At 64.3% G+C, this 55,906-nt stretch carries 56 protein-coding genes and 1 tRNA gene; 31 read left to right on the top strand and 26 right to left on the bottom strand.

The window, feature by feature from the left end:
* Positions 1–36 precede the first annotated feature (36 nt).
* Positions 37–399, top strand: coding sequence for a response regulator (locus GSQ83_RS25350; RefSeq protein WP_158805624.1), 363 nt, complete (start codon positions 37–39; stop codon positions 397–399).
* A gap of 15 nt (positions 400–414) precedes the next feature.
* Here the strand turns inward: GSQ83_RS25350 and GSQ83_RS25345 are convergent, their stop codons facing one another.
* On the bottom strand, positions 415–1,113 hold the full coding sequence (locus tag GSQ83_RS25345) for an SDR family oxidoreductase (protein WP_254065899.1): 699 nt from the start codon (positions 1,111–1,113) through the stop codon (positions 415–417).
* A gap of 114 nt (positions 1,114–1,227) precedes the next feature.
* Here GSQ83_RS25345 and GSQ83_RS25340 point away from each other — a divergent pair, with 114 nt between their 5' ends.
* Entirely contained in the window at positions 1,228–4,707 is a 3,480-nt protein-coding gene (locus GSQ83_RS25340) for a tetratricopeptide repeat protein (RefSeq protein ID WP_158805622.1), read from the top strand.
* Between the two features lie 32 nt (positions 4,708–4,739).
* On the opposite strand, the gene GSQ83_RS25335 is transcribed toward GSQ83_RS25340, so the two are convergent.
* A complete protein-coding gene (locus GSQ83_RS25335) occupies positions 4,740–7,298 on the bottom strand; it encodes a glycosyltransferase (RefSeq protein WP_158805621.1) in 2,559 nt (852 codons plus the stop codon).
* Positions 7,295–9,451 (bottom strand): lipopolysaccharide assembly protein LapB, encoded by a 2,157-nt coding sequence (locus GSQ83_RS25330; RefSeq protein WP_158805620.1) that lies wholly within the window; start codon positions 9,449–9,451, stop codon positions 7,295–7,297. The genes GSQ83_RS25335 and GSQ83_RS25330 overlap by 4 nt, the downstream gene beginning before the upstream one ends.
* Positions 9,452–9,989: 538 nt before the next feature.
* Between GSQ83_RS25330 and GSQ83_RS25325 the strand changes: the two genes are divergently transcribed.
* The 6 genes from GSQ83_RS25325 (at position 9,990) to GSQ83_RS25300 (ending at position 16,254) form a co-directional block, all read left to right on the top strand.
* Complete coding sequence (locus tag GSQ83_RS25325; RefSeq protein WP_158805619.1) at positions 9,990–11,162, top strand: acetyl-CoA C-acetyltransferase; 1,173 nt, start codon at positions 9,990–9,992, stop codon at positions 11,160–11,162.
* Between the two features lie 174 nt (positions 11,163–11,336).
* Positions 11,337–11,906 (top strand): biotin transporter BioY, encoded by a 570-nt coding sequence (locus tag GSQ83_RS25320; RefSeq protein ID WP_254065898.1) that lies wholly within the window; start codon positions 11,337–11,339, stop codon positions 11,904–11,906.
* A 7-nt stretch (positions 11,907–11,913) separates the two neighbouring features.
* Complete coding sequence (locus tag GSQ83_RS25315; protein WP_256367062.1) at positions 11,914–12,390, top strand: DUF6314 family protein; 477 nt, start codon at positions 11,914–11,916, stop codon at positions 12,388–12,390.
* Positions 12,391–12,486: 96 nt separating this feature from the next.
* A complete protein-coding gene (locus GSQ83_RS25310; protein ID WP_158805617.1) occupies positions 12,487–13,689 on the top strand; it encodes a pyridoxal phosphate-dependent aminotransferase in 1,203 nt (400 codons plus the stop codon).
* Positions 13,690–13,699: 10 nt separating this feature from the next.
* Complete coding sequence (locus tag GSQ83_RS25305) at positions 13,700–14,911, top strand: pyridoxal phosphate-dependent aminotransferase (RefSeq protein WP_158805616.1); 1,212 nt, start codon at positions 13,700–13,702, stop codon at positions 14,909–14,911.
* Positions 14,912–15,039: 128 nt separating this feature from the next.
* Positions 15,040–16,254: a DUF1232 domain-containing protein gene (locus GSQ83_RS25300; protein ID WP_158805615.1), complete on the top strand. Its 1,215-nt coding sequence runs from the start codon at positions 15,040–15,042 to the stop codon at positions 16,252–16,254.
* 120 nt (positions 16,255–16,374) lie between these two features.
* On the opposite strand, the gene typA is transcribed toward GSQ83_RS25300, so the two are convergent.
* The 3 genes from typA to GSQ83_RS25285 form a co-directional block, all read right to left on the bottom strand.
* On the bottom strand, positions 16,375–18,204 hold the full coding sequence (typA, locus tag GSQ83_RS25295) for a translational GTPase TypA (RefSeq protein ID WP_158805614.1): 1,830 nt from the start codon (positions 18,202–18,204) through the stop codon (positions 16,375–16,377).
* A 206-nt stretch (positions 18,205–18,410) separates the two neighbouring features.
* Positions 18,411–18,599, bottom strand: a complete 189-nt coding sequence (locus tag GSQ83_RS25290) for a hypothetical protein (protein WP_158805613.1) — start codon at positions 18,597–18,599, stop codon at positions 18,411–18,413.
* Between the two features lie 133 nt (positions 18,600–18,732).
* Positions 18,733–20,004: an RsmB/NOP family class I SAM-dependent RNA methyltransferase gene (locus GSQ83_RS25285; RefSeq protein WP_254065897.1), complete on the bottom strand. Its 1,272-nt coding sequence runs from the start codon at positions 20,002–20,004 to the stop codon at positions 18,733–18,735.
* 70 nt (positions 20,005–20,074) lie between these two features.
* Between GSQ83_RS25285 and GSQ83_RS25280 the strand changes: the two genes are divergently transcribed.
* The gene (locus GSQ83_RS25280; RefSeq protein ID WP_158805612.1) at positions 20,075–20,914 is read left to right on the top strand and encodes an undecaprenyl-diphosphate phosphatase; all 840 of its coding nucleotides are present in this window, start codon (positions 20,075–20,077) and stop codon (positions 20,912–20,914) included.
* Between the two features lie 9 nt (positions 20,915–20,923).
* A complete protein-coding gene (locus tag GSQ83_RS25275; RefSeq protein WP_158805611.1) occupies positions 20,924–21,763 on the top strand; it encodes a GDSL-type esterase/lipase family protein in 840 nt (279 codons plus the stop codon).
* A 78-nt stretch (positions 21,764–21,841) separates the two neighbouring features.
* Here GSQ83_RS25275 and GSQ83_RS25270 read toward each other — a convergent pair whose 3' ends face one another.
* The gene (locus tag GSQ83_RS25270; RefSeq protein WP_158805610.1) at positions 21,842–22,333 is read right to left on the bottom strand and encodes an Lrp/AsnC family transcriptional regulator; all 492 of its coding nucleotides are present in this window, start codon (positions 22,331–22,333) and stop codon (positions 21,842–21,844) included.
* A gap of 165 nt (positions 22,334–22,498) precedes the next feature.
* On the opposite strand from GSQ83_RS25270, the gene trxB reads away from it, so the two are divergent.
* Together trxB and GSQ83_RS25260 are read left to right on the top strand one after the other, a co-directional pair.
* Positions 22,499–23,467: a thioredoxin-disulfide reductase gene (gene trxB / locus GSQ83_RS25265; RefSeq protein WP_158805609.1), complete on the top strand. Its 969-nt coding sequence runs from the start codon at positions 22,499–22,501 to the stop codon at positions 23,465–23,467.
* Between the two features lie 60 nt (positions 23,468–23,527).
* Positions 23,528–24,412, top strand: coding sequence for a LysR family transcriptional regulator (locus tag GSQ83_RS25260; protein WP_158805608.1), 885 nt, complete (start codon positions 23,528–23,530; stop codon positions 24,410–24,412).
* A gap of 28 nt (positions 24,413–24,440) precedes the next feature.
* Here GSQ83_RS25260 and GSQ83_RS25255 read toward each other — a convergent pair whose 3' ends face one another.
* A complete protein-coding gene (locus tag GSQ83_RS25255) occupies positions 24,441–24,950 on the bottom strand; it encodes a DUF2244 domain-containing protein (RefSeq protein WP_158805607.1) in 510 nt (169 codons plus the stop codon).
* 93 nt (positions 24,951–25,043) lie between these two features.
* Between GSQ83_RS25255 and nth the strand changes: the two genes are divergently transcribed.
* The 4 genes from nth (at position 25,044) to GSQ83_RS25235 (ending at position 27,916) form a co-directional block, all read left to right on the top strand.
* Positions 25,044–25,787 (top strand): endonuclease III, encoded by a 744-nt coding sequence (gene nth, locus GSQ83_RS25250; protein ID WP_158805606.1) that lies wholly within the window; start codon positions 25,044–25,046, stop codon positions 25,785–25,787.
* 20 nt (positions 25,788–25,807) lie between these two features.
* On the top strand, positions 25,808–26,887 hold the full coding sequence (gene mnmA / locus GSQ83_RS25245) for a tRNA 2-thiouridine(34) synthase MnmA (protein WP_158805605.1): 1,080 nt from the start codon (positions 25,808–25,810) through the stop codon (positions 26,885–26,887).
* A 17-nt stretch (positions 26,888–26,904) separates the two neighbouring features.
* Positions 26,905–27,741 carry a phosphodiesterase gene (locus GSQ83_RS25240; protein WP_158805604.1) on the top strand — a complete coding sequence of 279 codons (837 nt, stop codon included), beginning with the start codon at positions 26,905–26,907 and terminating at the stop codon, positions 27,739–27,741.
* Between the two features lie 100 nt (positions 27,742–27,841).
* Positions 27,842–27,916: transfer RNA gene (locus GSQ83_RS25235), tRNA-Met, on the top strand.
* 110 nt (positions 27,917–28,026) lie between these two features.
* Here GSQ83_RS25235 and GSQ83_RS25230 read toward each other — a convergent pair.
* Positions 28,027–28,518 carry a hypothetical protein gene (locus tag GSQ83_RS25230; protein ID WP_216850563.1) on the bottom strand — a complete coding sequence of 164 codons (492 nt, stop codon included), beginning with the start codon at positions 28,516–28,518 and terminating at the stop codon, positions 28,027–28,029.
* A gap of 443 nt (positions 28,519–28,961) precedes the next feature.
* Here GSQ83_RS25230 and GSQ83_RS25225 point away from each other — a divergent pair, with 443 nt between their 5' ends.
* On the top strand, positions 28,962–29,231 hold the full coding sequence (locus GSQ83_RS25225) for a hypothetical protein (protein WP_158805602.1): 270 nt from the start codon (positions 28,962–28,964) through the stop codon (positions 29,229–29,231).
* 130 nt (positions 29,232–29,361) lie between these two features.
* Here the strand turns inward: GSQ83_RS25225 and GSQ83_RS25220 are convergent, their stop codons facing one another.
* The gene (locus GSQ83_RS25220) at positions 29,362–29,607 is read right to left on the bottom strand and encodes a hypothetical protein (RefSeq protein ID WP_158805601.1); all 246 of its coding nucleotides are present in this window, start codon (positions 29,605–29,607) and stop codon (positions 29,362–29,364) included.
* Between the two features lie 358 nt (positions 29,608–29,965).
* On the opposite strand from GSQ83_RS25220, the gene GSQ83_RS25215 reads away from it, so the two are divergent.
* Entirely contained in the window at positions 29,966–30,670 is a 705-nt protein-coding gene (locus GSQ83_RS25215; RefSeq protein ID WP_158805600.1) for a glycosyl hydrolase 108 family protein, read from the top strand.
* Positions 30,671–30,801: 131 nt separating this feature from the next.
* Positions 30,802–30,933, top strand: coding sequence for a hypothetical protein (locus GSQ83_RS30930; RefSeq protein ID WP_256367063.1), 132 nt, complete (start codon positions 30,802–30,804; stop codon positions 30,931–30,933).
* 66 nt (positions 30,934–30,999) lie between these two features.
* Here GSQ83_RS30930 and GSQ83_RS25210 read toward each other — a convergent pair whose 3' ends face one another.
* Entirely contained in the window at positions 31,000–31,224 is a 225-nt protein-coding gene (locus GSQ83_RS25210) for a cysteine rich repeat-containing protein (protein WP_158805599.1), read from the bottom strand.
* 250 nt (positions 31,225–31,474) lie between these two features.
* Between GSQ83_RS25210 and GSQ83_RS25205 the strand changes: the two genes are divergently transcribed.
* Positions 31,475–31,771 (top strand): hypothetical protein, encoded by a 297-nt coding sequence (locus tag GSQ83_RS25205; protein ID WP_158805598.1) that lies wholly within the window; start codon positions 31,475–31,477, stop codon positions 31,769–31,771.
* Positions 31,772–32,199: 428 nt separating this feature from the next.
* Complete coding sequence (locus GSQ83_RS25200) at positions 32,200–33,336, top strand: redoxin domain-containing protein (RefSeq protein WP_158805597.1); 1,137 nt, start codon at positions 32,200–32,202, stop codon at positions 33,334–33,336.
* Between the two features lie 52 nt (positions 33,337–33,388).
* Here the strand turns inward: GSQ83_RS25200 and GSQ83_RS25195 are convergent, their stop codons facing one another.
* Both GSQ83_RS25195 and GSQ83_RS25190 read right to left on the bottom strand, forming a co-directional pair.
* Complete coding sequence (locus GSQ83_RS25195; RefSeq protein WP_158805596.1) at positions 33,389–34,387, bottom strand: class I SAM-dependent methyltransferase; 999 nt, start codon at positions 34,385–34,387, stop codon at positions 33,389–33,391.
* A gap of 40 nt (positions 34,388–34,427) precedes the next feature.
* Positions 34,428–36,152 carry a serine aminopeptidase domain-containing protein gene (locus GSQ83_RS25190; RefSeq protein ID WP_158805595.1) on the bottom strand — a complete coding sequence of 575 codons (1,725 nt, stop codon included), beginning with the start codon at positions 36,150–36,152 and terminating at the stop codon, positions 34,428–34,430.
* A gap of 384 nt (positions 36,153–36,536) precedes the next feature.
* On the opposite strand from GSQ83_RS25190, the gene GSQ83_RS25185 reads away from it, so the two are divergent.
* Together GSQ83_RS25185 and GSQ83_RS25180 are read left to right on the top strand one after the other, a co-directional pair.
* Positions 36,537–37,685: a hypothetical protein gene (locus GSQ83_RS25185; protein WP_158805594.1), complete on the top strand. Its 1,149-nt coding sequence runs from the start codon at positions 36,537–36,539 to the stop codon at positions 37,683–37,685.
* Between the two features lie 75 nt (positions 37,686–37,760).
* Entirely contained in the window at positions 37,761–38,084 is a 324-nt protein-coding gene (locus tag GSQ83_RS25180; protein WP_158805593.1) for a hypothetical protein, read from the top strand.
* Between the two features lie 12 nt (positions 38,085–38,096).
* On the opposite strand, the gene GSQ83_RS25175 is transcribed toward GSQ83_RS25180, so the two are convergent.
* Positions 38,097–38,582 carry a glutathione peroxidase gene (locus GSQ83_RS25175; protein WP_158805689.1) on the bottom strand — a complete coding sequence of 162 codons (486 nt, stop codon included), beginning with the start codon at positions 38,580–38,582 and terminating at the stop codon, positions 38,097–38,099.
* Between the two features lie 136 nt (positions 38,583–38,718).
* On the opposite strand from GSQ83_RS25175, the gene GSQ83_RS25170 reads away from it, so the two are divergent.
* Positions 38,719–39,384, top strand: coding sequence for a tetratricopeptide repeat protein (locus GSQ83_RS25170; protein WP_158805592.1), 666 nt, complete (start codon positions 38,719–38,721; stop codon positions 39,382–39,384).
* Positions 39,381–40,742 carry a PQQ-binding-like beta-propeller repeat protein gene (locus tag GSQ83_RS25165; RefSeq protein ID WP_158805591.1) on the top strand — a complete coding sequence of 454 codons (1,362 nt, stop codon included), beginning with the start codon at positions 39,381–39,383 and terminating at the stop codon, positions 40,740–40,742. Before GSQ83_RS25170 ends, GSQ83_RS25165 begins: the two co-directional genes overlap by 4 nt.
* Before the next feature lie 42 nt (positions 40,743–40,784).
* Here the strand turns inward: GSQ83_RS25165 and panC are convergent, their stop codons facing one another.
* The 6 genes from panC to GSQ83_RS25140 all read right to left on the bottom strand — a co-directional run bounded on the left by panC (position 40,785) and on the right by GSQ83_RS25140 (position 43,939).
* Complete coding sequence (gene panC, locus GSQ83_RS25160) at positions 40,785–41,645, bottom strand: pantoate--beta-alanine ligase (RefSeq protein WP_254065896.1); 861 nt, start codon at positions 41,643–41,645, stop codon at positions 40,785–40,787.
* On the bottom strand, positions 41,642–42,493 hold the full coding sequence (gene panB, locus GSQ83_RS25155; RefSeq protein ID WP_158805590.1) for a 3-methyl-2-oxobutanoate hydroxymethyltransferase: 852 nt from the start codon (positions 42,491–42,493) through the stop codon (positions 41,642–41,644). The genes panC and panB overlap by 4 nt, the downstream gene beginning before the upstream one ends.
* Before the next feature lie 147 nt (positions 42,494–42,640).
* Positions 42,641–42,778, bottom strand: coding sequence for a hypothetical protein (locus GSQ83_RS25150; protein WP_158805589.1), 138 nt, complete (start codon positions 42,776–42,778; stop codon positions 42,641–42,643).
* Positions 42,779–42,787: 9 nt separating this feature from the next.
* On the bottom strand, positions 42,788–43,462 hold the full coding sequence (gene rpe, locus GSQ83_RS25145; protein ID WP_158805588.1) for a ribulose-phosphate 3-epimerase: 675 nt from the start codon (positions 43,460–43,462) through the stop codon (positions 42,788–42,790).
* A 61-nt stretch (positions 43,463–43,523) separates the two neighbouring features.
* Positions 43,524–43,658 (bottom strand): hypothetical protein, encoded by a 135-nt coding sequence (locus tag GSQ83_RS30925; protein ID WP_256367064.1) that lies wholly within the window; start codon positions 43,656–43,658, stop codon positions 43,524–43,526.
* A gap of 80 nt (positions 43,659–43,738) precedes the next feature.
* Positions 43,739–43,939 carry a hypothetical protein gene (locus GSQ83_RS25140; protein WP_158805587.1) on the bottom strand — a complete coding sequence of 67 codons (201 nt, stop codon included), beginning with the start codon at positions 43,937–43,939 and terminating at the stop codon, positions 43,739–43,741.
* Positions 43,940–44,351: 412 nt separating this feature from the next.
* Here GSQ83_RS25140 and GSQ83_RS25135 point away from each other — a divergent pair, with 412 nt between their 5' ends.
* Genes GSQ83_RS25135 through GSQ83_RS25120 form a run of 4 tightly spaced genes read left to right on the top strand, consistent with a single transcriptional unit; the run spans position 44,352 to position 47,946 of the window.
* Positions 44,352–45,149: an ABC transporter ATP-binding protein gene (locus GSQ83_RS25135; protein ID WP_158805586.1), complete on the top strand. Its 798-nt coding sequence runs from the start codon at positions 44,352–44,354 to the stop codon at positions 45,147–45,149.
* Positions 45,146–45,976: an ABC transporter permease gene (locus GSQ83_RS25130; RefSeq protein ID WP_158805585.1), complete on the top strand. Its 831-nt coding sequence runs from the start codon at positions 45,146–45,148 to the stop codon at positions 45,974–45,976. The genes GSQ83_RS25135 and GSQ83_RS25130 overlap by 4 nt, the downstream gene beginning before the upstream one ends.
* 1 nt (position 45,977) lies before the next feature.
* Entirely contained in the window at positions 45,978–46,982 is a 1,005-nt protein-coding gene (locus GSQ83_RS25125; protein ID WP_158805584.1) for an ABC transporter substrate-binding protein, read from the top strand.
* A gap of 43 nt (positions 46,983–47,025) precedes the next feature.
* The gene (locus GSQ83_RS25120) at positions 47,026–47,946 is read left to right on the top strand and encodes a nucleoside hydrolase (protein WP_158805583.1); all 921 of its coding nucleotides are present in this window, start codon (positions 47,026–47,028) and stop codon (positions 47,944–47,946) included.
* Between the two features lie 18 nt (positions 47,947–47,964).
* On the opposite strand, the gene GSQ83_RS25115 is transcribed toward GSQ83_RS25120, so the two are convergent.
* Positions 47,965–48,480: a hypothetical protein gene (locus tag GSQ83_RS25115; RefSeq protein WP_158805582.1), complete on the bottom strand. Its 516-nt coding sequence runs from the start codon at positions 48,478–48,480 to the stop codon at positions 47,965–47,967.
* Between the two features lie 133 nt (positions 48,481–48,613).
* Between GSQ83_RS25115 and GSQ83_RS25110 the strand changes: the two genes are divergently transcribed.
* Complete coding sequence (locus GSQ83_RS25110) at positions 48,614–48,898, top strand: hypothetical protein (protein WP_158805581.1); 285 nt, start codon at positions 48,614–48,616, stop codon at positions 48,896–48,898.
* Between the two features lie 27 nt (positions 48,899–48,925).
* Here GSQ83_RS25110 and GSQ83_RS25105 read toward each other — a convergent pair whose 3' ends face one another.
* From GSQ83_RS25105 to GSQ83_RS25095, 3 genes are all read right to left on the bottom strand, one after another.
* On the bottom strand, positions 48,926–49,399 hold the full coding sequence (locus tag GSQ83_RS25105) for a hypothetical protein (protein WP_158805580.1): 474 nt from the start codon (positions 49,397–49,399) through the stop codon (positions 48,926–48,928).
* Between the two features lie 291 nt (positions 49,400–49,690).
* Complete coding sequence (locus tag GSQ83_RS25100) at positions 49,691–51,163, bottom strand: UdgX family uracil-DNA binding protein (RefSeq protein ID WP_158805579.1); 1,473 nt, start codon at positions 51,161–51,163, stop codon at positions 49,691–49,693.
* Complete coding sequence (locus GSQ83_RS25095; protein ID WP_158805578.1) at positions 51,160–52,389, bottom strand: putative DNA modification/repair radical SAM protein; 1,230 nt, start codon at positions 52,387–52,389, stop codon at positions 51,160–51,162. The genes GSQ83_RS25100 and GSQ83_RS25095 overlap by 4 nt, the downstream gene beginning before the upstream one ends.
* 149 nt (positions 52,390–52,538) lie before the next feature.
* Between GSQ83_RS25095 and GSQ83_RS25090 the strand changes: the two genes are divergently transcribed.
* Positions 52,539–52,856, top strand: a complete 318-nt coding sequence (locus tag GSQ83_RS25090) for a hypothetical protein (protein WP_158805577.1) — start codon at positions 52,539–52,541, stop codon at positions 52,854–52,856.
* 98 nt (positions 52,857–52,954) lie between these two features.
* Here GSQ83_RS25090 and GSQ83_RS25085 read toward each other — a convergent pair whose 3' ends face one another.
* The gene (locus GSQ83_RS25085) at positions 52,955–54,616 is read right to left on the bottom strand and encodes an NAD(P)/FAD-dependent oxidoreductase (RefSeq protein WP_158805576.1); all 1,662 of its coding nucleotides are present in this window, start codon (positions 54,614–54,616) and stop codon (positions 52,955–52,957) included.
* A gap of 633 nt (positions 54,617–55,249) precedes the next feature.
* Positions 55,250–55,906 (bottom strand): 2-dehydro-3-deoxy-6-phosphogalactonate aldolase (locus GSQ83_RS25080; RefSeq protein WP_371418075.1); only part of this gene is annotated, 657 nt, incomplete at its 5' end.

The raw sequence follows: 55,906 nt of genomic DNA, 5'->3' as shown, positions 1-55,906 counted from the left end.
GAAAAATGATTCGGTCAATGAGGCGGTCGTCGCCTGATGTGCATTCTCCTCGTTGAGGATGAATGGCTCATCCGTACCATCATGGCCGAAGAATTGGTGGATGCGGGCTTTGAGGTTGAACAGGCCGAAAGCGGCGACGCTGCACTCTCGATGGTCGATGTTCCCTTTCCGTTCTTTACCATTCTCGTGACCGACATCCATATGCCCGGCAAGACGGACGGAATCGCCCTGGCCCGTTTCGTCCGCCGGCGGCACCCCAACGTTCCCATCATCTACACCACAGGCCGGCCCGATGCGCTGGACGCCGACGAACTACAGGGCGGCCGGATTTCCACGCTCGTGAAGCCCTACAAACCGAGCCGGCTGATCGAGGCAGTGCGCATAGCCCTCGCCGCCTGAGGCAAGTGCGACGCGCTAGGTGTAGATCATCTTCCGGGTCATGCCTCCGTCCACCACGAACTCCGCTCCGGTCACGAAGCCGCTGTCCGTCCCAATGAGCCAGGAGACGAGCGACGCGATGTCCTCCACGCGGCCGACCCGCCCGGCTGGATGCTGGCCGTGATCCTCCGGCCGTAAAGGCTCGTCTTTGGTATTGATCCAGCCGGGGCTAATGCAATTGACCCGGATTGCAGGCCCGAGACTTACCGCGAGCGCATGAGTTAGCGCGACGAGGCCGCCTTTCGACGCCGCATAGCTCTCCGTATCCGGCTCCGACTGATGCGCCCGGGTCGAGGCGATCGTGATGATCGTGCCACGCGTCTCACACAGCAAAGCCTCCGCGGCCTTGGCGAGAAGGAAGGTGCTGGTGAGATTCGTCGCCAGCACCGCATTCCATTCGGCAAGCGTGAGATCGCGGATCGGCTTGCGGTTCATGAAGCCTGCATTGCTCACGAATGCGTCGAGGCGGCCTTCCGTCGTGCGGATTCCGTCAACGAGCGTCGCGACCGCCGCTTCTTCGGACACGTCCGCCTCGACGAAGCGCGCGCCGGCTATCTCTTCGAAAGGCGGCTGGCGATCCGCCATCACCACGCGCCACCCTTCCACCGTCATCCGCCGCGCGACGCCCAAGCCGATGCCAGCAGCGCCTCCAGTGACCAGAACCACTTTCGTCAAGACACTCACCCCCGAAACCACGGTGCCCTGCACCGTCTGCCACAATGGGCGAGGATTGGCACGGCACGGCCCTCGGGCGCTTTCCAATTCATATCGAATCTGCAATATAAAGGCATGTACAACCGCCTACATGCCTTGCGCGCGCGCGGCCAGCTTGATTCCGCGGAAAATCACTACCGCCGCATCCTAGCCGATACGCCAAGGGATTTCGACGCGCTCATGGGCGTGAGCTTCTGCGCCCGGCTCAAGGACGATCAGGCGATCGCGCTGGCAGGCTTCGAGGCCGCGTTCCGGGCCCATCCCGATCGGCCGGAACCGGTCATCGAACTTGCCCGAACCCTCAGGGACACCGGGCAACTCGCGGAGGCGGTTGAGGCACTCGGCCGCCTCCCCGATCACTACATGGCCCGCATGATGCGAGGCGCGGTGGCTCGCAGGCTCGGGGAGATCGAAGCGGCGCTCGTCAGCTTCGGCCATGCTCATGTCCTGGCACGGGACCGGCCGGAACCCCTCAACGAACTCGTTGTCACACTGCGCGACCAGGGGCGCTACGCGGAAGCTCTCGAAGTGGCTGGGCGCCTGCGGCAGCGCGACCTGGCCGTGGCGCTTGTGGCCGAGCGTGGCATCGGCGCCGCCCAGCGCCGCGAAGGCGATCACCATGGTGCACTCGCCACCTTCGCCAAGGCCCTAACCGCCAACCCGGAAAACCTAGATCTGCTGATCGAAACCGCCACCGAGCATGATGCGCTAGGGCAGCCGGAACAGGCGATCGCCCTGCTCGACCGTGCTCTGGCGATCGACGGCCGCCATCTTCCAACATTGATCGCCGCAGCGAACCATCATCGCGGCCAGGGCGACGGGCTTGCGGCCCTCGCCTGTTTTCAGGCGGCAATGGCGGCGGATCCCGCTGATGCCGAGGCGATCCTGGGTCTAGGCCGGGAATTGCGGGACGCCGGGCGGCTCGATGAGGCGGCCGCCATTCTCGCGCGCCTGCCCGATCACTACGGCGCTGTTCTGATGCGCGGCCTGGCGGCCCGGCGGATGGCGGCGATCGACACCGCCATCGCCTGCCTCGAACATGCTCACAGCCTGGCCCCCGCGCGTCCCGAACCGCTCGCCCAGATTATCGTCACGCTACGCGACCAAGGGCGTTTCGCTGAAGCGGCTGCGGTGGTCGAACGCTTGCGGGCGCTGGATCCGGATCAGGCGACGGCAGCGACGCGGATCATCGGGCTGAATCAGCGTCGCGCCGGGGATCGCGCCGGCGCCCTCAGTGCCTTCACTCGTCTCGCGAGCAGCGCGCCCGGCAACGCCGATTGGCCAGTCGAGATGGCGACCGAATGCCAGGCGCTCGGCCGATTGGAAGAGGCGAAAGCCCTGCTCGACCGGGCGCTCGCGATCGACGGCCGCCACCCGCAGGCCATGCTCATGACTGCGGAACACCATCGCGCGGTGGGCGATCGAGCGGCGTCGCTAGCCGCCTTCGAGAAGGCGCTCGCTGTGCATTCCGAACACGCTGAGCTCGTCCTCGGCTATGCAAAAGTGCTGCGGGATGCCGCGCGGATACAGGAAGCGCGCGACATTCTCGCCCGGCTGCCGGACCACTACGCCGCCCTCATGCTGCGCGGGGCATTGGCGCGACGGGATGGCGATACCGAAGCCGCCCTCGTCAGCTTCGGCCATGCCCATGTCATGGCCACAGCGCGGGCCGAGCCACTTCAAGAACTCGTCGTCACCCTGCGCGACCAGGGCCGCTACGCCGAGGCTCTCGAAGTGGCCGGGCGACTGCGATCCCAGGATCCTGCGCGTATTGTATCGGCGGAAAGCACCATCGGCATCATTCACCGTCGCGCTGGCGACCGCGCCCTCGCACTCGCGGCTTTTTCGCGTGCCGCGGCGTTGAAAGCCGACGATGCCGATCTCATCGTCGAGATGGCGACCGAGTATCAGGCACTCGGCCAGCCGAAACATGCTGTCGCCCTGCTCGATCGCGCGCTCGGTCTGAACGCCAACCATCTGCGCGCGCTCACGATGTCCTTCGACCGCCTGCGGCTCCTCGGCGACCGCGACGGCGCGCTTGTTCTGGCGCAGCGCATCGCCTCGCATTACCCGGGGCTGGCACAGGCGAGACTCCATCTCAGCCGTGCGCTTTACGAACTCGATCACCTGAGCCAGGCCGAAGCCGTTCTCGCCGAGGCCGAAACCGAATTCGGCCCTCTGCCGGAGTTCACGGCCGAACGCATCACTCGCCTGCGCCATAGTGGGCGATGGCAGGAAGCATTGGCCAAATCCCGAGCTGCCCGCCTCGCTCATCCGCGCGACTTCAAACTATGGTTCCAGGGTCTGCACCTCGAATTGCTGATCGGCACACCAGCGGAGATTCGTCTCTGCCTGGATCGTGCTGCAGCCGCTACGGCCGCCAATCGCGGCCGGGTGCTGCAAGGCGAGGCGCTTCTCGCGGAGCGCGAGCATCGGCTGGAGGATGCGATTACCCATGCGGAAGCCGCAATGGAGACCGACCCTGTAGGCCTGCCGGGACTCGCGGATGCGTTGCGCTTCCGGCTCCTCATCTTGGACCTGCCAAAGGCGCAACAGCATCTCCAGGCGCATGCGGCCGGGCTTCTAGCCGCCAAGCGGCTGCATGGAAAATCGCCCAACGCGTCGCAGAACTTCCTCGGCAAACTCTGCAACGAACTGGCCCTCGACCCCGCCGCGCTCGCCGATCTCCGAGCTCTGCGCCCGCTACCGCCCATACAGCGCATCGCCGCCCTCGCCGAGCTCGCGCGCCACCGCCCGGACCATATCCCGACCGCGACGATGATGGTGATCGCGCTACGCGAGGCGGGGCTTTTAGACCGGCAATCCGGGGAGGACGACGCGCCCCTTGCCAGCACTCCGCTGATCCCGCCGACCATCGGCCAATATTGGGATACGATGGAACCACCGCCGGACCTCTGGGCGCTGCACCAAAGCTGGGGTCTCCTAAACCCTGACCACGAGGTTCGGCTGTTCAGCCACGAGACGGCAACCCGCTTCCTGGAAGCCAATTTCCCGCCGCCTATAAGGCTTGCCTATGCACGCTCCTCCGAGCCGGCGAAGCGAGCGGATATCTTCCGCCTCGCCTATCTCTGGATGGAAGGCGGCTTCTGGGCGGATATGGATGATCGCGCGGTCGCACCGTTCGCGTCGCTCGTACGGTCCTCCACACGTGCCTTCTTCGGACAAGAACAATGGGGCACGCTCGGCAACAACATCATGGGCGTGACACCGCGGATGCCCCTGATCGGCTGGGCGCTGAGCACGGCGGTGACTGCCACCAATCGAGGCGACACCGATCTCCTGTGGTTCTCGACCGGTCCGGGGCTCATCACGCGCGCCTTCGTCCAGCAGGTCGCGGCGGCGGGTACAGACTGCACAGCCTGGCTAAGCGACGTGCTGGTTCTGGAGCGTTACGACCTCTACCGGATCGCATCCTTGCATTGCCGCACGTCGCACAAGAAATCGCAGAAGCACTGGTCCCACACGGCATATGGCGGAGCCCGCGAAAACACGACACGACACGACGCGGATCTGGCTGCACGACGCGCCGGATAACACCTCCAGACGCTCCCGAAGCAAGCGACCCGCTAATCCTCGCGGCCGGTCACGATCCTCTCGTAGAGTTCGAGCGCTTTCTGGTTCTGCTTGACAATGTTGAATTCGAGCATGACATGCGCTCGCCCCTGCCGCCCAAGCTGCGGACCTAGATCCCGGTTGTCGTAAAGATAGATGATGTTGCTCGCGAGGGCCTCGACATCGTGCTCGGGGGAAAGCAGGCCCGTATAGCCATCTACCACCGCTTCCGGAATGCCGCTATGGAATGTCGAGAGCACCGGCAGACCCGTCGCCATCGCTTCCATCGCGACCGTTGGGATGCCTTCCATATCGCCGTCCGGGCCGGTGACGCTGGGCACCATCATGACATGCGCCGTCGCCATGAGCCGCGTCACTTCGGCATGGGGCTGAGCGCCGAGCAGCGAGACATGCCGGCCTATATCGAGCGATGCAACCAACGCCTCCAGCTTTCCCTTCTCCTCGCCCTCACCCACGAGCAAGTAGCGAAGTCTCAGATCCGGACGCCGTTCCATCGCCTTCGCAACCGCGAGGATGCCGTATTCCATCCCCTTTTTGTAAACCAGACGTGCGACCGAGATGATGTTGAGCGCTTCGCCCTCCTCTCGATGACGACGAGCGAAACTGAATTTCGTCGTGTCGATACCGACGCGATGAACCTGCACATCCTTCGGTTCGAAGCCCAGCGAGATAAGTCGCTCACGAAAAAACTCGCTGACCGGAAGCGCCTTGTGGAGACGCCGCTTGATGTCGTCATACAGGGACGTGCCAAACCGCTGGATATGCGCCGAGACATCGATCCCATGGAACGAGCAAACCACCGGCGCGCTGAAGGCGCCAAGATCCATGTAGCGGAAGACCACCTTGGGCCGGTGCCCGAAATGGCAATGCACCAAATCCACATCGGCGGCAGTACGCGAAATGATATGAGCGGCGTGATAATCGGCGATCGTCTCGTTGGACCGCTGCAACAGATCGCGCGCCATCTCCAGCGTCTCGCCGTGTTCACCCAGGGAATCAGCACTCCCCGCGCGAAGCGATGGTAGCTTGGCCGCCAGGACACGGCCCGGCCGCACTAATTGGTTGATCGCCAAAATCTGCCGCTCAGGCGGCTGCAGCATCGTCGAACGTTCGGACAGTCCATATTTGTGATATTCCGGTGGCATTTGATCCATGCGGCTCGGCCGCGTGTGCAGAACGCGAACGTCGTGCCCGAGGTCGATCAAGCCGGTAATGTGGTTCAACACGAAGCTTTCGGACAGCTTCGGAAACTCCCCCGTCATCACCAGAATTTTCAACGGCCGGCGCATGCGGGCCGGCAAGTTCGTCTTGAAGCTCCGCTCCACCTCGGCGCGCGCGACATCACGCTCATAGACGCCCCGAAGCCGCTTGACGGTGAGCGAAGTCGTTTTTGCCTTGATTTCGATCAGCTCACGGTAAGTCGCCAGATATCGCTCGCCCACAATCTCCGGCACATAGTGCTGAGCGGCCGCGTGTGCTGCGTCGCGCATCTCCTCCAGCCGTTCCTCGGTCGTGGTCGCCAAACCCTCGATGATCTCGGCGAGCTGTTGCGGATGATCCGGATTGAAGATCCAACCGCTCTCCCCATGCGCGACGGTATCGGGAAGGCCGCCGCGATTCGTCGCGATGACCGGAACACGATGGGCGAAAGCCTCGATCGTGATGCGGCCAAAAGGCTCATGCCAGATCGATGGCGCGAGCAGCACATCGATCTTCGGGAAGAATTGTTCAGGATCGGCGAAACCGATGAAACGTGCGTCATGTGTCGCCGACAACGCCTGGATCCGGCTTGCAATCTCCGGATCCTGCAAATCTCCGGCCATGATCAGACTTGCCGCGTCGGGCCGCAGCTTGCTCATCACATCGATGATGAGGTTGATGCCTTTGCTGGCATGAAGGCGGCCAAGAAAGCCGATGCGGATCGGCGCTCCAACGGCTCGCGCCACTCTTGTTCGAGGTATATTTTTCGGACGGTATGAATTCGGAATCACGCGGGCGACAGCAGCCTTCGCGAAAAATCCTTTCGCCAGATGTCGTTGAAGCGTGAAGGAGCTGATTCCGACCACCCCATCGACGTGTTGCGACATCTGCAAGGCGAATTGGCTGCCAAGTTCGCAGGTTCCGCACTGCTCCCCGCAATCCCGCGCGCCGTCGAACAGATTGCGATCGCACATCAGCTTGTATTCACGAAGCGTGTGCAACACCGGAATGCCGAGCGGCGCCATCGTGCGCCACAATTGCGGCGCCCGGTGAAAAACATTGGTGTGTATGATATCCGGCCGCTCCGACAGGATAACGGGAAGCAGCAGATCGGCATGGGTGGCGGCGGGGTTGGGCCGCCCGACCAGAATGGTTTTCACCCCGCCGAGATCGCGCACCGAGTGAAGGCCGCTCTCAGGCATATCCCGCATATAGACGCGACGCGCCATGCACAGGAAGGTCACCTCATGACCCGCCTTGACAAAATGGTCGGCAATGCTCTGAACCGAGCGCTCGGCGCCACCAGGCCCTCCGAAAGCCGCGTGCTCCTGATTGATCAGCAGGATTTTCACGCGTGCAGCTCCACCAGCGTTCCCTCATGTCTAGGTGCCTTGTGGCGACGGCCTGCTCTCGTGGCAGGTTTTGCGTCTTGAGACTGCGGGAGACTGGCCGCCGCCGGTTGGTCCGCAATGCCGGTCTCCTCAAACGCCACGCCGACAATCTCCAGCCGCTCGGGCGCCAGCGCCGCGCGTGGTGCGAGTTCGGCGAGTGCGTGCAAGATCGCGCCGCGAAGCTCTGCCCGGGTGCTCACCGGAACGGAAATGGATCTTCCCTTCAGCCAGCTGGTAACATCAGCGCCATGTCGCGACAGATGCACCACCGGGGCGCCACGGGAAATCGCGAAGATCGCGGTATCCTCATCGGCGCAAATCACCGCGCGAGCCTCGTCGATAGCCGCCGCAACAGCTTCGACTCCCAGCATATCAAGATCCAACACGCGGAGTGGTTCTCGCGGATCGAATGCCAGGTCACACCCCTCGGGCAAAGGGTTCTTGCCGGTCGCGAACAAAACGGTCTCGGACCGCGAAGCCTCCGAATTCCGTTCGAGAGGCGCCGGACAGGCACCCGACGCCAGATCGCAAATCTCGGAGAGCCAGGCGGTATAGCCGCGATACCGGATCTCCGGATTCGCCGACTTCACGCTGCGCATGTCGGTGTAGTTATAGAGCAGCCGACAATCCGGTAGCGGAACATCCTCGCCCGCCATCACATATTCCGGCAGAACGAAACCAACCTCCGCGCGTTCCCAGACATCCTCCACGGCATGAAGCGCCGCCACCGAAGGATGCGCCCCCAGGATGAAGTCGGCGGCAGGCGTTGACCAAGGCACCACGACCTCGATCCTGCAATCGAAATGCTCGGCGAGGCCAGTGATCAGGCGACCGGCCAAGACACAATCCGCCAAGCGGTTCCCCGTCGCCAAAACCACAGGAATCCTTGCTGTAAGCGGATTGCGGTAGCGCCGCGTGATGGCGACGGCGGGAGCAACACGGCGATCGCTAAGCGCCGCAAGCAGGGCAAGTGTCTTGCTGTCGTCTGGAACGAGATGCAACACTTGCTCGCATTTGATCCTGGACGAAGCCCGTTCGCCAATGTCGTGCAGCAGTTGCGCGAGCACGCGCCGTGGCGGAACGAGAAGAGGATCCTGAGCGATCACATCCTCGAGGCAGAGCCGCGCCTCATCCGGCCGCTCCATGCCGAGCAATAGCCGAGCCCGCGCCTGCTGTCCTTCGAGATAGGTCGGATGCGACTTCGGCACCCGGTTCCAATACTCGAGCGCCAGCGCCCGCTGGCCTTCCTTATCAGCGACGCGCGCGAGAAGCGCCGCCGGCCACGGATCGGCCGGCCGCACCTCCATTGCACGCAAGGCAAACTCGCGGCTCGTCGTCAGATCATTGCTCGCCCGTGCGATACGCGCGCGCCGGAACAGGGCGTCGAAACTCTTTGGCTTACGCGATAGCACGGCATCGAGATGGGCGGCGGCCTCGGTGTAGTTCTTCGCTCGCTCGGCCTCGATCGCCAAGGCGATAAGTTCGCTGTCGGTGATCTTGTCTGGAGTCATGCAAGGTGCGACCGCCTGAACGGGTGGCGCTTCAATGAGCGTGCTCTGCGCGACCTCGGTCCAATCCGCGGGCAAGGTCAGCGCGCCGATCTCGTGATCACCGTAGTCCTCGTCTGTCGTCGCCCGGAAAATGAGGTTCGCGCCGGGCAGAACCGGGCGGGTTGTAGCATCGAGGGAGAATCTGAAGCTGTAATGCCCGTTCCCGATGCCGGCTTGCCGAAGATCATTGCGGTAGCGATCCGCGACCAGCTTTCCGATCGTGACGCCGTCGCTTTCGACAAGAATCTCCAGCCGTTTCTGCGGATTCAGTCGATCCCAGGCCCAGCCATTGATATGGCGGCCCTTAAGTCCCTCAACCCGGCCATCGATGGTATGCGCGCCGCTCTCCAACGCCGCCACGATGGCCGAGATCGTTGTGGCGTTCGCGTCATCGACAAGACGCAGCGAGATGCGATGCGTGTCGCCATCGCGGAATTGCGCCGGGAGCAGATATTCGAAACCATGTGCGCCGCTGCCGATCCCCGCATGTTCTAGATCCTTCCGCAGCCGATCAGCGGCAACCTGGCCGACCACAGCACCATCAATCAGGATTTGAAGGTTCAAGCGCAACTCCGGCGCGGCGGTGTCCCAGGCCCATCCTCGGAGCACTCCCGCGGAGGCGCCTTCCAACTTCCCACGTATCGTCACTCTCGTCCTTTGCGCGTCGATGCCCGCATCATGGACAGGCGGTAACCTTACGTCAATCGTAACGAAATCAGAAGTTGTGGCTCTAGCGTCGCCGAAGCTCCTTGTGTCAACTTCGTCTTTTTGGAGCGAAAAACTCCCATCATTCCGGGCCCTAGGATCTATCTCGCGACTATTTGGACTGATTTCCGCGTGACGCTCGACGTCACGGAATCAACGAGCGCGATCAAGATTTTCAGACACGGCGGCGGCTTTGGATTTCTCATTTGCCTCAAACGGGACGACCGTTAGTCCTGTCTGTGGGGTTCAGGCCGCGCCCGTCTCGCTCAACGGCCGCCTTTCGCTTGCCCGGCAGCCATGTCCACCGCCTATGGTGGAGCGCGCCCAGCACGCCTAAATAACGTCCAGGAGCTGCCAGGGATGCGGCAGCATCAGGCAAGCTTTGGGGAGGACGCTCATGGAAGACATCGTCATCGTATCCGCCGCACGGACGCCCGTCGGCAGCTTCAACGGCGCCTTCGCGACCGTGCCCGCGCACCAGCTCGGGGTGGTCGCCATCAAGGCGGCGCTGGAACGCGCCGGGCTGACCCCCGAGGAGGTCGATGAAGTCATCCTCGGCCAGGTGCTGACAGCGGGCCAAGGGCAGAACCCGGCACGGCAAGCCGCCATCCTCGCCGGCATTCCGCAGGAGCGCACTGCTTTCGGGATCAATCAGGTCTGCGGCTCGGGCCTTCGCGCCGTGGCACTCGCGGCGACGCAGATCGCTACCGGCCAGGCCGATATTATTGTCGCTGGCGGCCAGGAGAGCATGAGCCAGTCGACCCACTGCGCCTATCTGCGCGCGGGCCAGAAGATGGGCGACCTGAACCTGGTCGATACCATGATCAAGGACGGGTTGTGGGACGCCTTCAACGGCTACCACATGGGCACCACCGCCGAGAACGTGGCGACTCAATACCAGATCACGCGCGAGCAGCAGGATCAGTTCGCCGCCGGCTCCCAGCAGAAAGCCAGTGCGGCGCAGAAGGGCGGGCGGTTCAAGGACGAAATCGTTCCGGTCACCGTAAAGGGCCGCAAGGGCGATATCATCGTGAGCGACGACGAGTACATCCGCCATGATTCGACGGTCGAGGGAATGGCGAAGCTGCGTCCCGCCTTCAGCAAGGATGGCACCGTAACGGCTGGCAATGCCTCGGGCTTGAATGATGGTGCGGCGGCCCTGGTCGTGATGTCCGCCAAGGAAGCGGCGCGCCGTGGGCTTACACCGCTCGCCCGCATCGCCGGCTTCGCGACGGTTGGCGTCGATCCCAAGGTAATGGGAACCGGGCCCATCTATGCCTCACGCAAGGTGCTGGAGCGTACCGGCTGGAAGGCGAGTGACCTCGATCTGGTGGAGGCCAATGAGGCTTTCGCGGCGCAAGCCTATGCGGTGAACCAGGAGATGGGCTGGGACACCGGCCGCGTGAACGTCAACGGCGGGGCCATCGCGATCGGCCATCCGATCGGCGCCTCGGGCGCCCGGGTGCTGACGACCCTGCTGCATGAGTTGCAGAAGCGCGACGGGCACAAGGGGCTCGCCACGCTCTGCATCGGCGGCGGCATGGGCGTCGCGATGGCCGTGGAGCGGTAGTCGCAAGGGACAGAAAGGTTTCTCGTCTGCGGCACTCGCGGGGGGCGGCGGCCGGTTCGGCTCACCCACTGTCTGCATCCTGGCGTGCGGGGGAGCGCAACGCACACGACAGTCTTGGCCAAGACTGTCGAGTGGGCGTGTGCTAGCGTTCCGGCTAACCCTGGAGAATAGATCGTGCCGAGCCAAGCCATCACGAGACCTCTCGACCTTCCGGCGAAGCCCCTTATCGGCGGTAGCTGGACCCAGCGGATCGCGGCCGTTGCGATCGGCAGCGCGCTGCTGGCGATCGCCGCACATGTGCAGGTGCCATTCTGGCCGGTGCGGCTTTCCATGCAGAGCTTCGTGGTGCTGGCGATCGGCCTCGCCTGCGGCGGCCGGCTCGGCGCCGCCACCGTGCTCGCCTATATCGCGGAAGGCGCCTGCGGCCTGCCGGTGTTTCAGGGCGGTGCGGGTCTTGCCTATATGGCTGGTCCGACCGGCGGCTATCTGCTCGGCTACGTGCTGGCCGCCTGGACCGTCGGCACTATGGCCGATCGCGGCGCCACCCGCAGCTGGATCCGCACGGTCGCCGTCCTGTCTCTCGGCGAAGTGCTGATCTACGCCCCAGGCGTCGCCTGGCTCGCTGTCCTGTTCGGGCCGGCGAAGAGCCTGGGCTTCGGACTTCTGCCATTTCTGCCTGCCGAGGCGGTCAAGCTCGCCCTCGCAACAGCTGCGTGCCCCCTCCTGCGGCGCCCGGCGCGCTAAACGCCCCATGAGTGCCCGCGTGGCATGGGAGCCGACGAGCCACGCGGCCTCCGACTTAGCCGGCTTCTTCCTCGGCTCGTGGCAATTGACGCGGCGCGGCTGGGGCTGTGGACCAGGATCGTGCATGCGGCTCTCAGGCACCGCGCGATTTTTCCCCCTCGACGGCGCTCTGCTCTTCGAGGAGCGGGGCGTTATGACGCTCGGCGGCTATCTCGGCGAGGCGATCCGCCGATATGTCTTCCGCTTCACCGACGCCGGCACGGCTCTGGTATCTTTCGAGGACGGCAGACCGTTCCACCACTTGGAACTCCGGAACGGTAGCGCTTGCGTCCGGCATGATTGCGAACCGGACCTCTATGAGGGCCGCTACCGCCTGCTGGGCCCGGACCAGTGGCTATTGAGCTGGCGGATCACCGGCCCCCGCAAACAACAACTCATCACCAGCCGCTACCGGCGCAAAGCTCAACCCGGGCGGATCGTCTAGCCGCTCCACCGCTGCCCTGCGCCATCTGCAATTGCGGCGCGGTCGCGCGCGGCAGTAGGGTCCGCCGCGCTTGCCATCAGCAAAGGTATTCGCGCCGTGAGCCTGACCGCCGAACGTCTCGACCGCATCAGCCCCAGCCAGACCATCGCCATTTCGTCCAAGGCGCGGGCGCTGAAGGCCGCGGGCCGCGACATCATCAGCCTCTCTGCTGGCGAGCCCGATTTCGATACGCCTGCCAATGTGAAGGCCGCGGCGATCCGCGCCATCGAGAATGGCGACACGAAATATACCGACGTCGGTGGCACGCCGGCGCTGCGGGCGGCCGTCGCCGCCAAGTTCAAGCGGGACAGCGGGCTCGACTATTCGCCGTCCGAGGTCATGGTCTCCACGGGTGGCAAGCAGGTCATCTACAACGCCATGGTCGCCACGCTGAACGCCGGGGATGAGGTGATCATTCCGGCGCCGTGCTGGGTGAGCTACCCCGATATCGTAACCCTCGCCGATGGCGTGCCTGTCGTTCTTCCTTGCAGCCAGAACAACGGCTTCAAGCTCCGCGCGGAGGATTTGGAAGCCGCGATCACCCCGCGCACCCGCTGGCTGATGATCAACAGCCCCTGCAACCCGACCGGTGCCGCTTACTCGGCCGAGGAGCTGCGGCCGATCGCCGATGTGCTGCTGCGGCATCCAAACGTTTGGGTGATGACCGACGATATCTATGAGAAGCTGGTCTATGACGGCTTCAAACCCGCCACCCTCGCCGAGGTTGAGCCGAAGCTTAAGGACCGCACGCTGACCATGAATGGTTGCAGCAAGGCCTATGCCATGACCGGCTGGCGCATCGGCTTCTGCGGCGGTCCGGTGGCACTGATCAAGGCAATGGACAAGCTGCAGAGCCAGTCGACCTCGAATACCTGCAGCATCGCCCAGGCCGCGGCGGTCGAAGCACTGAACGGCGACCAGAGCTTCATCGCGGAGATGGTAGCGGTCTATAGGGAGCGGCGGGACCTGGTTGTCGGAATGCTCAACAAGGCACCGGGCCTGAACTGCGCGACGCCCGAAGGCGCCTTCTATGTCTTCCCGTCCATTCACGGCTGCATTGGCAAGACCAGCCGGGGCGGTACGGCGATTTCGGACGACGAAGCCTTCGTGACCGCGCTGCTGGAGGAGGAAGGCGTCGCCGCCGTGCATGGCGCGGCCTTTCTCTATCCCGGCCATTTCCGCATCAGCTACGCGACCGACACCGAATCACTGCGGAAGGCGTGCGAGCGCATCCAGCGGTTTTGTGAGGGCCTGAAGTAGGGCGCCACCAATGGCCGCCCTCGCCTCCCGCCTCGGCCGCGCGGAAACCGCAGCAGTGGTGCAGATGTCGGCCCGCGCCCGCGCCATGCGGGCCGAAGGCCTCGATGTAATCTCGCTGGCGATCGGGGAGCCCGACTTCCCGACGCCCCCGGTCGCCATCGAGGCGGCGCATCGCGCGGCGCTGGACGGCCAGACCAAATACCCGCCGGTCGATGGGCTGCCGGTGCTGAAACAGGCCGTTCGCCGCAAGTTCCAGCGCGACCAGATGCTCGATTTCCCCATCGAGCAAATCCTCGTCTCCAACGGCGCCAAGCAGGTGATCTTCAACGCCTTCGCCGCGACGCTGGACGAGGGCGACGAGGTCATCATCCCGACGCCCTACTGGTCCTCTTACGCTCTGACGGCAGAGCTTCTCGGCGGCCGGCCCGTCTTCGTGAGCTGTCCCCAAAACAACCGCTTCCGCCTGCGCGCTGAAGACCTGGAAGCGGCTATCACGCCCCGCACCAAGTGGCTCCTGCTCAATACTCCGAACAACCCAACCGGCGCCGCCTACGCACCGGAGGATCTCGCGGCGCTTGCGAAAGTCCTCGAACGGCATCCTCACGTCTGGATCTTCGCCGACGAGATCTACGAGCACCTGCGCTACGACGGCGAGGGTTCCGTCAGCATCGCGGCGATCGCGCCGCAGCTTGCCGACCGGACGCTGGTCGTCTCCGGCGTCTCCAAGACCTACGCGATGACCGGCTGGCGCATCGGCTTCGCCGGCGGCCCCCTGCCGCTCATACGGGCCATGGCGCTTGTGCAGAGCCACGCGACCTCCGGCATCTCGACCGTTGGCCAGGCTGCGGCCGCCGCCGTGCTCGACGCGCCTCAGGATATGGTCGCCGAGATGGTCGCCGCCTATCGCCGCCGCCGCGATCTCGTCGTGGAAGCGCTCAACTGGATGCCCGGCGTCACCTGCGTCGCCCCTGAAGGCGCCTTCTACGTCTTCCCCTCAATCGCCGGCTGCATCGGGCGCCGGAGTAGCGGCGGGCGGCTCCTGGATACCGACCAGGACTTCGCCACAGCTTTGCTCGAGGAGGCGCATGTCGCCGTGGTTCATGGCGGCGCTTTCGGCATGAGCCCACATATCCGGATCAGCTACGCCACCGACGACCTGACTTTGACCGAGGCTTGCCGGCGGATGGCGGCGTTCTGTGGCGCACTCGGCTATCGCCCCTAACGATTTGTCACATTGGCTCTCGCCTCGATTGGCCCGCCCGACTAATTTTCGTCTATGCTCTTCGCGTGATTGTCCGGCGGGCTGCCGAGTCGTAGAGGAATGGAATGGTCGCCGGATGGCTAGATGCTGTGAGCTGGACGGTTAGACGACTAACCTATCGCCTGGCGATCGAGGCAATCATCCTCGCTCAATGCGTGCTCCTGTCGCTGTCGTGCCTCTGGTCGAAGCTCGCCTTGGTTGTCGGCGTTGGCTACTCCTTCGGCCCTGTTGACCTCATACCGGATCGCATCCCTTACTACGGTCATCTCGACGAGGCGGCCTTTGTCATGGTCGGCTTGATCCTCGCTCGACTGCTGGTGCCGCCCCTGCAGGTCTCGGCCGTGCGATCCCGGCATCCGGCGCCGGCCGCCTTGCCTTCCTTTACCATCGTCTTCTGCCACTGTCCAAAGACCGCCGGCACCAGCCTGTTTCGCGCGCTGAGTGACAGGCTTGGTTATCGGCGCAGCTATCTGATGAGGCGGACGCGCCCAGATCTGCGGCTGCTACGAAGGCGCGGCTTCGCCCTTGTTTCCGGTCACGCGCCCTACGGCCATTATCTCGCCTCCGGCGGGGTGGAGGGCGCGACGCGCTTCACCACCTTCTTCCGTGAGCCGCGAGCCGTCGTTCTCTCGCACTTCGCCCATGTGCTGCGTCACCGTCACGAAATCCCAGCGGCGCAACGCTTTTTCGACGTGGAACTTCCGCGGCTCGGCCACCCCACGACATCGGCGGAAGCGGTTCGTCTCTTCATCGCCCGGTTTCGGGAATTCGACGGCTGGGACGCTGACAATCCACAGGTACGGTTTGCCACAAACTGCATGCGTGGTCCGCTCGACGCCTCGCATCTGGAGCAGGCGAAAGCCACCTTTACCGCGATGGATATCGTGGGCTGCGCTGAGCGCTTCAACGAATCGCTCATGCTGATGGCTGACCGCTTCGGCTGGCAGGACATCGCTTATCACCGCCTTAACGTCTCGACCGCGCGGCAGCGACCCGTCGAGGATCCGGCGCTGCTTGATGAACTCGACAAGCATTTGCTCTACGACCACGCGCTGATCCGCTGGGCGCGGAACCGCTTCGAGATGGAGCTGGCGGCGACACTAAGTCGCGTGAACAAGAGTGGCCGTACACCGCCGACTGTGACCCTGCTGGAGGCGGAGCCGCCGTACCGCGCCTTCCGCCACCGGCTCGCGGCCGCGACGACGCTGATGCTGGACGATTGGAGATGGTGGCTCAGCACAAGACGCGGAGCGGCCGCGCGCGCCATCACGACACAAATCTCCGAGCGCCTCACGCACCGCTGAGACGGTTTTCTGACGTCATCCTGGCGAGGGCTGAGGATGACGTCTTGTTCGTGACATGAGGGCGAGACGCGTACCCCTACGCTCGCCCCCTGCGGACCGCGAAGGAGCCGGCGCTGTCGGCTAGGCCGCGTCGGACTCCGAAGCCCGACCGGCACGCTTGCGCGCGTTCGGGTCGAGATGGCGCTTGCGCAGACGGATGGCGGCGGGGGTTACTTCCACCAGCTCGTCATCCTCGACATAGGCGATCGCCTGCTCCAGCGACATCCGGCGCGGCGGGATCAGCAGCATCGCCTCGTCCTTGCCGGCGGCGCGGATATTGGTGAGCTTCTTTTCCTTGATGACATTGACGTCCAAGTCATTGTCCCGGCTGTGCTCGCCGACGATCATCCCGGTATAGACCTTCTCGCCCGGGTTCACGAACAGCGTGCCGCGCTCCTGCAGATACCACAGCGAATACTGCACAGCCTCGCCATCAAGGTTCGAGATCAGGCTGCCATTGCGGCGGCCCTCGATCGGGCCCTTCCAGGGACCGTAGCCGGCGAACAGCCGGTTCATCACGCCCGAGCCGCGCGTGTCGGTGAGAAATTCGCCGTGGTAGCCGATCAGGCCACGGCTCGGCATGCGGAAGGTGAGGCGAACCTTGCCGCCGCCCGAGGGCCGCATGTCCTGCAACTCACCCTTACGGCGGCTGAGCTTCTCGACGACTACGCCGGTATAGGGCTCGTCGACATCGGCCAGCACATCCTCCATGGGCTCCTCGCGCTCGCCGGTCTCCTCGTTGACGCGGGTCAGCACGCGTGGGCGGCCGATGGTGAGCTCGAAGCCCTCGCGGCGCATCGTTTCGATCAGCACGCCGAGCTGCAACTCGCCCCGGCCGGCGACCTCGAAGGCGTCCGTCTCGTTGCTGATAGTGATCTTGAGGGCCACGTTGCCCTGGATCTCATGCATCAGCCGGTCGCGAATCTGGCGGGACGTAACCTTCTTGCCCTCACGGCCGCCGAGCGGGCCATCGTTGACGCGGAAGGTCATCGAGAGGGTCGGCGGGTCGACCGGAATGGCCTGGATCGGCGACATCAGCTCAGGCGAGCCCAAGGTATCCGGGATCGTCGCATCGGTGAGGCCCGCGATCGCGATGATGTCACCGGCCTGCGCCTCCTCGACCGGCACGCGGTCGAGGCCATCGAAGGACATCAGCTTGGTCAGTCGCCCGGTCTCGACTACCGTGCCGTCCGCGCGCAGCACCTTCAACGGCATGTTGAGGCGCGCACGGCCCTGCTCGACACGCCCGGTCAGCACGCGGCCGAGGAAGTTGTCGTAGTCCAGGATGGAGGCCAGCATCGCGAAAGGCGCATCGACATTCAGGTTCGGCGACGGGACATGCCGGATCACCAGATCGAACATCGGCGCGAGATCCTTGCGGGCGCCTTCGAGCACCTCATCCGCCCAGCCCTGGCGGCCGGAGGCGAAGAGCATCGGAAAGTCGAGCTGCTCCTCCGTCGCGTCCAGCGCGGCGAATAGGTCGAAAACCTCGTTATGGACCTCGTCGGCGCGGGCATCCGGGCGATCGACCTTATTGACTACCACGATGGGGCGGATGCCCCGCGCCAGCGCCTTGCCGAGCACGAACTTGGTCTGCGGCAACACGCCCTCAGCGGCATCCACCAACAGGATGGCGCCGTCCACCATGCTCAGAATGCGCTCGACCTCGCCGCCGAAATCGGCATGGCCTGGGGTATCGACGATATTGAGCCGCGTGCCCTTCCAGATGACGCTGGTGCATTTGGCGAGGATGGTGATGCCGCGCTCACGCTCCAGATCGTTGCGGTCCAAGGCGCGTTCCGCGACGTGCTGATTGTCGCGGAAGGCGCCGGACTGCTTGAGCAGCGCATCCACCAGCGTCGTCTTGCCGTGATCGACATGGGCGATGATGGCGATGTTGCGAATATCCATAGGGATCAGGTCCGGCTTTTGGAGCCCACGAAGGGGCAGGATAAGTTCGGCGGTACAGAAATTGCCCCGCCGATGACGGGTCAGCCGTCAGAGGCAGGGCGTGTCGTGTTGCGGCGCACACATAAACGAACACCGCCGCGGAAGCGAGCGCTAACCGAAGGCGCCACTAACGCGGCGCAGGCCCCGGCTATGCGTCGCGGGCGAGCCTAGCGCAGGTGGGCGTCGTCGGCCGCGGTTTCTGCGTCAAGCCCGTGTTGGATCAAGCGATGCACTGCCTCGGAGCGATCCTCGACGTGATGCTCAGCGGACCAGCGGTCGACGGCCTTAGCCTCGGCCGGGCTCATGACCAGGGAAACCTCGGTCACATCGCTCGAATCGCTGCCCACATCCGTCATCACCAGTCACCCCCTGTTGCACTTGCGAAGATAAGACAAATGGGGGCGTTAGGGGTCTGAAAAAAGGCCATGGCTGGTTCGCGGAACTACCCCGCGCGGGGACCCGACGCGGTAACGTCTTGGCGTGTTGGCGCTAGAGCTTCCTGAACCTTGCCACGAAAAACCCGTCCAGCCCGCCGCGCTCGGGCCATAGCCCCGGATGGGTCCGCAAAAATCCCGCCGGCGTGATGGCCTCGGCAAGCTCCGGAACCTCTTCGGGCAAGATCGGCATCACCTCCAGCGGCAGCCGGGCGAAGGCACCCGCGGCGCGAGTCGCGCCCTCCTCCGGCTGTAGCGAGCACACCGCGTAGATCAGCCGTCCGCCAGGGCGCAGCATCGTCACGGCAGCCCGCAGCAGGCGGTCTTGCGCCGCTACCAGCGCCCCGATATCGCCGGGCTTCTTGAGGAAAGGCAGGTCGGGGTGCCGCCGCATCGTGCCGGTAGCGCTACAGGGCGCATCGAGCAACACCGCATCCAATGGGGCTGGCGGCTGCCAGTTGATGGCATCCGCCTCAACGAGGGTCGCCGAGAGGCCGAGCCGGTCGAGATTGCTCCGCAGCCGGCGCAGCCGCCCCGCATCACGCTCGATCGCGAAGACTTCCGCGCCGGCGGCCGTGAGTTGCGCCGTCTTGCCGCCCGGTGCCGCGCAAAGATCGGCGATCCGCTCGCCCGGCTTTACCGCGAGCAGCCGCGCCGGCAAAGCCGCCGCCGCGTCCTGTACCCAGCTTTGGCCCTCGGCGAATCCGGCGATGTCGGCGATGTGCGTGCCGGCGGGGAAGCGGACCGAGCCGGTCGGCAGGAGCGTGCCGCCCTCGGGCACCGCCGCGCCCGGCTTCAGGGTGAGGTCCAACGGTGCCTCTCTCTGATGTGCCGTCGCGATGGCACGCCCCTCGCGTCCCCAGGCCGCCCACAGCCACAGCGGTGTGTCGAGTCGCGGGCCATCCAGGTCGGCGAGTGACGCGACGCCTTGTTCCGAGACCCGGCGCAGCACGGCATTCACCAGCCCGGCGACCTTCGTCTGCCCTCGCCGCTTGGCCAGATCGACGGCGGTGCCGACCGCCGCATGAGGGGGCGCCTCCAGGAACAACAGGGCCGCAACACCCAGCCGCAGGATATGCTTGACGGCCACCGGCGGCGCCTTGGCGAGGTAGGGCTCCAGCACCGCATCGATCGTGCCGCAGCGGCGCAGAGCGGTGGCGGCCAGGCGATGGGCGGCGGCGCGATCACGCAGATCCATCGCCGGCAGGGAATCGAGCGCGTCCTCGAGCGAACGATGCCGGTCGAGAACGGCAGCCAGAAGAGCAAAAGCGCCGTCGCGGGTGGGGTCGGCGGAAGGGGGATCGTTCGGCACGCGGCGGCTATACACAGATTTCGTCGATTGCGGGCGTCGCGGGATCGGCTATGCAGACCCGCGACCTCGGAGAATCCCGCCGCCCATGGATCCGCTGCACGCCATCATCATCGCCCTTGTCCAAGGCGCGACCGAGCTTTTCCCTGTCAGCAGCCTCGGCCATGCCGTCGTGCTGCCCGCGCTGCTTGGCTGGCATCTCGATCTGCAGAGCAGTGGCTTCCTACCCTTCCTGGTCATGCTCCACGTCGGCACGGCCGTGGCCCTGCTCGTCTTCTTCTGGCGCGACTGGCTCGCCATCATCCGCGCACTGCTGGGGATGAGCGACGCTCATGCGAACAAGGAGGGCCGGCGAGTCTTTGCCCTCATCATCATCTCGATGATCCCGGTGGTGGTCATCGGCCTGGTGCTGGAGCATCCGCTGCGCCGAGTCTTCGCGACACCGCTGATCGCCGCCGTGTTCCTGGTCGTCAACGGATTGATCCTGCTCGTGGGCGAAAGAATGAAGGGCAGCGGCAGCCGCGCGCTATCGACCCTTACGGCGAAGGACGCCCTCATCATCGGTCTCTGGCAGTGCCTGGCACTCGTTCCCGGCATCTCGCGCTCCGGCGTGACGATCCTGGGCGGTGTGCTACGCGGTGTCGATCACGAGGGCTCGGCGCATTTTTCCTTCCTGATCGCGACGCCGGTGATCGGTGCGGCGGCGGTGCTCGAGATTCCCAAGCTGCTGCATGATCCGGCGCTCCATGGCAGCGGTGTCTTCCAATTGTCATTGATCTGCGCCGTGGTGGCCGGGCTCACCGCACTCGCCAGCACCGCCTTCCTGATGCGCTACTTCCGCGGCCATGATCGCTCGGCGCTCGATCCCTACGCCTGGTATTGTGTCGCCGCCGGCCTCGGCAGCGCGGCCTTCCTGCTCTTTCGCTAGGGTCTTCCAATGTTCGCACGTCTGCTCCTGGCGCTCGGCCTGCTGCTGCCCCTGGCACCCGCGCTGGCGAGCAGCAACAACCTGGCTGCGGCGCCGATCGGCCGTATGGACCTCCCCTGGTGGAAACACCGGTTCGAGCACAGCCTCACCCGCAACCGCGAGGGTCCTGTGGGGCTGGTCTGGCTCGGCGACTCGATCACCCAGAATTGGGAACTTGCGATGCCGGCCGCCTATGCCGATTACGCGCCAGTCTGGAATCGCTTCTATGGCGACCGGTCCGCGATCAATCTGGGCTTCACCGGCGACACCACGGCCAGCGTGATCTGGCGCCTGGATCATGGTGAGGTCGATGGCATCTCTCCGCGCGCGGTGGTGGTGCTGATCGGCGCCAACAACCTCGGCCGTGCCCATTGGGATGCCGAGCAAACCGTGGGTGGCATCGAGGCCATCACCACCATCCTGCACCGCAAGCTGCCCCAGGCGAAGGTGCTGCTATTGGGCGTCCTGCCCAGTCGTAGGACGCCCTGGGCCAGCGCGCAGACGGCCATCATCAACGCCGACCTGGCGACCGTCTATCGCGACAGCGACTTCGTGACCTTCATGGATGTCGGCCATCTTCTGCTGAAGAACGGCCAGATCGACGGCGACCTTTACCTCGATCCGAAATTCTCGAAGCTCTCGGCCGCCCTGCTCATCCCGAGCCACCCGCAGGTCGCGCATATGGTCGTGCCGGGCGTGCTGCTGCATCCGGACGCCTTCGGCATGGCCCGCATCGCCGCCGCCATCGAGCCCCGCCTGCACCGGATGTTAGGCGACCGCGATCATCTGGCGGTCCAGGCGAGTCGGTAGAGCGGCGCACTAACCCACCCCCGGCCCTCCCTTCTAGGGCTGGGATCGGGGGTGAGTTTGACTGGGCGCCACGCCAACTTAAATCGGCACCCCCGCCAGGCTCTTGCTCGTCCGGATCGTCGGCAGCGTCTGCACCCGGCTTACCTCCGCGATCCCCGTCAGCCGCTGGGTGAGTGCATTCTCGTGCGCGGCGTCCCGCGCGAGGAGGCGGAGCAGGAAATCGCCGCCGCCACGGATCATGTGGCACTCGCGCACCTCGTCCCAGCCGGCCACCGTCTGCTCGAATCGAGTGAGAACCGACTCCTTCTGGCTGTCCAGCCCGACGATGACGAAAAAGGAGATGGTCCAGCCCAGGCGCGCGGCATCGGTCTCCGCATGGTAGCCGTGGATGATGCCGCTTTCCTCCAGCCGCCGCACCCGCCTCAGGCAAGGAGGCGCCGAAATGCCCGCGCGGCGTGACAGTTCCACGTTGGTGATGCGGCCATCGGTCTGGAGTTCGCTGAGAATGCGGCGGTCGATGGAGTCGAGCTCGCTATCCTCGGCCGCCTTGGCTTGAACATGGGACTTCATCGGCGGATCGGCGGCCTCCAGAGGCGCCGTTGAATAACGGCTGACGAAATATTATTTCATCCGCATGGTTATGGAGCAATAACCGGCGCTTTCCGCAGGCCGTTTTCCTTGCCATGCATCCTGAGCACTATATTCTTTGAACTGGCGAATCGAATGGATCCCTCTATGCCTCAGGCTCACCGCACGCCGGTGCTGATCATCGGCGCCGGGCCTGCCGGCTATACCGCCGCGATCTACGCGGCTCGGGCAGGCTTGCAACCGATCCTTGTCGCGGGTTTGCAGCCTGGCGGCCAGCTTACGATCACCACGGATGTCGAGAACTATCCAGGCTTCGCCGAGGTCATCCAGGGACCATGGCTGATGGAGCAGATGGCCGCACAGGCTGAAGCCATGGGCACCCGCGCCATCCATGACATCATCACCGAGATCGACCTGTCCCGCCGCCCTTTCGTCGCGATCTCCGACTCCGCCGAGCGGTTCGAGGCCGATACCATCGTCATCGCGACCGGCGCTTCCGCCCGCTGGCTGGAGATTCCGTCCGAGCGTGCCCTGCGCGGCGCCGGCGTCTCGGCCTGCGCGACCTGCGATGGCTTCTTCTATCGCGGTAAGGCGGTTGCGGTGATCGGCGGCGGCAATACCGCCGTCGAGGAGGCGATTTACCTCACCCGCCACGCCAGCCACGTTACACTGGTCCACCGCCGCGATTCGCTGCGGGCCGAGCGGGTGATGCAGGAGCGGCTATTCGCCAATCCGAAGATCTCCGTGATCTGGGATCATGAGGTGGACGAAATCCTCGGCGGCGGCACGCCCGCCGTGGTGGACGGCCTCCGCCTCCAGCACGTTCGCACCGGCGAGAAGCGGACCCTGGCGCTCGACGGCGTCTTCGTGGCGATCGGCCATACGCCCAATACGATGATCTTCGAGGGGCAGGTCGAGATGGACCGGGATGGCTACATTCTGACCTCGGGCGGCAATACCGCCACTTCCGTGCCTGGAGTCTTTGCCGCAGGTGACGTGCAGGATCGCATCTACCGCCAGGCCGTCACCGCCGCCGCAAGCGGCTGCATGGCGGCTCTCGATGCCGAAAAGTTTCTCTCGCATGCCGCGCGAGAGGTTGCCGTCGCCGCCTACTGACCGCGGGAGGTCATGCGACCTCCCGAACCGACTTTTGCCTTGGATCGGGAATAGCGAAGCATGGATTGGGACAAACTGCGGGTTTTCCACTCGGTGGCCGAGGCGGGCAGCTTTACCCATGCCGGCGACACCCTGAACCTCAGCCAGTCGGCGGTCTCGCGACAGATCTCGGCACTGGAAGAGGCGCTTCAGGTGCCGCTCTTCCATCGCCATGCGCGCGGACTCATCCTCACGGAGCAGGGGGAAGCCCTCAACCGCACGGTGCGCGAGGTCTTCGCCAAGCTCGCGATGACCGAGGCGCTGCTGACCGAAAGTAAGGAGCGCCCTGCCGGGCGGCTCAAGGTGACGACGACGGTGGGCTTCGGCTCGACCTGGCTCGCCTCCCGGGCGCAGCTTTTCCTCGAGCAGTATCCAGAGGTCACGATGTCGCTGATCCTGGATGACGGGGATCTCGATCTAGCGATGCGGGAGGCCGATGTCGCGATCCGCATGCATCCGCCGAAGCAGCCGGATCTGGTGCAGCGCCACCTGATGGACATCCATTGGAACGTTTTCGCGGCGCCGGAATACCTCAAGAAGAGCGGCACGCCGCAGACGCCGGAGGACCTCGACAACCACAAGATCATCCTCTTCGGCGGCTACCGCCCGCCGGTCGAGGACATCAACTGGCTGGCCGAGGCCGGACGCCGCCCGGGCAATCCGCGCCGTGCGGCGCTCGAGATCAACAACCTGCACGGCATGGCGCTGGCCATCCATTCGGGCCTCGGCATCGGCGTGCTGCCGGATTACCTCGCGCGTGACACCCAGGGCCTGGTGCAGATCCTGCCCGAGGTGAAGGCGCCCAAGGTGGATGTGTTCTTCGTCTATCCGGAGGAGCTGCGGAACTCGAAGCGCGTTGCGGTGTTCCGGGACTTCCTGCTCGCGCATATCGCGGAGAAAACCTGAGGCGGCATCGGGGCGTATGACGTGTAGCCTACGCCCCGTCTCTAAGCTGTGGATTGTCGAAGGTCGGATGCCGCAAGCGATACAGCGCCTCGCCGAGCGCCTCCGCGAGGTCCCGCTTCTCCGTCTCGCCTAGGCTCTGCGCCACCTCGAACTGACGGCGGCGGCTGATGAGGAAAAGCCGCGGCACCCGCCCCGGCGCTTCCTCCAGCCGAGAGCCGAGCCAGGCGGCAGGAAGCGTCGTGCTGCGGCGCCGTCCGCTTGGCGTCGCACGGTCGATGCGTAGCGACTGCCGGGTCAGTACCAGCGTCTCCAGCGCATTTGCGCCACGCGCGTTCCAGCGCAACGCGATGAGAGCGAGCCCAACCTCCACGCCCGCGAAGCCGGCCACCGGCCAGGCTCCCAGGATCCAGAACATCGTGGTGACCGCGAGGCTAAGCCCGCCCAGCAGGCAAACGGCGATCGTGATCCCGCGCGGCGAAAGGCTGCGATAGGGCGGAAATTCCGCCTCGAACACGACGGGTTCGGCATCCTCGACCATGCGACAATCTTGGCCCTTCGCCGGCGAATTCTCCAGCCCCAAACCGCGCGGCACTGCCTTGGCGAGGCACCGGCAAAGCGGCTAGCACTGCTCATGGCCCAAGCCCCGCCCGCCACCGCCGCCCACCCCGTCCGCATGCCCACCCGCAACGTGCGCCCCTTCATGCAGGCGCTGGCGGATCAATGGCCGGATGCGCGGACCGAGCTGACCTATCGCGACCCCTTCACCCTGCTGGTCGCCGTGGTGCTATCCGCCCAGGCGACAGATGCCTCGGTCAACCGCGCCACCGCGCCGCTGTTCAAGAAGATCGACGGACCGGTTGCGATGGTGGCACTGGGTGAGAAGGGCCTCGGCGATTTCATCAAGTCGATCGGCCTGTGGCAATCCAAGGCCCGGGCGGTGATCGGCCTGTCACAATCGCTGCTCGACAACCACGGCGGCGAAGTGCCGCACGACCGCGAGGCGCTCGAAGCCCTGCCCGGGGTCGGCCGTAAGACCGCTAATGTCGTGCTCAACGTGGTCTTCGGCGAGGCAACGATCGCCGTGGACACTCACCTGTTCCGTCTCGGCAACCGCACTGGCCTCGCGCCCGGCAAGACGCCGAGGGCGGTCGAGGATGGGCTGCTGAAGCGCATCCCCAAGGACATGCTGCTGCACGCCCATCACTGGCTCATCCTGCATGGCCGCTACATCTGCAAAGCCCGCACGCCGGAATGCTGGCGCTGCGGCGCCGCTCCCTGGTGTGCCTACAGACCCAAGACCCCAGAGCCACGGGCGAAGCAGCCGGCCGCGAAACCGCGTGGCAGAGCGACCGCCATCGAGGTAGAAGGCGGCTGAGTTCAGCCGAAAGTCTCCTGATGCGCATCGTGGTCGCCATGTCCGGCGGGGTGGACAGTTCCGTCGTCGCCGGCCTACTGGCCGAGCAGGGCCATGAGGTCATCGGCGTAACCCTGCAACTCTACGACCACGGCGCCGCCGCCAAACGCCGCGGCGCCTGCTGCGCGGGCGAGGACATCCACGACGCCCGCCGCGTCGCGGATCGCCTGGGCATCGCCCATTACGTGATCGACGCCGAGGCCCGCTTCCGCGCGACCGTCATCGAGGACTTCGCCGGTGGCTACGCGGCAGGCGAAACCCCGGTCCCCTGCGTGCGTTGCAACCAGAGCCTGAAATTCGGCGACCTCATCGACATGGCCCGCGATCTCGGCGCCGAGGCCATGGCGACCGGCCACTACGTCCGCCGCGTTGATGGCGCCAACGGCCCCGAATTGCACCGCGCGATGGATGCGGCCCGCGATCAGAGCTGGTTCCTTTTCGCCACTACAGCCGAGCAGCTCGCCTATAGCCGTTTCCCGCTCGGCGACATGCCGGACAAGGCAGCGGTGCGGGCCCAGGCCGCGCGGCTCGGCCTGTCGGTCGCGGTCAAGCCGGATAGCCAGGACATTTGCTTCGTCCCCGCCGGGCGCTACACTGATATCGTCGCCAAGCTGCGGCCGGATGCGATGGCGCCGGGGGAGATCGTGGACGCGGCGGGGGAGGTTCTCGGCCGCCACGAAGGCGTTGCCCGCTTCACGGTTGGCCAGGCAAAACGCCTCGGCCTGCCCCGCGTCGAGGGCGTCAAGCCGCCCGTCGTCACCGCGCTCGACCCGGGCCGCCGCCGCGTGACGGTTGGCCCGCGGGACGGCGGCACACGCGAGGTGCGGCTGCGCGAGGTCAACTGGCTCGTGACGCCGCCGCCCGAGGGCCTGTCGCTTCTCGTCAAGCTCCGCGCCCGCGCCGAGCCGCAGCCCGCGCTAGTGCGCGCGACGGCGGAGAACGGCGCCTCCGTCGTGCTGGAGACGCCCGCTTTGCCCGCGCCCGGGCAGGCCTGCGTCTTCTATGACGGCGAGCGTGTCCTCGGCGGCGGCTTCATCACCCGAGCCGCCCTCGCCGCCTGATCCCGAAGGACTTTCGCATGCTGATCGCCCAGCTCTCGGACCTGCATATTCGTCCGCGCGGCGAACTGGCCTCACGCATCATCGACACGAATATGCTCGTCGAGCGTGCCTTGTTGACTCTGGCGGCGATGCGCCCCGTGCCGGATGTCGTTGTGATCTCGGGCGATATCACCGAAAGCGGCCGGCCGGAAGAATATCGGATGGCGGTGACGCTGCTGCGCCGCTACCTGACCATGCCGGTTTTCGTGGTGCCCGGAAATCACGACCGCCGAGAGAATTTTCGCACTGGTCTCGCCGATATGCCCGGCGTCACCTCCGACGAGCCTTTCGTCCAATATGTCGTCGAGGACTACCCGATCCGCCTGGTGATGCTCGACTCGGTCGTCGCGGAGGCGGGTCATGGCCTGCTCGACGGCGGCCGTCTGGACTTTCTCGACCGCAGCCTTAGCGCGGCGCCGGACCGGCCGACGATCCTGGTGCTGCATCATCCCCCGATGCTGACCGGCTCCGTCGGCATGGACCGCATTCATTTGCGCGACACTGCGGCGCTCGGCGAGGTTCTAGCGCGGCACAACCAGGTCGAGCGCATTCTCACCGGACACCATCACCGCGCCGTCGTGGGCCGGCTCGGCGGCGCCATCGTGCTTGTGGCGCCGGCGGTGGTGCATCAGTCCTGGCTCGACCTTACCCCTGTCGGCCTGGATGCGATGGTGCTGGAGCCGCCGGCATTCCTTCTGCACCAGTTGCAGCCGGATGGCGGCATCGCGAGCCATACCGCCTATGTCGAGCGCTTCCCCGGCCCCTTCCCTTTCCAGGTGGATGACGATTACCCCGGCCGCCCCGCCAAGGTCTGAGTCTGCGGGCCGCTTCGCCGTCGGGACGGGTTGACGCCGCCCATAAGCCGGCGCTATCGCCTCCCACCGCATGCCGGCACGCCCGGCATGACCCATCCGTGGCGGCGTAGCTCAGCGGTAGAGCAGGAGAATCATAATCTCTTGGTCGGCGGTTCAAATCCGTCCGCCGCTACCATGGGTTTCGTTGAGCCCAGAAGTTGATAACCGGGTCCACTTCACCATCCCCTCGAAACGCTTCGGTCGGTAGGCACGCTTCCCCCGGCCTAGCTCGTCGGGCATACACGGTCATTGAAATGGATTTGTCCCGCCACCCGCAGCGCCTCCGCCTATCCCTGCGCAGGTCCTGAAGGCGTTCAGTGCCTTGGAGCTTCCTGACAGCGACACGGAAATTGGCTTCGCCTTTCCGATGGTCAAAGTCAAACTGGAAGCCTTCGCCATGTCGTCGAGAATCGGCTGCACTTTGTCAGCATCGACATCAGCCGAGACCATTGTGTCCGTGTTTGACACAATATCGAAAGAATAGGTGTTCCCGTTCACGGTAAAGCTTATCGAGCCTTGGACACCATCGGGTAACGACCATGAGTCATTGCCGGAGCGAAGTTCCACGGTGGTGCCGTCCGATCTCAGCGCCATTGCGCCGTTTATCACTGATGCCAGGCAGACATCGGGTGGATCCGTCATCGAAGGACGATGCTCGACGGCTGCCCAAGAGCCGCTTTGAGCCAGAGGAATGAGTTGTTCATCCGCCAGCGCGGGAATCGCGCAGGAAACCGCCAAGGCAAGGCCGAGGATGCCGAAGGACCGCATCTATCCCTCCGTTGCTTAGGCGGAATGATAGCGATGCGACCCGAAATTGTCATCCTGCGTTCTTCAGCCGTTTATCGCCGGACATGCCGCAGACTGCGCAAGACGGTCACTTCCTGCTGGCCAACGGCGCTCAGGCAACGACGATCTACGGCAAGGGATCGCACGCGAGTGTGCATGGACGTACGACCGACTTCAAATAATCTTGGTGTTTCACGTATTGGCCCGTAGCGCCTTTGCCACAGTGCGCCACGCCCTCCGGCGGGTAGCTTTTTGGAGCGATCGATAAGGCGAAAACGATTGCCTACACGCTGCCGACGACAGCCAGTGTTAGCCGGCGGCAGAGGCGATCGGTCGACAAGGCCAATCCACGTTTGATATTGTTACAGAGCGATGACCTGGCGGGAGGGGCACTGATGGCGGATGACACAGGCCTCTGGGTAGTCGGGAAACCGCCAGAACTGCCAGCAGATGGCGAGGGCATCTGGGTTGTAAGGAAGTCCGCCCCGCTCGGCGTCCGGGTCTCGGTGCCATCGGCGCCAAGCACCATCAGTGCGGCTCCTCCAACCCTAGCGGCGCCCCCTGAGCCGTGGCCCGCGGTAAGAGGCATCGGCGGGCTCATCGCTGTAGTAGTCGCGCTATTTGGCGTTGCGCTGACGATCGTGATCTCGATGTTTTTCCGTTAGCGAAGTCCTCTGCGCAGGAGCCCACGTCACTTACCGGATCGCGCTGTCCAGTCTTGCTATTCAGGAAACCACTACTCACCCTACCGAACACGAAAAAGCCGGTCTTTCGACCGGCCCATCGTGGCGAAGATTACGCGAGGTAGTCCGGGCGCTGGCTGGGCAGCCAGCTCAGATAGGCCGGGCGCTGGCTGGGCAGCACGCTGCTGTTGCCCTGGGCGCCGTTGCTTGCGAGGTAAGCGGGCCGCTGCTGCGGAGCCACTTGGTCGTTGCGGGCCTGCTGATCCACCGAGTGGCGCATCATGGGCTGGCTCGCCATTGCGGCGCCGGTCATGCCGAGCGACACCGCGGCCACCGCCGCCATCAGAAAATTCTTCATAACAATGCTCTCCAAGTCAGTAGCCGGTCGTCTCATGGCGGCCAGCGCGGAACCAACACCGCAATCGTCGTTGCATCCCGTCGAGCTAAATTTACGATTGCTGCGGCGCAGCAGAAGTCCTGTTAACCGATGGAAGCCATGCTCAGAATAATGGCTTCAGATGTAAGCTATGCGTTTCAATTGTAGCTTTAAAGCGTCAGCAACTATTCGACCCGTGGTCATCGTGTGCCTGAGCGTGCACGGGACAGCACATTATCAACCCAAGCCTCGTCTTTCCGATATGCTCATCCAACGGCCGATCCCGTGGCTCGCGGGATGGCGCGCCCTGATGAACTGCTCCCCGATGGAGGATGTTTGAATGGCTGCCCACAACTTCACGCTCGCTACCGCCTTCGCCAAGTCCGAGGCATCCGGCTACAACGCCGACCCTCAGAAAAGCGGAAACTGGTCGACGGGAGTCACCGGCAAGGGCGAGCTTATTGGGAGCAACCTGGGCTGCAGCGCACCGGCGACGATCGCCTACATGGCGGAAACCGATCCAGGCGTTGTCGTTACCGCCGACTGGATGAAGACCCTGCCCGAGAGCGTGCTGAACGGGATGGCGCGCAGCCGCTACTGGGAGCCGCTGCGATGCGATGACCTGCCATCCGGCCTCGATCTCATGTGCTTCGACTTCGGCTGGGACACGGATGTCGGCACCTCCGCGAGGCTTCTCCAGAAGCTTCTGGGTGTGACGGAGGACGGATCCATCGGCTCCCGCACCTTAAGGAGCCTCGCGACGCTGGACCTGCCGACCCTCGCCCGCTCCCTCAACGCAAGCGATATGCTGCTTCTGCAACAGCGTCTCGGGGTGGTGCGGGATGGCTGGGTTGGTCCCATCACCCTCGCTGCGGTGGCGGCGCAACCGCGGCAGCGCGCCGCAGTTATCAGCCTCGCACTCGGCGATGCGCAAAACGCCTATTACCGCAGCCTGCCCAATTTCGGTACCAGTGGAGTCGGCTGGCTCGCCCGCACATCGCGTCGCTCGCAGGCAGCGCTCGCCATCCTCGGCAAGCCGGCATGAGCATACGCCCGCGGAACGCCAGTTTCGGCCGGGTCCAGGCCTAACACGTTCTTGAAGTGACAGGATTCGGCTCGCGGGTGATATCTGATCGATCCCAACAGCCCAGAGCCCTTGTCACAGGAGAGCGCAGCATGCGTCGCTTAACGCCTATTCTACTCCTAGTGGCCCTCGCCGTCTCAGTCGCGGGTTGCTATTACGGGCCGCCAGGCTACGGCTACGGGCCTGGCTACTACCATCATCCCCACTACTACTGGTACCGGTAAACAACAACGCGACACAGGCGGGTTGCGCCACAAAAAGGCGCAACCCCTGCCGGAAAGTCTCGATGATTATTGAGACATTCCTTGTTTCATCTTCACCAGTGTCCCTACGCAGACGGGCGAAAGTTCCCTCATGTGCTTCTTCATGCACTGCTTGATATGGCCCGGCCCAACATGTGAGCAGAGGCGCTGAATATCCGGGCCACAGGCCTGCATCATCGTCTGCGCCAGTGCCGCCGAGGAGAAGGCTGCAAGCCCAGAGGATAATAGAAGAGTTAAAACAAAAGATTTCATTGGAGTTCCAATATCAACCGGTTTGACTATTACGCGCGCATATACCAGCGGAATTATCGCATAGGTTGCAGAGCCGGCCCAGCGTCAATTTGCCGGTCTCACGAATTTACCGGCCGCCAGCTTCATTCGCCGGCTCGGTCGCAAGGGAAAGCGGGCGACCTGCACCAAAGGTCACTTTTGGTGAAGATGACACTTCTCCATCGCCCATTGTAGGAGACGCCAACCCCTCGCAGCCTGAGGTCGCTCAAGCGTGGCAACGCGAAATCTCTATTCGGCGCAGCGTGAGCTGCTCGGGACGATCACCTATCCCGATGCCTGGGACAAGATCGTTCAGGAACACGCCTATTACCTCTTTCCCTTCTTCGGCGAAAAGAAGGAGCCGACCCTGTTGGACTATGCGATGGGCGCGCCATTTGTTCCCCATGCAGCCCTCAGCCGAGCGCCCGGCGATCCTAGCAGCGTCAACCTCTGGGGCATCAGTCCGCAGGAATTCAGCCACCTGGAGGACTGCGCCTTCTCCTGGGTTCCGCGCACGATCGTGGCCTGAAGAACTTCGGCGCCGGATCCCGGGCGACTACGCCGTCCGGCGGTTCGGCCGATCGGCGCCGTCACAAGGGATAATTGCGGAGCCGATCGCCGCATGCCAATTCTTGGTCACTTACGCGGCAGCGGAAGCCGAAATTTCTCCGCTGATAGTGTCCGAGCCTAACGTGCCCGCGGCGTCCAGGGCCTCACCTAAACTGCCTGACGTCGAAAATTCGCCTCTCTCGCTGCAGTAAACCCCGCTTTTGCCTGGCGGGGTTTACTGTTCTGGGGCTAGCCTTCATTATGGCTTCCTGGGTACTACCCAACCAACCCAGGAAACAATTTGTCACACATGAAGTATCGCCCGCCTGATGGCCCAGCACCCGGGTCTGTTGCGCCCCTCCGCTCCCTCGGATAATCGACCAAGCGGAGTAGGAGCACCAAGGCGCCATGAACGACCAAGCAATCGCCGCCCCGTCTTTCGTGCGCTTGGAGACTGGCGACCGCGCCCCCGAATTCGTTCAGAGAACCGCGGAACTGCCGAAATTCTCCTACCAGAACTACGCCGGCCGCTACCTCGTGCTTTGCTTCTATGGATCGGCCGCAAACCCCGTCGGGAAGAGTGCCATCGACGCCATGCTGAGACACCGCGCATTCTTCAACGACCAGCGCGCGAGTTTCTTCGGCATCAGCATCGATCCCGAGGATGAAACATCCGGCCGCGTGAAGGACGCCAAGCCCGGTGTTCGCTTCATGTGGGATTTCGACGGAACCGTCAGCCGGCTATGCGGTGCCGCTCCCCAAAACGAGGCCTTCGGCGCGATGACGCAGTATAGGCGATTCTGGCTAATTGTCGATCCGACTCTCCACGTCTTGGCAGTCTTTCCGATCTCAGCCGAGGATACCGAGCACAAGAATCTATTTGCTTTTCTGAGTGGTCTACCCGCCCCGGCCGCCTTTGCCGGCTTCGAGGTTCCCGCGCCCGTTCTCATCCTGCCGAATGTTTTCGAGCCGGCTTTCTGCCGCCATCTCATCGATCTGTACAAGGCTGATGGTGGAGAAGAAAGCGGCGTCATGCGGAACAATACCGGCGTGCTCGATCGCGCCATGAAAAGTCGGCGGGACTTCCTGCTCACGGATACCGATTTAATCCAGCAAGCGCAGGCCCGTATCGTGCGGCGGGTGTTGCCCGAAATTCGCCGTGTGTTTTTCATGAACATAACCCGCATGGAACGATATCTGGTGGGATGCTATGCGGCCGAGGATGGCGGCCATTTCACGCCCCACCGCGACAATACGCAGCCCATCACCGCCCATCGGCGTTTTGCACTGTCGATCAACCTGAACGATGATTTTGAGGGCGGCGAAGTGCGTTTCCCAGAATATAATCCACGCGGCTACAAGGCGCGCCCGGGATGGGTAGTCGTGTTTCCTTGCAACATCCTTCACGCCGTTTCGAAGATCACGAGCGGCAGCCGCTATGCTTTCCTGCCTTTCGTTTATGACGACGAAGGAGCCAAGATCAGGGAGGGATATCTGCATTCCCTCCAGAAGGCGGAGGCTCCCGTCTCTGTCGTTCCGGCGTAACGCGAAGGGGTCGTGCCGGCTTGATGGCAATCCCCTCCCCGTCCGCCTGAATTCAGATGAATTCCGCCAGGGTCTGAGGCGTTGGCAGAAGCGGCGCCACCGTGACGCTGGAATAGCCGGCGTCGCGGCCCATCGCCTCCAACTCCGCATGCGTGTAGGCGTCTCCGCTCGGCGTGGATGCGAGCATCATGAAGGAGAACATCCCGGGCATCGGCGGTGACACGCGATCATCGTTCGGCACAAATTCCACCGCCAAGGTACGGCCGCCGGGCGCCAGGCTTGCGCGCACACGGCGCAAGATGGCGACGCAGCCGTCGTGATCGAAATGATGGAGGAAATTGGGCAACATCACGAGGTCGAAGCCGGTCCCCCAATCCACGTCGAAGGCGTTACCGGGGCAGAGATGATAGCGAACGTCCAAACCGGCTCGCCGCGCGTTGGCGCTCGCCACTTCGAGTACGGCCGGCCAATCGACAGCGGTAATCTCTGCATCCGGAATCGCCTTGGCGACCGCAATTCCGAACAGCCCGTGACCCGCCGCGACGTCGAGCACCCGGCGAGGTCTGTCGTTCCACGCCCCAACATGCTCGGCAACCAGATTGGCCTGCCCGCCCATGAAAGGCCCCATCGCTTCGGCGAAAGTGACCCATACCGAGTTGTCCGGAGCAATATTCCCGAGGCCCGGCGAACCACCGTTGCGCACGTACGACACTGGGTCGTCCAAATAGATCCCCAGCATCTCACGCGATGCCAGGAAATCAACGATCCCGCTCATGCAACTAGGTGAAGCTCGGTCGAGAAACGCGCGTGTGACCGGTGCGGGTTGATAGTGCTGCCCCGATTTTTCCAGAAACCCGCGAATGGTGAGGTAGTCGGCGAGGATACGCACACCGCGTGGCGCGGCGCCGCTGGCGGCGGCAATGCCCTCGGCGGTGTCGGTGCCCGCGCAGACCAGGCTGAACAGATCAAGTTTCACAGCGGCATAAAGCGCTGCCGTTTGCTGATAGCCGAGCAGCGCATCGACGAACGGCGCCGGCGTAAGATTCTCCAAACCTACCTCCTTTTATTGTTTTTATCGGCGTCGGTAGCCGTCAGGTGCCGAGAGAGGCCGCCACGAAGGCAATCATCAACTGCGCCACGGTTCGCCGCATCCCGCGGCCGCTGAGCGAGTGATCGATCCCCTGCACAATCTCCAGGGAGGCGCCCTGAAAAGCCCGCAGCCCGGTTCCGCCACGACCGAAATGCTGCTCGAATACATCGAGACCGCCGTCATTCGCGGCATAGAGCAACAAGGTCTTGGCATGGCGGCGCGACAAGGCCGCCATGGCGCAATGCGCCGGATTTTGCGAAACGGCCAAACCAAGTTTTCGGAGTGCATTTGACGCCACCGCCCCAATACGCTCGAACAGCCGCTCGCGCTGCGCATGGATGATGCCGCGCACGTTGAACTTGCCTAGCAGGAGCTGCTTCCAAGTTTCCAGGCTGCGCAGCTTGCGGAGATAATCGCTCGTGGCGTGCTTGTGGGCAACGAATTCGATCGTGTCGCCGTTGCGCCAATGAAACACTGGCATGTTCACTAGCATGAGTATTTCGATTCTCGGGTCGGCCACGGCACCTCGCAAAGCATGATAGGCGCCCGAGCACAGTCCCTGCATCGCCAACCGGTGATAGCCCAGACTTTCAAGCGCATCGGCGGCCGCTCTGATATCGAGCAGGCGGTCGCTCTCGAAAATCGAACTTACCACTTCTTCCTTGCCCGGAACGCCCAGGCTGTCGCCGAGTCCGGAAAAGTCCAGCCGCAGCGACACAATACCGGCGACCGCCAGGCGCCTCGCAAATTCCGCGCCGAACCGCGCGAAGCCGTAATGGGGATCGACTCCTGTATTGGTGATGATGACCGCCATATCACCGGCACGGGTGTCGGGGCGGCATAGCATGCCGAATAACCGATCGCCCTCACCGAAGCGGAGGGGCTCCTCGACCCATCCGGGTTGCGAGAGAATGGCTCTGCGCGAGGCAATTTCAGGGAGGGAGACTTTCCCCACTGGCACAGCCTGCCGGATCCAATCAACAATTGCGGAAAAATCCGACGGCTGGCCCTCACCCTGAATGTTATGGTGCAGCATCGGCTCCAGCGTCTCGAAGCTGGCGCAAGTGACCTTGGCGCCGCCTCGCTTCCAGGCCTCCGCGCAATCGCTCAGCAGGCTCGAATCCGACTGGGAGAAGACGCCGACCTCGCATCCATTCATCAGCCGGACTTGCCGCAGATCCGCTTGGCTGATCGCGGCAACCGTCTCAGCGCTGAAACGAAGTTCCTGAAAGTCCAAGGTATAACTTGAGGATTCGGCCGCACCGCTTTGCAGCTGCGCTTCGACGCTCAACTGCCGCATATACGAGCGGCCACGCAGCACGGGCGCCAGAAGAATCAGCCCGGCCGCATCGTCTCGCTGTTCGGCCGCCAACGTGGCGAGGAGCGCGCCAAAGCGGAGCCCGCAAAACACCAGCCGCCGCGCTCCGGTCGAGCCGCGCAGCCAATCCGCAGCCGCGGCTACACTTTGCTGCCAGGCGGCCCAATAATCTCCAGGCTCGCCATCGATATCGGCGAGGTCACAGGAATCGCCGGTTCCCGGATAGTCGAACCGCATCGCGAGATAGCCCGCAGCCGCGAATTCATCCGCCAGAAGGCGCAACGGGTAATGCGCGTCCAGAGCATCCCGATTGAGGCCAGGACACAGCAGCACCGCGACATCGCTGGCCGCACTCGCTTGGCTCGAATGCAGCCAGCCAAAGCAATTATTGAAGACGACGGGCGTCATCAGGCGCTCGCGGTCCTGTGGGGCAGCGACGCTATCACCACAAGCCCCGTCGCTTCTCACCGCGCTAGCGCCTCGCGAAACTGGAGCGGCCACCAGCCAGTCTCGCTCAAGCGACCGGTTTACAGCTGTCAGATCTGGCGGTGGGTCAGCGATCATGCCTTCACCTCGCAGCCTGTCTGTGACTTTGGAGAGACCCATCGGCACTCCTTTCAGATCGCGGAGATGCTGATCAAAGACGCCTGACTTCGCTTAGACTACCAAGCGAGCATCGAAGGATCATATGGCTTATAGGCTGACATCCGCCCAGGCGATCTAATCACAATGGGTGTTACGCTAAATGCTAGTCAAAACAACATCTTATCAGCCGCGCGACGCAGATTTGGCATGGCCGGCGGCCGATTCGCAGAAGGCGGAACTGGCGGGGTCACGTGGTCCGACGAGACCGGGGCCTCGGGAATGCTGACGATCTCGGGCCAATCTTCCGCAAATCCAAGGGCAAGGCGCATCCTATTCGGCGGCGCGATCCTGCTCGCGGTCGCGGCGCCCGTATCGGCGAGATCCGCGATGGCTCAGAACAGCACGAGCGAATCGCGTGCCGAGGCGCAGGACAGCAGGTCGGATCGGATCGACGAACAGGAAGACGCTGTCGACGCCGCGCAAGAAGCGGCATATGCGCGCGACGTCGCCTCCCAGCCTATCCCGATCACGCTGCGCGATTTCACCTTCCGGGCAAACCTGCCGATCTTCTACGACTCAAACCCGAACGAGTTGCAGTCCGACGGACCGTCTTCCATGGAAGCTGACCCCGAAGCCGAATTGGGGTGGCGCAAGAATCTGCAATCGGCACCTCTGGCGTTCAGCGTCAGGCTGCGGGCCAATACCGATCGATATGGCGCGGAGCCGCAGGCGGGAGGCGACCAGACTTCTGCCCGATTCATGGTCTCCTACAAGGATAAAGCCAATGATCAAGCCTGGTCGCCGTTCTTTTGGTACAAGGGAACTATGGGGTTCCAGGGAACCTTCTCGACCTGGACCTATACAAGGAACGACGTTGTCGTCGGATTGGGCAGAGTTTTCAATTTCTCGGGCAACTTTCGCGGCCTGCCGATCAGCGCGAATAGCCAGGTCGCCGCCGTCTGGAGCCTGGGATTCCGCCTCTATGTTCAGCGGCGGCTGCGCGTGCCCGGACCGGACTCGGTCGCGCTCTATGCGGTACCCTCGATTACCTATGTGCCCTCGCCCAATTGGAGCGTCTCGCTTCTCGCGAGCATCAGGGAGCGATGGTTCGACGTGCCGCCAGCCAGCGCCGGCACGACACCACGGCGTGATTTTGAAGTCGAGCCACTTCTGACAATCGCCTACGACCCCTCCACAGCTCTCTTCGGCAGCGATGGCTTTGCGCGGCAACAACGCTTCGGGGCACCTCAGATCGCGTTGCAAATCGGCTTTGAACGCCGCTCGAGCAATCTATCCGGCAAATCCTGGAACGAGTGGACCGTCGGCCCGGTACTTAGCGCGAACTGGCGGTTCTGACGGGCCGGAACTGAGCCGCTTGCGACCCGTGGCACTTCCACCTAGGACGACGGCTCCCGACCGGAGGAACGCCCATTGGACCGCGAAGAGCTCACCAAATGGGCTTTGGCGAATGGCTGGCAGATCATCGCCGGCTGCCCGAGCCTGACTAAGCCCTCCGCCCCGAAAGAGGCGATCGTTCGCATGGTCTTCAAGGCAACGCTGGTTAACCTGGAAGCCAAGAAACCTGCCGGAAAGTGGGAAAAGATCTCCGGCGCGCCCTACAACAAGATCACAGCCGACGAGGATACCGGCGTCCCCCAGGGCCTCGGCTTCGAGATTATCCCGAGCTTCTCGTCGCTCATGCGCGACAACAAGGACCGCCAGACCTTCGCCAATTTCGGCAAGGGATCGCTCTAGCGCGACACCCCGTCAGACGCGCGTCACGCGATTCACGGCGCGCTGAAGCTTCGCCGACTCGGGCTTGGTGAGGCTCGCGAACCAGGTGGCGAGACGGCCATCGGCGCCGATGAGGTATTTGTAGAAGTTCCAGCGCGGGCGGGAGAGCACACCGCCCGTCTCAGCCAGCCAGCCGAAGAATGGATGGCGTTCGTCGCCGCGAACATGGACCTTTGTCATTATCGGAAAGCTCACGCCAAAATTTTTCTCGCAAAAGGCGCCGATGTCGGCCGCGTCTCCCGGCTCCTGATGACCGAAATCATCGCAAGGCACGCCGATAACGACGAGCCCCTGTGCCTGCCGCGCCCGCCAAAGCGCCTCCAACCCGGCATATTGCGGCGTGAAGCCACATTGGGACGCGGTATTGACGACCAGCAGCGGCCGCCCCCGCAAAGCTGCGAGCGGATAGGGCTGGCCTGCCAGCGTGTCGAAGCTGAAATCATAGGCAGTCGGCGCCATACGCATCCCCTGTCCCGGCCGCCAGTCTTCTACCCCGCCCGTAAGCCGCTGTCTCATAACGGGAGGATCGTCCCGGCGGTTTGCCCTCGCCGGGCCCCGCCGCTATGGTCCGCCCCCGTCAAAATAAGGGGGCGACGTGGTCGATATTTTCGACGAGGTCGATGAGGATCTTCGGGCCGAACGCGTGGGCCGTTTCGCGCGGCGCTATGCGATCGCCTTTCTTGGCCTTGCCGTCGCCATCGTCGTCTGTGTCGGCCTCTGGCAGGCCTGGCTCTGGCATGTGCGGCAGCGCGACGCCGCGGCGGCGAGCGCATTTCTGAGCGTGATGAACGCGGCAGGGCAAAGCGGCTCCTCCGGGGACCGTCAGGCGCTGGCCGCTCGCTTCAGCACCGTCGCGGAAACCTCGCCGGAAGGCTACGCCACCCTCGCCCGCCTCAACCAGGCGAGCCTGCTCGCCGATGCTGGCAAGCTCGACCAGGCAAATGCCATCTGGAATCGGCTGATGAGCGACGACTCGGTGAATCCTGTGCTGCGTCAGGTCGCGATCCTCGGCTGGGCCTCGCATGCGCTGGATACCGCCGAGCCCTCCCTGATCCAGGCGCGCCTCCAGCCGCTTGCATCCGATGACAGCGCCTGGCGCCCGATGGCGCTCCAGGATCTGGCACTGCTCGACCTGCGACAGGGCAACCGCGCGGCTGCCGCCAAGCGGTTCCAAACACTTGCCGATGACGTGACGACGCCCGACGACATGCGGCGCTTGGCCGGTGCCCTCGCGCAGGCGCTGGCTGGAGCCAAAGGATGACGGACGAAACGATGCGAGACAGGATGACGCGCCAGTCCCGCCCAGGCTCCGTCGCGGCACTCACCCGCCGCGCCACGCTCGGGCTGCCACTTGCCTTGGCGGCTTGCGGCTTCATCGGCGGCGATGATGGCCCCCCTCTGCCCGGCAAGCGCTACGACGTGCAGCCGGTCGCCAATGGCCTCGTCGCCGACCCCACCTTGAACAGCGCGGTCACCCTGCCCGCCCCCGCCTCGGGCTTTTCCTGGGCCCAGCAAGGCGGCAATGCCGCGCATGACCCGGGCAACCAGCCCGTCGCCAATACCCTCAACCGCCTCTGGACCGCCGATATCGGCGAGGGCACGGGCTATCGTCACCGCATTCCCTGCGGCCCGATCGCCGCCAATGGCCTCGCTTTCACGATGAGCGCCACGGGCGACGTGCGCGCCTTCTCATTGGTCGATGGCGGCATGCTGTGGCACTCGTCGATCCGTCCGAAGGGCTCGCGCAGCACCAATATCGGCGGCGGCATCGGCTATGATGACGGCCATATCTATGCCGCGACCGGCCTCGGCGAGATCATCTGCTTCGACGCCAAGACCGGCGCGCTGAAATGGCGGCAGCCCCTCGGCAGCCCGGCGCGCAGCGGCCCGACCATCGCGGGCGGCAGCATCTTCGTGAGCACCGCCGGCAGCGCGATCCTCGGTCTCGACGCTAAAACCGGCAAGACGATCTGGACCCATCAGGCCCGGACTCCGCAGACCACGCTGCTCGGCCTGCCCGCGCCCGCCTTCGCGAACAATATCGTTGTGGCGGGCTTCGGCTCCGGCGACCTCGTGGCGATCGCCGCCGATACGGGCGATGTCCTTTGGACGGACAATCTCGGCTCTACCGATCCCAGCCTGTCGCAGCTCTCGGCGATTGCCGGGATGCCGGTGATCGATCAGGGCCGCGTCTTCGCGGGCAGTCTCGGCGGCCTCGTCCTCAGCCTCGACCTGCCCTCCGGCCGAAGACTCTGGGAGAAGGACTTCGCCACCCAGGAGACGCCCTTCGTCGCCGGCGACTGGGTGTTCCAGCTCAGCACGGATCAGAAGCTCGGTGCCATCCACGTGGATTCGGGCGCCGTGAAATGGGCGATGCAATTGCCAGCCTTCAAGAATCCGAAGAAGGCGCGGGGGCCGATCTTCTGGCAGGGGCCAGTGATCGGCGGCGGCTCCCTTATCCTCGCGAGTTCAGAGGAGACGCTCATCACGGTGGATCCGACAACGGGACGGGTCACGAACAGTATCGACCTGCCATCGGCTCCCGACTGGGCGCCGATCGTGGTCGGCGGCAAGATACTGCTAAATCTCGTCAGCGGCACGCTTCTGGCGCTCGGCTAAGTGCCATCATGCTCACATAAACATATGTTTATGTGAGCATGATCAGTCAGTGGTCGGCATCTCCGCGACCCGCAGCGAGGCATTGTCGATGAGCCGGGTCGCGCCGATCTGCAGGGCCAGCAAAGCCAGCGCCTCCGCATCGGCTCGCTTCAGTTCCTGCAGCGTCTCCCCATCGGCAATGCTGGCATAGGAGAGGCGCGCGGCCGGTTCGAATGCGACGACGCGGCGCATGGTCTCGCGCAAAACATCGCCGTTCCGCTCCCCGCCCGCGAAAGCCGCTCTTGCCGCTCCAAGTGCCTGGACCATCACCTTCGCGGCCTGACGCTCCGTGGCATTCAGACGAATGTTGCGGCTCGACATCGGGAGGCCATCCGCCTCGCGGATCGTCTCACCGATCTCGATACGCAGCGGCAGGTCGAAGTCGCGCGCCAGGCGGCGGATGACGGCGCATTGTTGCGCATCCTTCTGCCCGAACCATGCAACGCTAGGCTGAAAGATATTGAACAGCTTGAGCACGACGGTCGCCACTGCCGAGAAATGCCCCGGCCGCTCCACGCCTTCCAGCCGCTCGCCCAACTCTCCCACATCGACGCGAAAGGCGAAGCGCGGCGGATAGATCTCGCTCGGCTCCGGGGTGAAAACCAAGTCGGCGCCTTCAGCTTCAAGGAGATTGAGGTCGCGCGCGAGGTTCCGTGGATAGCAAGCAAGATCCTCACTCGCGCCGAATTGCGCAGGATTGACGAAGATGCTGACGGCGACGGCATCGCAAGCGGCCTTGGCCTGCCGCACCAGGCTGAGATGGCCCTCGTGCAAGCTGCCCATCGTCGGCACCAGTCCAACTGTGCGAAATCTCGCGCGGACCGCGCTAAGCTCCGCGATCGTGCTGCAAACTTGCATGGTCATCGCTGGCACCCGTCCACGGCGGTCAGCGCTCGCGCGAGCTCACTGGGATCCATCCCGGAACTTTGGCTTGCCGTCGGAAAAGCGCCGCTCCGGACCTCATCGACATAGGCGCGGATCGCCGTCTCGACGGCCTGCCCGATCTGGGCATAGGGCTTGGCGTGTCGCGGCGGCGCGCGGTCAAGCAAACCAAGCAGATCGTGCCAGACCTGCACCTGCCCGTCACAGCCTGCGCCCGCGCCGATCCCGATCGTCGGAATGCGAAGCCGCCGCGTCACCTCGGCCGCCAGCGGCGCCGGCACCAGTTCGAGCACAATCGCGAAGGCGCCCGCCGCCTCCAGCAACAACGCATCCTCAAGCAAGCGGCGAGCGTCGGCCGCTTGCTTCGCCTGCACACGAATGCCGAGCTGATGCTGCGCCTGCGGCGTGAAACCGAGATGTCCCATGACCGGCACGCCAAGTTCGCAAAGGTGACGAACCGTGCGCGCGATCGTGCCGCCGCCCTCCAGCTTCACCGCCTGCACGCCGCCCTCCTGCATCAAGCGCCGAGCGGCATGTACGGCGTCAGCCGGGGTCGCATAGGTCAGAAAGGGAAGATCGCCGACGATCAGCGCATTGGTGCCAGCTCTGACGACGGAAGCCGCGTGCCGGACCATATCGTCGAGCGTGACCGGCAGCGTCGTTTCATGACCATGCACCACCATGCCGAGCGAATCCCCGACCAGCAGCACAGGAACACCCGCGCGACCCGCCATGATTGCCGAAGCATGGTCGTAAGCGGTGAGCATGGCGATACGCTCGCCCGCCGCCTTCATCTTCTGGAGATCCTGGAGCGTACAACGCGCGGTCAAAGCAACCTCTCCGACGGACCATGGCGCCGCTGCCTAGCCCATGGCGGCCCCTCGCGGCGCGGCTCTTTGCACAACGCTGCCGCGCCGAGCTTGTTTACCGAAAATTGCGAAATGTGGGCGACGAAGGATCATCGCCCAGACGATTCGTCATGCTCGGCGAAGGCCGAGCAGCCACGCCTTCACCGTCGCCGCCAAAAGTAAGCGTGGATCCTCGGCCTTCGCCGAGAATGACGTTGGAGAGGTGATGATGGTGGGGACGGCTGCATCCGCCGGGCGGGTATCCAACCGGCCTCCTTAGCGGCGCCCCCGCTCCGCCCCCGCACGCAAGGCATCGATATTCGCCCGATAGGCACCAGCCCCACCGGCGAAAGCCGACGACCCGGCCACCAAGGCATTCGCCCCAGCTGCGACCACCTGCTCCGCCGTGACCGGCGTCACCCCGCCGTCAACCTCGATCTCGACCGGCCGGTCGCCGAGCAGCGCCCGCACCCGGCGGATCTTGTCGACAACGAACGGAAGAAAACTCTGCCCGCCGAAACCCGGATTGACGCTCATGACGAGCACCAGATCGGCGGCATCGACGCTATACCGCACAGCTTCCTCCGAGGTTGCCGGATTGATCGCGACACCGGCCTTGCAGCCAAGCCCGCGAATGGCGGCGAGCGTGCGGTTGAGGTGACGCACCGCCTCGACATGCACCGTCATGCGATTGGCCCCGGCCTCGGCAAAGGCCGCGATATAGCTGTCGGGGTCGGAAATCATCAGATGAACGTCGAGCGGCTTATCGGTCACCTTCCGCACGGCCGCGACCACCGCCGGACCGAAGCTGATATTGGGGACGAAGGACCCGTCCATCACATCCAGATGCAGCCAATCCCCGCCCGCCTCCGCGATGGCCGCTGATTCCTCGGCGATACGCCCGAAATCGGCGGAAAGGATGGAGGGCGCGATTATGATGGGGCGTGTCATAGGGCCTAGACTAACCCGCTCCGCCGCGAGCGGCCAGACGGCCGCGCGCGGAACTCCTGGTTCAACCGAGTCCTGTCGGATTGTTGAGCCTTTGTAGGGCGCCCTCCATCACCTTAAGTAGAAGATCGAAGGAGACGCCCGACTGCGCGAGCGGCATGCCGTCCCAGGAGGTGTCATCCGCTCCCGTAACATCCAACCCATTGATCTTTCCTAGGGCATGCTCTGGCTGGAGAATATATCCGCCGTCCGACTTCGCGATGAAATGCCAGGTCCCTATTACGGCGCGAAAACTAGCGGGCGCCCCGTTCCCACGCGCAGCAGCGAAAGCACGGAGCTCGTATTCAAAGCATTGAACTGTACTCTCTGCTCCGCCGTCGCCGGAACGCGCGGATTATGCGGCAAGGGCGGTCGAAGATTGAACATGGCGTCCACATGGCGCGGCGCCGGTGGCAAGTTGATGTCACGTTTTATTTTCATGTTATCTCCAGAACAGAGGCGGCAGCGCGCAACTTGCACTAACAATAGCTACCGATAGCTAAACCTTTCTCCGGCAACGGCACGGTCGCCGAGGGGGAAAGCGACGCGGTTTCCCTCACCCCGCGCCGCGCGAAATCAGGGCGAGAGCGCGGCTCAATCACGCCGGAAACCATAGGCACGCATGTCTCTGGCTGTGCCACCGAAGTCCAGGCCAAGGGTGGGCCACCGGTTCTGGCTGCTCTCACCATGAAGGCGGAATAGCAGGACGGTCGGGCTTCCTCGGGCGACTTGCCAGGCCCACTACTTCCCGGCAGCTTGCTCAGTGTTGCATTGAGGTTGCACCCTTGCCGACCGGGTGCGTCCGCGCAAGGGGAGAGCCGTCGATAATGCCCACCGGACCGCGCCGACACCCGTGAGCCAGACCGGCGTCAAGCTTTCCGTCCAGCATCTCTCCCATAGTTTCGGGAGCTTCCGCGCGCTGCAGGATGTGAATCTCGATATCCGGCACGGCGAGTTCGTCTGCATCCTCGGTGCCTCGGGCTGCGGCAAGAGCACGCTGTTCAATGCGGTTTCTGGTCTCCTCAAGATCACCGAGGGCCGCATCCTCCTCGACGGCCGGGATATCGCCGGGCGGCCCGGTGAGGTCGGCTATATGCTCCAGAAGGATCTGCTGCTGCCCTGGCGCACCGTGCTCGGCAATATCACCCTCGGCGCCTCGCTGACCCATGGCGCGACGCGGGAGGATCGGGCGAAGGCCGCTGAACTCGCCCGGCGCTACGGGCTGGGTGACTTCCTGCGGCATTTTCCGCGTGCCTTGTCGGGCGGCATGCGGCAGCGGGTGGCATTGATGCGCACCATCGCGGCGGGACGCGAGGTGATGCTGCTGGATGAGCCATTCGGTGCGCTCGATAGCCAGACCCGCATCGGCATGCAGCAATGGCTGCTCCAGGTCTGGAAGGAGCTCAGCCGCACCGTGATGTTCGTGACGCATGATGTGGACGAGGCGATCTTCCTGGCCGACCGCATCGTGCTCATGCAGCCGCGGCCGGGCCGGATCGCCAAGATCCTGCAAGTCGAGATCCCTCGCCCGCGCGCCATGGATGTGCTGACTTCCCCGGTCTTCGTCGAGACCAAGCGGCAGATCATGGACATGCTTTATTCCGAGAAAACGTTGCACGGCGTCCCCGCAGCGGCCGAGCTTCCGGCATGAACGAGGAGCATCCCTGGCGCACGGCCGGCCGCCATATCGGCTTGTGGATCATCGCCATCGCGCTGATCTTCGTGGGCTGGCAGGTCCTGCTCTGGATCACCGGCCTGCCCGCCTATGTGATCCCGACACCGGGTGCGGCGCTCGCCATCATTCGCGACAATGCGGCGCAGATGCGGGGCCTGACCTGGCAGACGGTGACGGAGACCTTCTACGGCTATATCGCCGGCGCGGTGATCGGCTTTCTGCTGGCCGTGGTCATGGCGCAGATCCGGATCGTGCATCGCCTGCTCTATCCGGCGCTCATCACATCTCAGGCGGTGCCGATCGTCGCCATCGCGGCGCCGCTGGTGATTATTTTCGGCTTCGGTCTCACGCCGAAACTCATCATCGTCGCCTGGATCGTGTTCTTCCCAGTCGTGGTCAATGTTCTGGACGGGCTGGCGAGCGTCGATCAGGACCAGATCAACCTCGCCCGCCTGCTCGGCGGCACGCGGTTGCGCACCTTCGTCATCGTGCGCCTGCCCGCCTGCATCGGGCCGCTTTTCTCCGGCCTGAAGATCGGCGCCTCCTATGCCGTGACGGGCGCGGTGATCGGCGAATGGACTGCCAGTTCGCGGGTCGGCCTCGGCACTTATCTGCTCTCGGCCAATGCGCAGATGAACACCGCCGGCGTCTATGGCGCGATGCTGCTGCTGACCGCGATCGGCATCGGCTCCTTCCTCATCGTGCTCATCCTGGAGCATCTTGCGACGCCGTGGCGCAGCCGCATGACGGCGCCTGCCTGGTTCGGTGGCTCGGTTCCTCCTCTCACTCCGCAGAAGGCCTGACATGAAACCTCTCCGTCGCTTCTCCCGACTGCTCGCCGCGGGCGCCGCCACCGGTGCGATGATGCTGGCGCTTTCCGCCGTCGCGCCGGGCGCTGCCCGCGCCGCCGATCTCGCAAAGGTGCGTTTCGTCTTCGACTGGCCGACCGCCGATTTCGAGTTGGTGCCGCTCGCCGTGGGCCAGGCCGAGGGCCTCTACAAGGATGCCGGGTTGGACGTGTCGGTGGCCTTTCCGCCCGACAGCTCGACCACCGCGCGCATGCTGGCCTCGGGCGCGGGCGATGTCGGCTTCGATGCCACCACGGATATCATCTTCGCGGCCCAGCAGGGCGTGCCGATCATCTCGATCGGCTTCTTCTCCCAGTCGAACAACTGGGGCCTGATCGGCCGCCCCGGCGAGCCGATCGACATGACGCAGCTCAAAGGCAAGACGATCGCGATCTATACCGATAGCTGGACCAAGGCGATGATGCCCTTCGTCCTGAAGAAAGCCGGTCTGACCGAGAACGACGTCAAGCAAGTCATCGCCCAGGACGACGATATTCCGCTACTGCTCAACAAGAAGATCGATCTCGCCACCAACTGTTCCAATTACGCTCTGGCGGATGTGGTGCCGCAATTGAAGGTCGAGCCGACGATGCTGCTGGGTCCGGCGGTGGGCGCGCCCGATATTCCCGTGTGGAATTATTCCGTGAGCAAGACCTTCGCCGCCGCGCATCCGGATCAGGTGAAGGCCTGGCTAGGTGCCACGGCCAAGGCGATGGATTGGGCGACAACGCATCAGGACCAAGCCATCGCCGATTTGCTCAAGCTTTACCCGAGCGCCGGGTCGAAGGATTACAATGCCGTCGGCTGGAAGGCGACGATCCCGCTGCTCAAGGGTCCCAACGGTTATCTGAAACAGACCGACGCGCAGTGGCTCGGTATCGCGCAGGCGCTCGCCGATACCAAGCAGATCCCAGAGGTGAAGCCGGCATCGGCCTATTACACCAACGCCTATCTCGACTGAGCCTGGCCGTGCCAGTTCTGACGTCGGAACTACGGGTGCGCACGTGACGCCACGCCGGGTCATCATCGACTGCGATCCCGGCGTGGATGATGCGATCGCCCTGCTGCTGGCCTTCGCCTCGCCCGAGATCCGGGTGGAGGCGATCACCACCGTCATCGGCAATGTGCCGCTGGCGCGGACGACCGCCAATGCCCGCCGCGTCTGCGATCTCGCTGGGCGCGGCGACATCCCCATCCATGCCGGCTGCGCCCGCCCCATCATGGCGCCGACCGATCGGGGTAGCTCCGTCCATGGCGGCGACGGCCTCGGCGACATCGGGTTGCCCGAGGCCGCCGGACCACCTGAGCCGGGGCATGCGGTGGATGTCTTGATCGATCGGCTGCGGGCGGCGCCGGGGGAGATCACGCTTTGCCCGCTCGGGCCGTTGACGAATATCGCGCTCGCTTTGGTCAAGGCGCCCGACATTGCGCCGCTGATCAAGGAGATCGTCTTCATGGGCGGTGCTGCCTTCGTGCCCGGCAATACTACGCCGGCCGCCGAGTTCAATCTCGCGATCGACCCCCATGCGGCGCAGATCGTGCTCACCGCCGGCGCGCCGCTGACCATGTTCGGGCTCGATGTGACGCGGAAGGCGCTCATTGCCGAGGATTGGATGGCACGGGTCGAGGCAGAGCGCGGTCCGCGCGCCCGGGCGGCGATCGCCATGATACGGAGCTATGGCCGCAAGGATGCGTGCCTGCACGACCCCTGCGTGATCGCGCATCTGCTCGACCCCAGTCTGTTCGAGGGCGTCGCGGCGCGCGTTTCGGTGGAGTGCGAGTCGCCTCTTACCCGTGGCCAGACTATCGCCGCGGTGAGCGAGCGACACCGGGGCGGGCTGCCGGCGACCTGCCAGGTCATCACCGGCCTCGCGCATGACAGGCTCTTTACGCTACTGGCGGAGCGCATCGCGCGGCTGGACTGAGCGGCCTTCAGAACCGGGTCATTTCTTCCACTGGGCTGGATCCCATAGCACGGCATTGTCGTCGATTGTCGAGCCGATATGGTCGATGATCGTGCGCAAGGTTTTCGGCGTGGCGCCCTGTGCTGGGAAGGCGATTTGGACGTAGAGGGATATCTTCCCGCTATCGTTATTAATCGAGAAGAATTCAGGGCTGTTGTCGTTGGCCTCAAGAAGTTTCATCAGTGGGAGCTGCGCGACCTGCTCCGCAGTATAGGTCTCGATCTGCGTGTAAATCCAAATATAGGATTTGTCATCCGACAAGGCGAAGTCGATGCTGACGACATTTTTATTGTCGCTGCTGATGTAGAAATGGCCGGCGGTCGGCGAAAGCGTGGTCGTGTAACCCATATTGTCGACCATGCCCTGCAGGCTCTTGAGCTCCGGGCTCGGCGCGGCGGTTGTTGCCGCCCTTGCCAGCGGTACATGCAGGAGCGGGCCAAGCAGGAAGGCCGCGATCAGAAAGAGGCGCGAGAGGCGCCTCGCAGCGTGCAGCATTGGACATCTCCATTCCCTGCCATTCTCGATATCGCGAGTCGATGGGGCCGGGCAACGAAAACCGCCATATCTGACGTTCCGCCTCGTGGAGGAGGTACTTGCAGTCGGAGCCGCGGGTCGCCACAGTCAGCAAATGGACGGGATCGTCAGCCTCGCAGCCGTGCGGGAAGACCGCTTTTGGGCGGTGGTGGCTTGCGTCGGGCGAACCCGGCGGATTGCCGAAATCTTCACCAGCCGTGACGCCGCTCTGGCTGACCGCGCCTGGCGGGAGCAGCAAGTGCGGGCCTATGAGAGCTTCCTTCGCTCGTCCCGCCAGCCACCGCCCAATTACAGCGTCGAACAAATGCGCCGCGCCGATATTCCCAAGACCTGGCGGCCGCTACCTGCGCTCGGCTTCCTGCGCGGGCAGTTTATCTAGAGGCTGCCCGGTCTCCATGATGGCGCTTCATGCCGCGCGATGCGCCAAGGCGACCGCCATCTCTTTGAGAGCCGCCGCGGCGGCTTGCTGAACATGAGGCGGGGCCCGACTTAGCAATATCGGCGCTTTGTCGTTGATCTCCGAGGGGGTCGTCCCGAAGGTGACCTTCAGGTTTCCGGCCGGATTCGCAATGAAGACCGACAGATGGTCGGTGTCTGACTTAAAAATATGCGCCCTGGAACTACTCTTTTCCACTTTTCGAACGGTTTGGTTGTCGCCCGTCAAAACAAGATCCCGGCTGATCCGGTCGAGCCACCCACCCGTCAAATTCTTCGGCGCAAACTGCTGGATGGCAGACAGGAATATGCCGATATGCTCCACAGTAGGGCTGTAAGCCTGAAGCCGCCGCTCCTGGTCATTTGGCCGCGACCACGGTGTGCTTAGATAGTCCGGGGTAAAAAGACCTGGCAGTTTGTTCGAGGCAGCTGCCTTGGTCGCCATGAGTGGGACGACGAAGGTCGACCGCGCCCCATCGGGAGCAACTATCCCACCCTGCGTCCCGCCGCTTCGCGCCCCGACTATTTCGACCAACCTGCTCTCCTGTGCATTCAAAGGAACGCCAAGGATTTAGGCATGATTTGTTAAGCGTGCACTAATATCAACCGGCGTTGGCAACGGCCCGCCGACGTCATCTTCGGCGAAGGCGGGGGAGCCGCGCCTTGCTCGCGGCGTGACGGTAAGGGCTTGATGCTCGGCCCCGGGGCCGGGCGCAGTTCGCCGAACATGACGAGCTCACGCCGAGGCGCTCTCCGCCAGCCATCGCCAAGCTCCGGCGAGATCTTCCACGAAGCGTGTGTACTCGCGGCGCTTCGCCTCCTCATCCGGCAGGCGAAGCAGGTACGAGGGGTGTACAGTGATCCACAATGCCTCGCCGCTGTGCAGGGCGGAGATCCTGCCGCGTTCTTTCCCGATCGTGACCTTACGGCCGAGCAGAGCATGCGCGGCGGACGCGCCGAGCGCCACGGTCAGACGCGGCTGAACCAGGGCGCGCTCGCTCTCCAGCCACCAGCGGCAGGCCTGGATCTCGCCTGTCTCCGGCGTCTTGTGCAGGCGAAATTTGCCGCGTGGCTCGAACTTGAAGTGCTTGACCGCGTTGGTGACATAGACCTCGCCGCGTGGAATGCCTGCCTCCTCCAGCGCGCGGTCCAGCATCTTGCCGGCGGGACCAACGAAGGGGGCGCCCGCCAGATCCTCGCGGTCGCCTGGCTGCTCGCCCACCATCATGAGCGCAGCGCGGTCCGGGCCTTCGCCGAAGACGGTCTGCGTCGCGTGTTTCCAAAGGTCGCAGCGCCGGCAGTCACTGGCCTGAGCGCGCGCGTCTTCCAGCGTCCTAGGACGAACGCCGGGCTCGGCCTCGGTGCGCGGTGCGGATGGGGTTCGGCGCTTCGCCTCGGCCTTGGTCTGGGCGGAGGGCGTGGTTGCGGCGGCTCTGACCATGATGTCCTCCCGGCTGGCTGCCTCGCGGATGAGCGGGCCGATAAGTTCGGCCTCCGGCAGGTTCTTCCAGTATTTCTGCGGCATCTCCCGCGTCATGGCGGCGACCTTGAGGCGGGCGGGATTGAAGATATTGGCGTAATAGGTGCGCCACAAAGCCTCCAGCCGGTCCTCGGTCGGCGCCTGGTCACGAGAGACGCCCTCGCCGAAACGCAGGGTTTCGCCGTCCCAGAAAGCGCAGCGGTCGGGGGTCAGGATGGACCAGCGCATCCCCGTGAAGCGGCGCATGAAGAAAGGCGTCGCCGCTTCGACAATGTGATTGTCAGGCTCGAACCAGGCGATGAAGGCGGCGGCGCCATCGGGCTCCGCGACCTCCCGGAAACGCACGAAGGCATGCATCTTGTGGATGTCGCGACGGATCGCTTTGGCGAGTTGCTCGGCGTGATGAACATCCGGATGGCTCGCATCCTCCAGCAGCTTCGGCTGGAACTGCAGGCCCCAGAGCAGTCGGTAGAGCAATGCGAAGCGATCGACGTCACGGTGCTGGATAACGGTTTCGGCGAGTGTGATGAAAGCACGCGGGACTTTGGCGTTCGTCGGCGCGGCGTTTTCAGGCATCGTGGTTGAGTTGGCGAAAAGGTCATCCGACGCGGCGGAGGTGCCGACGCGCCAGTCAATCTCCCCCGGTGGCACCGCCGCGGCGAGAGCGGCGCGGGCGCTGTCGCGCCAGCCGGCAAAATCCGTGTCGTGCGAGAGTGCCACCAGCCTCACGCAAAGAGTTCCCCCTGGTGGCAGGGCGGCGAGAGCATCTTGCGTAGGTCGAGGCGATCGGTGGCGCCGCCCGGTTGCCAATCCTCGGCGGTGATGAATGGCATCGAGCTTTTCACGCCACGGCAAAGACGAGCGATATCCTCCAGCCGCAGGCGTCGCCAGCGGCGGGAGGACAGCATCTGTTTCACCGACTTCGTTCCGAAACCCGGCACCCGCAGCAGCATCTCACGCGATGCGCGGTTCACGTCGACAGGGAACCAGTCGCGATGTTGCAGCGCCCAGGCGAGTTTCGGGTCAATCGCAAGATCGAGCATGCCGCCCGCGCTGCCGGTGGCGATTTCTTCGACCGAGAAGCCGTAGAAGCGCATGAGCCAATCGGCTTGATACAGACGATGCTCGCGCATCAGTGGCGGCCTGATGAGAGGCAGCATCGAGCTGGCATCAGGGATCGGGCTGAAGGCCGAGTAATAGACGCGGGACAATTTGTAATTGCCGTAGAGATTGCGTGAAGTGTCGAGGATCGCGAGGTCGTCCGCACGGTCCGCGCCCACGATCATCTGCGTGCTCTGGCCCGTCGAGAAACGTGGCGCCTTGCGGGATTCCTTTATCGCCTCCTTCGACTCCTCAATCTTGAGGCGGATGGTGCCCATGGCCCGGCGGATGCGCTCGGGGCTCTTTTGGGGCGCCAGCCTGGCGAGACTTGCCTCCTGCGGCAGTTCGACATTGATCGAGAGGCGATCCGCCACCGCGCCTGCGCGCGCGAGAAGCGCGGGATCGGCGTCCGGGATGGTCTTGAGATGGATGTAGCCGCCAAAGCTGTGCGTGTGCCGCAGGGTTTCGGCAACGCGCACCACCTGCTCCATCGTATAGTCGGGCGACTGGATGATGCCCGAGGAGAGGAAAAGCCCCTCGATGTAATTGCGCTTGTAGAAGCCAAGCGTGAGATCGACGACTTCCTCGACCGAGAACCGTGCCCGTTTCACGTTCGACGAGACTCGGTTGACGCAATAGTGGCAGTCGAACTGGCAGTAATTGGTGAGCAGGATTTTCAGCAGCGAGATGCAGCGGCCGTCCGGCGCATAGGCGTGACAGATGCCCATGCCCTCGGTCGAGCCGATGGCCTTGGTCGCGAGCGAATTGCGGGCGGCCGCGCCGGATGAGGCGCAGGACGCATCGTATTTCGCCGCATCCGCCAGGATCGCCAGCTTGTCGAGAACTGTCTGCACACCCGCTCCTTAGTGTTTCTATTTTGTTCCCACAAAGCGTTGGATTCAAGCCGCCGTTAACCAGTTTTGAAGGGAGATGACTTCACAAAGGGGTATGGCGTGTTCCGCTTCCCTGGAAACGCCTCCGCGCCTTCCTGTGGAGCTCGAAGATGTTGGACCGGCTAGGCGGATTTACCTCCGCCATTTGTATCGTCTGCGCGACCCTTGGCTCTGCCATCGGGCTGGTGATGATGGTCTGGATCCTTGTCGCGGCGAGCTTTTCCTATGCGGTTTGGGCGGCGACGGCCTTCTCGCTATCGGTCGCCATCATGCTGCTGAGCGCGCTCGCCAGCATTCTGATTTGTCCGGCGCCGCTGAGTCGACTTCCGGGTGCGCCGCCGGAACGCGCGCTTGCGACGCACGGTCTGCCGCGTATGGCGGATCTGCTCTTGCAGGATGCGCCACATGGGGATTTCCACCCTCACTGACCGCTGTGCTAAGCGCGTGACAAATGGCACGCGCACCGGCTGAGAGATTGCATTCAGGCGGAGCGCCGGGGCCGATCGAACTCTGGTGGCGGCTGCTGTTATGGCTGTGGCATTTGCTGACGCGACCGGCCTGAACCGAGGTAGGTCTCATCGGTGACGATCGATCGCGCCACCGCCTCAGCCGCGCGGATGCCGTCCACGGCGGCCGAGAGAATGCCGCCCGCATAGCCGGCGCCCTCGCCCGCCGGGTAAAGGCCGAGGGTGTTGCGGCTCTCGCCATTTGCAGCGCGGGTGATCCGCAGTGGCGCGGAGGTGCGCGTCTCGACGCCGGTCAGAACCGCGTCACCCATGGCAAAGCCGCGAATCTGACGGTCGAAGGCGGGGATCGCCTCTCTGATCGCGGCGACGGCGTAGTCTGGGAGGCAAGATGCGAGATCGGTGGGGGTCACGCCCGGCTTGTACGACGGAATGACGCCGCCCAGCGCGGTAGAGGGCCGGCCAGCGAGGAAGTCCTCGACGCGCTGCGCGGGAGCAGCGTAGGTGCCCCCGCCGGCGGTGAAGGCGCGTTGCTCCCACTCACGCTGGAAGGCGATGCCCGCGAGCGCGCCCCCAGGGTAATCCGCGGGGGTGATCGAAACGACGATACCGGCATTGGCGTTCCGCTCGGCTCGCGAATATTGGCTCATGCCATTGGTCACGACATGCTTAGGCTCGGAGGTCGCGGCAACGACTGTGCCGCCGGGACACATGCAAAAGCTATAGACCGAGCGGCCATTGCTCGCGTGATGCACCAGCTTGTAATCGGCGGCGCCGAGGAGCGGGTGGCCGGCGCTGGGGCCGAAGCGGCAAGTGTCGATGAGCGATTGCGGATGCTCGATGCGCAGGCCGATCGAGAAGGGTTTCGGCTCGAGGAAGACGCCGGCCTGGTCCAGCATCGCGAAGGTATCACGGGCGCTGTGGCCGATCGCGAGCACGACATGGTCGGCACTGATGTGGCTGCCATCGGCCAGGATCACGCCGCGTAGCTGCCGTCCCTGGGGCGTCTCCGCGATGTCGAGGCCATCGACGCGGGTGCCGAAGCGATATTCGCCACCTAGCGCCTCGATCTGCACGCGCAGGGCCTCGACCACCGTCACCAGGCGGAAAGTGCCGATATGGGGTTTGCTGACATACAGGATCTCCGGCGGCGCACCGGCGGCGACGAATTCCTCCAGCACCTTGCGGCCGAGGTGAAGCGGATCCTTGATGCCGCTCCAGAGCTTGCCGTCGGAGAAGGTGCCGGCGCCGCCCTCGCCGAATTGGACGTTGGATTCGGGCGTAAGGATGCCGCGTCGCCAGAGGGCCCAGGTGTCCTTGGTGCGCTCCCGCACGACCTTCCCGCGATCGAGGATGATCGGGCGGAAACCCATCTGGGCGAGGGTCAGCGCCGCCAGCAGCCCGCAGGGGCCGGCGCCGACAACGATCGGGCGATGTTCAAGCGTGGCGGGCGCGTGGGCGACTTGGTGGTAGGCGATGTCGGGCGTCGGGGTGATACGGGGGTCGGGTTTCGGCCTCGCGAGGACAGTCGACTCGTCCCGCAGCGCCACATCCAGGGAATAAACCAATGAAACGGCGGATCGCCGCCGGGCGTCGTAGCCGCGGCGCGCCACGTGCAGCGCGCCGATCTCGGCCTCACCCACTTCCAGACGCGCCGCCGCGGCAGACCTTAGCGCGGCCTCGTTATGGTCCAGGGGAAGCTTGAGTTCGGTAATCCGCAGCACGCCAATGCCTCCCACAGGGTCTTTGGATGGCCGGTATCAAGACGGCTCGCCAAGCGCAAATTCCTGGTAACCAAAGATGTCTAGAGGAGAGTTTCCATCTCTTCGGAGCGACCAATAACTCGTGTTTCTACACGACTTCCGGCTTCCAATGGCTGCGGCGCGAAGCAAGAGCCGCTGCCTTTCGGGCGAGATAGCAGCCCGCCGTTCGAGACGCTCCAAAGCTTGGATCGTGGCGCAATCGCTCGGATCATCGACACCGTCTGGGGAGGGAACGAACAAGAACTTCATGCAATGAACCACGCGTATCCCGTTGGTGGCCCCTTTGGATACTTTGGAACCCTGTCACACTGGGTTGCTTCTCAGCCCGGTGCACCGAGCTTGACCCATTGTCTCGCCACCCGCCGCCCCGAATTCCTCATGACGAATCGTCAGGGTCTTACTCCTTACGATGTCGCGATGGGTCATAGTAATTTCCAGGCTGCCGCTCTCATTGCTCGATCCCTCGATCGGCCCGAACTGATCCGAGCGCCGGGCTACGGAATGAGATTATGTTCATCCGCCTCAACTTACGTTTAACGCGAACGCTTTTCGGCGTACCAAATAGAAGCGACGCATAGACCGACAGAACCGAGTTCAACTGGCCAGGCTGCAGGCGGCGACCAGGGCGCGTGCCTTGGCGGCGACCGCCGCCGCGGTATCGCCAGGCTTGTATATGGATCCGCCGATCCCGAAACCCGCCGCCCCGGCTGCCCGCCACGCTGGGATATTCTCGACGCCTACGCTGCCGACCGGCAGGGTAAGGGTTTCCGGCGGAAGCACGGCTCTCATGGCCTTCAGCGCGGCCGGGCTGGAACCCTCGGCCGGGAATAGCTTCAGGGCGTCGGCGCCGGCCGCGAGGAGCGAGAAAGCTTCGGCGGGACTGAGAAAGCCGGGCGCCGCGAGCATGCCGTGCTCCTTCGCGGCGCGGACGATCGCGGGATCCGCGTGCGGCGTCACGATCAACCGGCCGCCGGCTGCCGCGACCTCGGCCACCTTCGCCGTCGTCATCACGGTGCCTGCGCCGATCAGCATGCGCTCGCCGAAACGGGCGGCGAGCCGGCGGATGCTCTCAAAAGGATCGGGAGAGTTGAGCGGCACCTCGGCGATCAGCACGCCTTCGGCTTCGAGGGCGTCGCAAATTGCCTCGACCTCATCCGGCCGCACACCGCGCAGGATGGCGACCAGGGGTGAGCGCGCCAGCCAGGATTTCATGACGCCGATCCTTCGGACCACCGGACAGAGCGGGCGATG

This window comes from Acidisoma sp. L85 (assembly GCF_009765865.1).
In the GTDB taxonomy this organism is placed as follows: Bacteria; Pseudomonadota; Alphaproteobacteria; order Acetobacterales; family Acetobacteraceae; genus Acidisoma.
Note: the sequence above shows the minus strand (reverse complement) of the source record. Positions and strands in the feature narration are given on the sequence as shown.

Excerpts from the sequence above, each read along its gene's own strand:
- typA (WP_158805614.1), bottom strand. The coding sequence starts at position 18,204 with ATGGATATTCGCAACATCGCCATCATCGCCCATGTCGATCACGGCAAG.
- GSQ83_RS25270 (WP_158805610.1), bottom strand. The coding sequence starts at position 22,333 with ATGAAGTCCCATGTTCAAGCCAAGGCGGCCGAGGATAGCGAGCTCGAC.
- mnmA (WP_158805605.1), top strand. The coding sequence starts at position 25,808 with ATGCGCATCGTGGTCGCCATGTCCGGCGGGGTGGACAGTTCCGTCGTC.
- GSQ83_RS30930 (WP_256367063.1), top strand. The coding sequence starts at position 30,802 with ATGCGTCGCTTAACGCCTATTCTACTCCTAGTGGCCCTCGCCGTCTCA.
- GSQ83_RS25350 (WP_158805624.1), top strand. The coding sequence starts at position 37 with ATGTGCATTCTCCTCGTTGAGGATGAATGGCTCATCCGTACCATCATG.
- GSQ83_RS25105 (WP_158805580.1), bottom strand. The coding sequence starts at position 49,399 with ATGGCGACCAAGGCAGCTGCCTCGAACAAACTGCCAGGTCTTTTTACC.
- nth (WP_158805606.1), top strand. The coding sequence starts at position 25,044 with ATGGCCCAAGCCCCGCCCGCCACCGCCGCCCACCCCGTCCGCATGCCC.
- GSQ83_RS25275 (WP_158805611.1), top strand. The coding sequence starts at position 20,924 with ATGTTCGCACGTCTGCTCCTGGCGCTCGGCCTGCTGCTGCCCCTGGCA.
- GSQ83_RS25215 (WP_158805600.1), top strand. The coding sequence starts at position 29,966 with ATGGCTGCCCACAACTTCACGCTCGCTACCGCCTTCGCCAAGTCCGAG.
- GSQ83_RS25220 (WP_158805601.1), bottom strand. The coding sequence starts at position 29,607 with ATGAAGAATTTTCTGATGGCGGCGGTGGCCGCGGTGTCGCTCGGCATG.
- GSQ83_RS25325 (WP_158805619.1), top strand. The coding sequence starts at position 9,990 with ATGGAAGACATCGTCATCGTATCCGCCGCACGGACGCCCGTCGGCAGC.
- GSQ83_RS25210 (WP_158805599.1), bottom strand. The coding sequence starts at position 31,224 with ATGAAATCTTTTGTTTTAACTCTTCTATTATCCTCTGGGCTTGCAGCC.
- GSQ83_RS25090 (WP_158805577.1), top strand. The coding sequence starts at position 52,539 with ATGTTGGACCGGCTAGGCGGATTTACCTCCGCCATTTGTATCGTCTGC.
- GSQ83_RS25280 (WP_158805612.1), top strand. The coding sequence starts at position 20,075 with ATGGATCCGCTGCACGCCATCATCATCGCCCTTGTCCAAGGCGCGACC.
- panC (WP_254065896.1), bottom strand. The coding sequence starts at position 41,645 with ATGACCATGCAAGTTTGCAGCACGATCGCGGAGCTTAGCGCGGTCCGC.
- GSQ83_RS25125 (WP_158805584.1), top strand. The coding sequence starts at position 45,978 with ATGAAACCTCTCCGTCGCTTCTCCCGACTGCTCGCCGCGGGCGCCGCC.
- GSQ83_RS25225 (WP_158805602.1), top strand. The coding sequence starts at position 28,962 with ATGGCGGATGACACAGGCCTCTGGGTAGTCGGGAAACCGCCAGAACTG.
- GSQ83_RS25340 (WP_158805622.1), top strand. The coding sequence starts at position 1,228 with ATGTACAACCGCCTACATGCCTTGCGCGCGCGCGGCCAGCTTGATTCC.
- GSQ83_RS25260 (WP_158805608.1), top strand. The coding sequence starts at position 23,528 with ATGGATTGGGACAAACTGCGGGTTTTCCACTCGGTGGCCGAGGCGGGC.
- GSQ83_RS25165 (WP_158805591.1), top strand. The coding sequence starts at position 39,381 with ATGACGGACGAAACGATGCGAGACAGGATGACGCGCCAGTCCCGCCCA.
- GSQ83_RS25115 (WP_158805582.1), bottom strand. The coding sequence starts at position 48,480 with ATGCTGCACGCTGCGAGGCGCCTCTCGCGCCTCTTTCTGATCGCGGCC.
- GSQ83_RS25255 (WP_158805607.1), bottom strand. The coding sequence starts at position 24,950 with ATGGTCGAGGATGCCGAACCCGTCGTGTTCGAGGCGGAATTTCCGCCC.
- rpe (WP_158805588.1), bottom strand. The coding sequence starts at position 43,462 with ATGACACGCCCCATCATAATCGCGCCCTCCATCCTTTCCGCCGATTTC.
- GSQ83_RS25140 (WP_158805587.1), bottom strand. The coding sequence starts at position 43,939 with ATGAAAATAAAACGTGACATCAACTTGCCACCGGCGCCGCGCCATGTG.
- GSQ83_RS25315 (WP_256367062.1), top strand. The coding sequence starts at position 11,914 with ATGAGTGCCCGCGTGGCATGGGAGCCGACGAGCCACGCGGCCTCCGAC.
- GSQ83_RS25190 (WP_158805595.1), bottom strand. The coding sequence starts at position 36,152 with ATGACGCCCGTCGTCTTCAATAATTGCTTTGGCTGGCTGCATTCGAGC.
- GSQ83_RS25110 (WP_158805581.1), top strand. The coding sequence starts at position 48,614 with ATGGACGGGATCGTCAGCCTCGCAGCCGTGCGGGAAGACCGCTTTTGG.
- GSQ83_RS25130 (WP_158805585.1), top strand. The coding sequence starts at position 45,146 with ATGAACGAGGAGCATCCCTGGCGCACGGCCGGCCGCCATATCGGCTTG.
- GSQ83_RS25240 (WP_158805604.1), top strand. The coding sequence starts at position 26,905 with ATGCTGATCGCCCAGCTCTCGGACCTGCATATTCGTCCGCGCGGCGAA.
- GSQ83_RS25305 (WP_158805616.1), top strand. The coding sequence starts at position 13,700 with ATGGCCGCCCTCGCCTCCCGCCTCGGCCGCGCGGAAACCGCAGCAGTG.
- GSQ83_RS25175 (WP_158805689.1), bottom strand. The coding sequence starts at position 38,582 with ATGGCGCCGACTGCCTATGATTTCAGCTTCGACACGCTGGCAGGCCAG.
- GSQ83_RS25290 (WP_158805613.1), bottom strand. The coding sequence starts at position 18,599 with ATGACGGATGTGGGCAGCGATTCGAGCGATGTGACCGAGGTTTCCCTG.
- trxB (WP_158805609.1), top strand. The coding sequence starts at position 22,499 with ATGCCTCAGGCTCACCGCACGCCGGTGCTGATCATCGGCGCCGGGCCT.
- GSQ83_RS25200 (WP_158805597.1), top strand. The coding sequence starts at position 32,200 with ATGAACGACCAAGCAATCGCCGCCCCGTCTTTCGTGCGCTTGGAGACT.
- GSQ83_RS25185 (WP_158805594.1), top strand. The coding sequence starts at position 36,537 with ATGGCCGGCGGCCGATTCGCAGAAGGCGGAACTGGCGGGGTCACGTGG.